This window comes from Pseudolysinimonas yzui (genome assembly GCF_014653215.1).
GTDB classification, from domain to species: domain Bacteria; phylum Actinomycetota; class Actinomycetes; order Actinomycetales; family Microbacteriaceae; genus Pseudolysinimonas_A; species Pseudolysinimonas_A yzui.
Map to the genome: position 1 here is coordinate 1 of NZ_BNAI01000007.1, position 55,721 is coordinate 55,721.

Below are 55,721 nucleotides of genomic sequence, written 5' to 3' on the forward strand. Positions count from 1 at the left end.
CCACAGCCGAAGCATTGCGCTGCCTCAAACGACGCCTCGCCCGCATCGTCTACAACCACCTGACCACCGACCAAGCCTCCGCGACCGCCCCCCTCGCGGCCGCAGCTTGACATAGGAGAAACGCATGGCCATCACGCTTCCGTCACCGCTCGTCTCCGCACAGTGGCTCGCCGACCACCTCGGTGCCGACGACCTCGTCGTCGTCGACGCCTCGGTCGTCTCGTTCACGCAGCCGAACGGCAAGCCGGGTTCGCTCAGTGGCCACGAGCAGTACATCGCCGAAGGTCACATCCCCGGTGCGGTCTTCGCCGACCTGATCGAGGAGTTCTCCGACCAGGACGGCCGCTATCCGTTCACGCGGCCGACCGCCGAGCGTTTCGCCGCCGCCGCCGGCGCGCTCGGAATCGGCGCACACACGACCGTGGTCGTCTACGACACCGTGCTCGGCCAGTGGGCGGCTCGGTTCTGGTGGCTGCTGCGTGCCTTCGGGCACGATGCCGCCGCCGTGCTCGACGGCGGGCTGACCGCCTGGCGAGCCGACGACCGCCCGGTCGAGCGTGGACACGTCTCGCCCACGCCGCGGCCGTTCGTGGGCGTCGAACGCCCCGACGTGTGGGTGGACAAGGCCTATGTCGAACGTGTCGTCCGGGGCGAGGAGGAGGCCGCGCTGGTCTGCTCGATCCCGCCGAAGGAGTTCACCGGCGAGGTGGCCTCCCGGGCGCGCCCCGGTGTCATCCCCGGATCCCGCTCGCTCCCCGCGGTGCGACTCGTCGACCGGGAGTCGCGCACCGCACTCCCCGACGCCGAACTGCACGGCCTGTTCGCGCCGATCCTCGAGGCCCCGCGCATCATCACCTACTGCAACGGCGGCATCGCGGCTGCCGCCGCCGCGCTGCAGCTGGTGCGGCTCGGCGAGACCCACGTCGCGATCTACGACGGATCGCTCAACGAGTGGGCAGCCGATCCCGACGCGCCACTGGTGACCGCCGCGAGCGGCGCCCTCGTCTAGCTGATCTCGTTGAGAAGGCCGTTGTCGACGACGGGCGCTTCGATGCCTTCGCCGGTGCTGACGACGTTCTCGTTGCCGTTGACGACGACGGTGCCGATCGTGGTGTCGACGACGACGGTGTTCTGCTCACCGCGGATCGACAGGTCGTCGATGCTGATCGCCGAGATGTCGGCGCGCTGACCCTCGAGTTCGACACTGCCGAGCGTCTCGCCGACGATGTCGGCGCCGTCACCGCGGATGATGAGCATCTCGATCGACGTGAACGAGAGGTCGATGCCGCCGCCCTCGAGGGTGACGGTGCCGCACACGCCGACGACGTAGTTGCCGGGGCGGTCGATGAGCACGTCGTCGCAGTCGAACTCCTCGGCGGGCTCGGGCGGCGCCGCGGATTTGGTCGGCTCGGGGGTGGCGTCGGTCGCGGTCGGCGAAGGCGCCGCGGTTCCTCCGTCGACGAGGAAGGCGCTCGTGCATCCCGCGAGCAGCACGGCGGAGAGCGCGAGGCCGAGCAATGCGATCGGGGCGGGAAGCGAGCGCGTCATACCCCGAGCCTATCCGCGAGGGCGGCCGCGTCGGTGAGCGGAAGGTCGCAGACGAAGTGCTCGCAGAGGTACGCGGTGTCGCGACCCTCCCGACTCACGCGGGCCGCGAACAGCTCGAAGCCGTCCGCGGCGAAGGCGGCGGCCTGTTCGTCGGTGACGAGGGCGAGGATGCGATCCGGCCCGCCCCAGCCCCGGGCGAGCGCCGCGAGGGGCGAGTCCCCCGGCCCGACGACGACCAGTTGAGCGACGGCGCGACCCAGACGCACGGCCACCCCGAGGGCGCCGCCGAACGACAGCGGCTGCCCGGATGCGTGCGTCAGCGCGGGCGCGATCGCCCGTTCCGCGATGCGCCGGTGGCGGTCGTCGCCGCCGAGCGCCGCGAGCAGCAGCGCCGCATCGGCGAGCAGGGCGCGACCCGACGGCGTCGCCCCGTCGGCGATCTCGGGAGGCAGACTGAGCCCGCGCGCCGCCAGCACCGGATCGGGGCCCGAGGGCGCGGCGACGTCATCGCCCTGGTCGCACGCCTCGACGAGGTCGCGGGCGATCACGGCGTAGCGCGGCTCACCGGTGGCGAGGGCCAGCCGCGCCAACCCCCCGGCGAGCCCGCCGTAGTCCTCGAGAGTCGCCACGGCATCCGATGGCCGCCCGTCGAGCGACGCCCGGCGCAACGGCGCGGCGGATCCGTGCACGGCGAGCACCGCATCCGCCGCCTCACGTGCCGCGGCGATCCAGTCGTCGCGCGCGAAGCGCACCCCGGCGTCGGCGAGCGCGCCGATGGCGAGGCCGTTGAGCCCGGTCAGCACCTTGCCGTCGAGCGGAGGCGGCGGCTGGGTCGCCCGAGCCGCGGCGTCGAGCGCGTAGTAGCCGCCTTCGTTGCGCACCCCGTCGAGCTCGCTCTCGCTGTCCTGCCCGGACGCGAAGCCGCCCGACACCCGCAACCGGTCGAGCAGGAAGCCGGCGATTCCGCTCGCCGTCGCCGCGTCGCCGATCGCCGCGTAGCAGGCGAGCAACTGGGCGTTGTCGGTCAGCATCCGCTCGTAGTGCGGCTCCGACCAGTCGCGCTGCACGGCGTAGCGGAAGAACCCGCCTTCGACCGCATCTCGCAGCGGGGAGGCCGCCATGCGCGACAGGGTGCGCTCGGCGAGCGCGCGGGCCGGTTCCCCGCCCTGCTCGAGCAGGAAGGCGAGCACCGGTGTCGTCGGGAACTTCGGGGCGGTGCCGAATCCGCCGAACTCCCGGTCTTCGGCCGCTGCAAGATCGGCGACGGCCGCCTCGAGTGCCTCGGCCGACAACCCCGACTTCTCGGCGACGGGACGATCCGCCGTCAGCGCGGCGACGAGCGTCGACGCGGTCTGTTCGACGTCGTCGCGACGCTGCGTCCAGGCGTCGGTGATCGCGTCGAGCACCTCCCGGAAGGCCGGCACCCCCGGCACGGGACGCGGCGGAAAGTAGGTGCCCGCGTAGAACGCCGCGCCGGCGGGAGTGGTGAACACCGTGAGCGGCCAGCCGAGCGACGGGGTGAACGCACTCGCCGCGGCGAGGTAGGCGGCGTCGACATCCGGATGCTCCTCCCGGTCGACCTTGATGGCCACGAACCCGGCGGCGAGCTGGGCGGCGACCTCGGGGTCGCTGAAACTCTCGCGCGCCATCACGTGGCACCAGTGGCAGGTGGCGTAGCCGATCGAGATGAGCACCGGCACGTCGCGTCGCGCCGCCTCGGCGAACGCCTGCTCACTCCACGGCCACCAGTCGACGGGGTTGCCGGCGTGCGAGCGCAGGTAGGGGCTCGTCGAGTCAGCGAGCCGGCTCCCCGTCATAGGCTCACCCTATGCCGGGCTCTTCCGCATCTCCCGTGACGGTCACCTACGTCGGCGGGCCGACCGTGCTGCTCGAGTACGCGGGACTGACCATCCTCACCGACCCCACGTTCGACGCCCCTCAGGAGTACGAGCGACCCGGGTCGACGACGCTCGTGAAGACACACGGTCCCGCGCTCGACGTGGCCGCACTCCCGCCGGTGCATCTCATCCTGCTCAGCCACCACGACCACCGCGACAACCTCGATGAGGCCGGCCTCGCGCTCGTGCGCTCCGGCATCCCGACCCTGACGACGCCGCTCGCCGCGACCGAGCTCGGCCTTCCGCACGTGCGCGGGCTGGAGCCGTGGGAGGCGACCGCTCGACGCGGCTTCTCGGTGACAGCAGTGCCGGCCTCGCACGGCCCCGGCGACGCGGCGGGCCCCGTGACCGGGTTCGTGCTCGAGGCCCCGGGTGCCCCCACCGTCTATGTGAGCGGCGACAACTCGGAACTGGACGTCGTCGACGAGATCGCCGCCCGCTTCGCGCCGATCGACGTCGCCGTGCTGTTCGCCGGTGCCGCCCGGGTGCCGCGGATCGACGCCGCCCTGACGCTCACCTCGGTCGACGCCGTCGCGGCGACGCGGATGCTCGGCGCCCGCGCCGTCGTCGGCGTGCACACCGAAGACTGGCGTCACTTCAGCGAGAGCCGCGCCGACCTCGAGGCCGCGTTCGCCGCCGCCGGGATCGCCGACCTCCTGGTCGCCACCCCCCGCGGCGTCCGCGCCTCGGTGGCCGAGGAGCCGCGCAGCGACGTGTCGGGACTCTAGAAGGTCGCCATCTCGGGATCCGCCCCCACGCGGTTGCCCGCATCGAGGGCGTCGATCGCGGCCATCTCGGCGGCGGTGAGCTCGAACCCGAAGACGTCGAAGTTCTGCCGGATGCGCTCCGCCGAGTTCGACTTCGGGAAGACGATGATGCCGCTCTGCAGGTGCCAGCGGATGACCACCTGCGCGGGGGTGACCCCGTGCGCGGCCGCGATCTGCTGAAGCGCCGGCATGCCGAGCAGGTCGTACTTGCCCTGACCGAGCGGACCCCAGGCTTCGATCGCCATGCCGTGCTCGGCACCCCAGGCCCGCAGCTCGCGCTGCTGGAAGGTCGGGTGCAACTCGATCTGGTCGACCGCCGGCACCGTCGACGACCCGGCGAGGATCTTCTCGAGGTGCGGCACGTGGAAGTTCGAGACGCCGATGCTCGTCGCCTTGCCGGCATCGCGGATCTGCTCCATCGCGAGCCAGGTCTCGAGGTACTTGTCGAGGTCGGGGCGGGGCCAGTGGATGAGGTAGAGGTTGACGCTGTCGAGCTGCAGCTTCTCGAGGCTCAGGTCGATCGCGTCGAAAGCCGACTGGGTGCCCTGGTCGGAGTTCCACAGCTTGGTGGTGATGAACAGCTCGTCGCGCGGGATGCCCGACTTCTGAATCGCCCGACCGACCCCGATCTCGTTGCCGTAGACCGCGGCGGTGTCGATGTGCCGGTACCCGGCTTCGAGGGCATCCGAGACGATCCGCTCGGTCTCGTCGGGGTCGACCTTGAACACTCCGAACCCGAGCTGAGGGATGGTGTGGCCGTCGTTGAGCGTGAGTGTGGGAACCGTCATCGTTCCAGCCTAAGACGCTTGACCTGAACGCGATGGACCGCTAACGTACAACCAAATGGTTGTAGATACTGAGCTCAGTGACCTCGAGGTCGACCGCATCTTCCACGCCCTCGCCGACGCGACGCGGCGTGACATCCTGCGACGCACCCTCACCGGCGACGCTTCGGTGAGCGAACTCGCGGCGGCGTACACGATGTCGTTCGCCGCCGTGCAGAAGCACGTCGCCGTACTTGAGGGAGCAGCACTCGTGACCAAGGAGGCCCGCGGCCGAGCGCGCATCGTGCGTGCCGACCCTGAACGCATCGCGAAGGCGCGCGAGCTGCTCGACGCCTACGCCCACCTGTGGCGCGGACGCATCGACCGTCTCGATGCACTCCTCGCCGCCGACGACTGACCGAACCGAAGAGAAGGAGAGCACCATGCCCGTGACATCCGTCACCACCGACCCCGAAGCGCTCACGATGACCCTCGTCGCCGACTTCCCGGTGCCTGTCGAGCGCCTCTGGAACGCCTTCGCCGACCCGCGCAAGCTGGAACGCTTCTGGGGCCCTCCCGGATACCCCGCGACGTTCGGCACCTACGAGCTGCGCCCCGGCGGTATCGCGCACTACTGGATGACCAGCCCCGAGGGTGAGAGCTTCTACGGCCGCTGGGACTTCGCCGAGGTCGAGGAGCCGCACCGCATCGTCGCGCTCGACTCGTTCGCCGATGCGCAGGGCGAGGTCGACACCTCGATGCCGACGGGGCGGATGACGCTGAACTTCGAGAGCACACCCGGCGGGTCACGATTCACCGCGGTGTCGGCGTCGCCGACCGCAGAGGCGCTCGAGCAGGTTCTCGCCATGGGACAGGTCGAGGGGATGACGCAGGCCATCGGGCAGCTCGACGCCGTCATCGCCGACCTGCGCGACTACGCCCTCGGCAAGGGGACCCAGGTCGAGGTGCTCGACGACCAGCACGTGCGCATCACGCGGGCATTCGACGCGCCGCGCCACCTCATCTGGCGCGCGCACACCGAGCCCGAGCTGATGAAGCGCTGGCTGCTCGGCCCCGACGGCTGGCGGATGTCGGTCTGCGAGGTCGACCCCACGCCGGGTGGCGCCTACCGCTACGCCTGGGAGCCTGTCGACGGCACCCCGGACCAGGGGTTCGGCTTCGACGGCGAGACTCTGGTGTTCGAGCCGGAGCGCCGCATCGTCACCACCGAGCGCATGACCGGTGCCGACTTCCCGGCGACGACGAACGACCTGTCGTTCGCCGAAGACGACGGCGTCACGCTGCTCACCCTGCTCATCACCTATGCCGACGCGGCGCAACGCGACGCCATCCTCGCCACCGGCATGACCGACGGCATGGAGACCAGCTACGCCCGGCTCGAGCGGGAGTTGCTTCCCGTCGTGTGACCCCGTCGGCGGGAGCCATAAGCTGGACAGCTCATGTCTCCCGCCGACCTCGCGATCACCTACCCGCCGGAGCTGCCCGTCAGCCAGGTGCGGGATGAGATCGCCCGTGTCATCGCGGCGAATCAGGTCGTCATCATCGCGGGTGAGACGGGCTCGGGCAAGACCACGCAGCTGCCGAAGATCTGCCTCGACCTCGGCCGCGAGCGGATCGGGCACACTCAGCCGCGGCGCATCGCGGCCCGGTCGGTCGCCGAGCGGATCGCGTCGGAACTCGGCGTCGAACTCGGCGGCGTCGTCGGCTACCAGGTGCGGTTCGACGACCGGTCGGCCCGCGACACCCGGGTGAAGCTGATGACCGACGGCGTGCTGCTGGCCGAACTGCAGCGCGACCGCGAGCTCAGGCGCTACGACACGATCATCATCGACGAGGCGCACGAGCGGTCGCTCACGATCGACTTCCTGCTCGGCTACCTCGCGCAGCTGCTGCCCCGACGTCCCGACCTCAAGGTCATCGTCACCTCGGCGACGATCGACCCGGAGTCGTTCGCCCGACACTTCGCCTCACCCGACGGCACCCCCGCCCCGATCGTCGAGGTGAGCGGTCGCACCTACCCCGTCGACATCCGCTACCGCCCGTTGGTCTCGGAACGCATGGACGACGAAGAGGGCGAACCGGTCGAAGATCTCGACTACCTGCAGGGCATCGCCGCCGCACTCGACGAACTCGCCCGCGAACCCGACGGCGACGTGCTGGTGTTCCTCTCGGGCGAGGCCGAGATCCGCGACGCCCAGGACGCGCTCGGCGGCCGGGCGCACACCGAGATCGTGCCGCTCTACGGGCGGCTGTCGTCGGCCGAGCAGCACCGGGTGTTCGACACGAAGCGTCCGCCCGGAATCCGCCGCCGGGTGGTGCTCGCCACCAACGTCGCCGAGACGAGCCTCACGGTGCCCGGCATCAAATACGTGGTGGATGCCGGTACCGCTCGCATCTCGCGGTACAGCCCGCGCGCCAAGGTGCAGCGGCTGCCGATCGAGGCGATCTCGCAGGCATCCGCCAACCAGCGCTCCGGACGCGCGGGCCGCACGAGCGACGGGATCGCGATCCGGCTCTACGCCGAAGACGACTTCGCGAAGCGGCCCGCGTTCACCGACCCCGAGATCCTGCGCACCGACCTCGCCGCGGTCATCCTGCAGATGATGACCCTCGGGCTCGGCGACATCGCCGCGTTCCCGTTCCTGCAGCCCCCGGATTCGCGGGGCGTGCGCGACGGCCTCGACCTGCTGGCGGAACTCGGCGCCGTCGCCGACGGCCGCCTCACGAACACCGGGCGGATGCTCGCGCAGCTTCCGGTGGACGTGCGGTTCGCGCGGATGCTCATCGAGGCGAAGCGACACGGGGTGGTGCGGGAGGTGGCGGCGATCGTTGCGGGGCTGAGCATCCAGGACCCCCGCGAACGGCCGCTCGAGAAGCGTGCGCAGGCCGACCAGCAGCACGCCCGCTTCGTCGACCCGACGAGCGACTTCGTCACGCTGCTCAACCTCTGGAACCATCTCGAGAAGGAGCAGCGCGAGCGCTCGAGCAGCGCGTTCCGGCGCATGTGCAAGGCCGAGTACCTCAACTATCTGCGGGTGCGCGAATGGCATGACCTCTATCGCCAAGTGGTGCGGGCTGCGAAGCCGCTGGGGCTGGTGCCGGGTTCACCGTCGACCGATGCCGACGGCATCCATCGCTCGCTGCTCGCCGGGTTGCTCAGCCGGCTCGGGATGCGCGACCGCGAGAAGAGGGACTTCCTGGGCGCGCGCGGGCAGCGGTTCCAGGTGTTCCCGGGCTCGGCGCTCGCGAAGAAGACCCCGGAGTTCGTGATGGCCGCCGAACTGGTGGAGACCAGCCGGCTGTTCGCCCGCACCGTCGCCGCGATCGACCCCGCGTGGGCCGAGAAGCTCGCGGGCGACCTGGCCAAGCGGTCGTACTCCGAGCCGCACTGGGCGAAGAAGCAGGGCTCGGCGGTCGCCTTCGAACGGGTCACGTTGTTCGGGTTGCCGATCGTCGCGCGGCGCACCGTGCAACTGGGGCGCATCGATCCGGTCGAGGCGCGCGAGCTGTTCCTGCGGCACGCGCTCATCGAGGGCGACTGGCCGTTCGTCATCCGCGGCAACGCCCTCTACGACTTCGATCACGCCAACCGCGCGCTGCGCGCCGAGCTAGCCGAGGTGGAGGAGCGCACCCGGCGTCGCGACATCCTGGCCGACGACGAAGCCGTCATCGAGTTCTACGACGCCCGCATCCCCCGCGAGATCACCGACGTGCGCGCCTTCGAACGCTGGTGGAAGGATGCCCGCGCCACCACCCCCGAGCTGCTGACGATGACCCGCGCCGACCTTCTCGACGAAGACGACGATGCGCTGGACGCCGACGCCTTCCCCGACCGCATCGGCGACTACGCGTTGCGCTACCGCTTCGAGCCCGGCGCCCCCGACGACGGCGTCACCGTCGAGATCCCCGTGGAGCGGCTCGCCACCGTCGACGGCGCCGCCTTCGAGTGGCTCGTGCCCGGTCTTCGGGAAGAGCTGATCACGGCGCTGCTGAAGGCGCTGCCGAAGGCGATCCGCAAGAACGTGGTTCCTGCCGCCGACTGGGCGCGGCGGTTGCTCCCCACCCTGAATCTCGACGAGCCGCTGCTGCCCGCGCTCGCGGCCGCGATCCGCGCCGCGACGCACACGGTTGTCGATCCGGCGGCGTTCGAGCTCGACCGGGTGCCGGCGAATCTGCGCATGACCTACGCCGCGGTCGATCGCGGGGGCAAGCGCCTCGGCGCCTCGAAGTCGCTGCCCGAACTGCGGGAGCGGTTCGCCGAGAAGACCCGCGCCACGGTGGCGAAGGTCACCGCACGCGCCACCCCGGGTCGCGACCTGGAACGCACGGGGATCACCACCTGGGATCTCGACCCCCTCCCGGCGATGGTCGAAGCCGGCGGAGTGCGCGGCTACCCGGCGCTCGTCGACGCCGGCGCGGCGGTCGCGGTGCGGGTGTTCGCGACCGAGGAGGAGGCGCTCACCGCCCACCCGCGCGGGGTGCTGCGGCTGCTCGCGTTGACGGTGCCGAACCCGGTGGGCTACGTGCGCGATCACCTCACCGGGCCGGAGAAGCTCGCCCTCGCCGCGAGCCCGTACCCGTCGACCGCGGCGCTCTGGGATGACGCGCTGCTCGCGACCCTCGCCGCGACGGCCGGTGACCGCGCCCCGCGCGACCGGGCCGCCTTCGAGGCACTCCGCCTCGAGGTCTCCGCCGGACTGGTCGACGCCCTCTTCGACACGGTCGCCCTCATCGCGAAGGTGCTCACCGCGGCGCGCGAGGTCGACCGGGCGATCGCCGCGGCATCCTCTCTCGCCTTCATGGGGCCGCTCACCGATGCCCGCGGGCAGCTGCAGGCGCTCGTGCATCCCGGGTTCGCGGGAATCGCCGGGTTGCCGCGGCTGCGCCGGATGCCGGTGTACCTCGCCGGCATCCTGCACCGGGTGGCCCGCCTCTCCGACAACCCGGGGCGCGACCGGGCGTGGCAGACCGAGGTGGAGCAGGCCGAGACCCTCTACCTCGACGCCGGGGGCACCCTTCCGCTGGCCGCCACCACGCCCGCGCGCCTCGCCGACGTGCGCTGGATGCTCGAAGAACTGCGGCTCTCGCTCTTCGCCCAGCACCTCGGTGCCGCCGGGCCGGTGTCGGTGCAGCGCATCCGCAAGGCGCTCAGCTAGGCCGGCTCGACGCGCCCTGCCTGCGGTACCAGGCGATCTTCTCGCGAAGCCGATGCTGCTGCGCGAGCAGCGCGTCGACGGAGGCTTGCACCTCGCGGGCGTGGTCCTCGAGCAGCGCGAGCCGCTCATCCATCGTCGACGCGTCGACCGCGAGTTCGCTGTAGCGCTTGAGCTGCGCGATCGGCATGCCGGTGTCACGAAGGCAGCGCACCAGCCCGAGCCAGTCGAGATCGCCCTCGGTGTAGGCCCGATGACCGCCGGCGGTGCGGCTGACCGGCGCCAGAATGCCCTCCCGCTCGTAGTACCGCAGGGTGTCGAGGCTGAATCCCGAGCGATCGGCGGCTTCGGCAGGCGAGTACGTGGTCGTCATGGATCCGATCCTGCCCTTGACCTGGAGCGAACTCCAGCTTGCAGGCTGGTCTCATGACCGCTTCACGACTGGTACTCGGGGCCATGATGTTCGGCACCACGATCGACGAGACCACCTCCTTCGCCCTCCTCGACCGATTCGTCGACGCCGGCGGCGAATGGATCGACACCGCCGACTGCTACTCCTTCTGGGCGAGCGAATCGGGCTACGGGGGCGACAGCGAAGAACTCATCGGACGCTGGCTCGCCGCCCGGCCCGGCATGCGCGACCGGGTCAAGATCTCCACCAAGTTCGGAGCCGAGCCGCGCGTCGCCGGCGAGTGGCCCGCGTCCCGCACCGGGCTCTCGCGCCCCGCCATCCGGTCGCAGTTCGAGGGCAGCCTGCGCCGGCTCGGCACCGACCATGTCGAGTTGGTGTGGGCGCACATGGAAGACCGCGCGACCCCGATCGAGGAGACAGCGGATGCCATGGCCGAGCTGGTCGCCGACGGCCGCGCCGGGCGCATCGGCACCTCCAACCATCCCGCCTGGCTCGTCGAACGCGCGCGGACCCACGCCCGCTCCCGCGGCGTCGAGCCGATCACCGCGCTACAGCACAGCCGCACCTTCCTGCAGACGCGCCCTGGCATCCGCCCCGACGGGCAGAACCACCGTTTCGGGGTCGTCGACGACGAGTTGCTCGACCTCGCCACCCCCGAAGGGCTGGAACTCTGGGCGTACACGCCCCTCCTGAGCGGCGCCTACGACAACCCGGCCAAGCCGATTCCCGAACCGTACGACCACCCCGGCACGACCCGGCGTCTCGCCGTTCTCGACGAGGTGGCGGCCGAGACCGGGCTCACGCGGGGGCAGGTCGTGCTCAGCTGGCTCGCCGGCGGCACCCCGGCGACGCGTCCCATTCTCGGCGGCAGCAAGCTCGCGCAACTCGATGCCGCGCTCGAGGCGACGGCGTTCGAACTGCCCGCGCAGCTGCGAGAGCGGCTCGACGCCGTCGAGCGGCAGTAGGTACAGATCGGCCGCCGCCCCGGTAGCGTGCTGCCATGCTGTCCGATCTCGCCATCTCGCGCGCGGCGGTGCGCCGACCGCTGCACGAGGTCGCCGCCGACATGGGCATCGCACCCCACCTGCTGGAACCCTACGGAACCGCGGCGGCGAAGATCTCGCTCGCCGCGATCGACGAGCTCAAGAGCCGGCCGCGCGCCAAGTACGTCGTTGTCACCGCCATCACCCCGACGCCGCTGGGGTCGGGCAAGACCACCACCACCGTCGGACTCGGGCAGGGCTTCGGCCAGATCGGCAAACTCGGCATCGTCGCCATCCGGCAGCCGTCGATGGGGCCGACGTTCGGCATCAAGGGCGGAGCGGCCGGGGGCGGCTACTCCCAGGTGGTGCCGATGGAGGCCCTCAACCTGCACCTGACCGGTGACATGCACGCCGTCACCGCGGCCCACAACCTGCTGTCGGCGATGATCGGCAACCACCTGCACAAGGGCAACCGGCTCGGGCTCGACCCGCACGAGATCACCTGGCGCCGCGTGCTCGACGTCAACGACCGCGAGCTGCGCAACATCGTCACCGGGCTCGGCGGGGCCGACGACGGCACCCCCCGCCAGACCGGATTCGACATCTCCGCCGCGAGCGAGGTGATGGCGCTGCTGTCGCTGTGCACGTCGCTGCGGGATCTGCGCGAGCGGATGGGCCGCATCGTCGTCGGCTCGACTCGCGACGGCGAACCGGTGACCGCCGAGATGCTCAAGGTCGCCGGGGCGATGACGGCGATGCTCACCGACGCCATCAAGCCCAACCTGATGCAGACCGTCGAGCAGACCCCGGTACTGGTGCACTGCGGCCCGTTCGGCAACATCGCCACCGGCAACTCCTCGGTCGTCGCCGACCTGATCGGCATCCACGCCGGCGACTACCTCGTCACCGAGGCGGGGTTCGGCGCCGACATCGGTGCCGAGAAGTTCTTCAACATCAAGTGCCGGGCGTCCGGGCTGACTCCGGATGCGGCCGTGCTCGTCGCGACGGTGCGTGACCTGAAGACGCATTCGGGCAAGTACCGGGTCGTCGCCGGTCGGCCGCTGCCGCCCGAGATGCTCGCCGAGAATCCGGATGACGTGCTCGCCGGGGCGGCGAACCTGCGTCGGCAGATCGCCAACGTGCGCCGCCACGGCGTGACGCCCGTCATCGCGGTGAACGCCTTCCCCACCGACCACCCCAGCGAGCACCGGGCGATCCTCGATGTCGCGGCCGAAGAGGGGGTGCGCGCCACCATCAGTCACCACTTCACCGACGGCGGCAAGGGCGCGGCCGAACTCGCCGAGGCGGTCGCGGAGGCCTGCGCCGAGCCGTCGGACTACCACCGGCTCTACCCCGACGACCTTCCGCTGGTCGACAAGATCAAGGTGATCGCTCGCGAGATGTACGGTGCCGACGGCCTCGACGTCTCACCGCTGGCGGCTCGGCAACTCGAGAAGTACGAACGGGCGGGCTACGGCTCCCTGCCGGTCTGCATCGCCAAGACGCACCTGTCGCTGTCGGCCGACCCGAGCATCAAGGGGGCGCCCACCGGGTGGCGTCTGCCGGTGCGCGAGGTGCGGGCATCGGTCGGTGCCGGGTTCATCTACCCGATCTGCGGTGACATGCGCACGATGCCGGGGCTCTCCTCCGCGCCGGCGGCGGAGATCATCGATATCGACGACGACGGACAGATCGTCGGCCTGAGCTGACCTGTGCGGCGCTAGTCCTTCTTCTTCCCCGAGGCAGAGGCGTTCGACTCGTACGAGGTGTTCGTCGACTCGAAGAAGTTCACCAACTGCAGAGTGTCGTTCGCGGCCGCCATCCACTTCGCCGGGTTGGTGACGTTGTACTCGGTGTCGAACCCGAGCTCCTCGAGGCGCCGGTCGGCCAGGTACTTCACGTACTGGTTGATGTAGTTGGCGTTGAGCCCGAGGATGCCGTGCGGCAGCAGGTCGCGGTTGTACTGCTCCTCCATCTCGACGGCGTCGAGGATCATCTGGCGGATCTCGCCGGCGAACTCCGGGGTCTGCAGGTCGGGGTTCTCGTCGAGCACCGTGAGGATGAGGTTGATGCCGAACTTCAGGTGCAGGCTCTCGTCGCGCACGATCCAGTCCATGAGCGAGCCGAAGTTGCGCAGCAGGTTCCGCTGCCGGAACGACAGCGCCACCATGAAGCCCGAGTAGAACCAGATGCCCTCGAGGATGATGTTGTAGGCGACGAGGTTGCGGATGAAGTCCTGCTTGCCGGCCGTCGTCGTGATGTCGAGGGTCTCCTCGGTCATCCGCTTGATGAACGAGACCTCGAACTCCTCCTTGCGGGCCATCGACGGCACGTCGACGTGGGAGTTGTAGGCCTCGTTGCGGTCGATCGGGAAGGTCTCGAGCACGTACTCGAACGACATGCAGTGGTTGGCCTCCTCCCACATCTGCTTCGCGAGGTAGAGGTGCGCCTCGGGAGCGTTGATGTAGGGGTAGACCCCGAACGCGAGCGCCTTGTTGACGAGCAGTTCGTTCGGGTTGAAATACGACATGAGGAACGTGATCGCGTGACGCTCTTCATCCGTCATCTTCTTGAAGTCGGCGATGTCTTCGCCCAGCTGGATCTCGTTCGGGAACCACGTGTTCGCCACAGCCTGGTCGTACAGATCCATCGCCCACTGGTAGGTCACGGGCTTCAACAGAAGCCCTTCCTTGATCCCGGTGCCCAGAATGCCCATGCGTGCGGTCCTTAGTCGTCGATCCGTCGCAATTGTGACGGATTAGGGGGTGAGTACCCCGAGGATTGGCGGATTAGTTGGTGTGACCCGAGGTCACTGGCAGCTCTCGCACTGCAGGTCGTCCATCGGGTCGACCGGTACCGAGTATTCGCCCACGCTGACGGCGGCGTAAGAGTCGAAGGGCCCGCTCACTTGAGGCCCCCGAACCCGCGACGCGCCGGAGCCGAGGTCGCCGTTGCCGCGACACCATCAACAGGGGTTTCGGACTTCTGCGTGATGTCTTCGCTCTTGTTGACCTTCACCGTCGACTGCTCGGCGGTGTGGCGCGGCTTCATGTGCAGGTAGTAGGTCGTCTTCACGCCCCGCTCCCACGCCGCGTAGTAGATGTCCATCATGTCGCCGAGGTCGCGCGTCTCGAGATACATGTTGCGGCTGATCGACTGGTCGATCCACTTCTGCGCCCGCGCCGCCACCTCGAGGAACGAGTACGGCGACAGCTGGAACGACGTCTTGTAGACCGCCTTCAGGTCATCCGGGATCGCGTCGATGCCCTGGATGTCACCCTGCGACCGCAGGATCTGCTCACGAACCGACTCCCACAGCCCGCGCTCCTGTAGCGCCTCGACGAGGTTGCGGTTCACCTCGAGGAACTTGCCGTTGCTCGTCGCGCGGCTGAAGATCTGCGAGAACTGCGGGTCGAGCCCGGGTGTGGTGCCGGCGACGAGACCGATGGATGCCGTGGGCGCGATCGCCATGAGGGTGGCGTTGCGCATGCCGCCCTTGACCTTCTCGCGCAGCGCGTCCCAGTCGAGCCGCGTGGTGCGGTTGACCTTGATCTCGACGCCGCGGTCCTTCTCGGTGAGCGCGATCGAGTCGAACGGCACGAGGCCCTGCGACCACCGCGATCCTTCGAAGTTGTTGTAGCTGCCGCGCTCGCGGGCGAGGTCGGCCGATTCGTCGATGGCCGCGTAGGAGACGTGCTCCATGATCTCGTCCATCAGGTCGTAGGCCGCCTCGGACTCGTACGAGATGCCGAGCTTCTCGACGACATCCGTGAAGCCCATGACGCCCAGGCCGATCGCGCGGTTCTGCTGGTTGGCGTGGTCGGCCTCGTTGACACTCGACTCGGTGATGTCGATGAGGTTGTCGAGCTGGCGCACGGCGCTGCGGGCGCTCGCGTCGACGAGATCCCAGTCGAAGCCCAAGCCGCCGTTCGTGTCGACCTTGAGGTGCGTCGACAGGTTGATCGAGGCCAGGTTGCAGACCGAGATGTTCTCCTCGTCCTGCGGGAGGCAGATCTCGGTGCACAGGTTCGACAGGTGGATCGTGCCCGTGTTGTTGTTGAGGGCACGGTTGTTGATCGTGTCCTTCCAGGTCAGCCACGGGTGGCTGGTGGTCTGCAGCGAGATGAGGATCGACTTGAACTGCTCGCGCGCTCCGATCTTCTTGAACATCCCGAGCTCGCCGGCCTCGGCCATCGCGATGTACTCGGCGTAGCGCTTCGAGAACGCGGCGCCGTACAGCTCGTTGAGGTCGGCGACCTCGAGCGGGTCGAACAGGTACCAGTCGTCGTCGTTCTGCACGCGCTTCATGAACTCGTCGCTGATCCAGACCGCGGTGTTGGCGGTGCGGGTGCGACGGTACGGGTCACCGGAGTTCTGCCGCAGGTCGAGGAACTCGGGGAAGTCGAGGTGCCAGTTCTCCATGTAGAAGCACAGCGCCCCGAACTTCTTGCCGCCGCGGCTGACCGCGCGCAGCACCGAGTCGATCGTGTGCATGAACGGGATGGGGCCGGTGGAGGTCGTGTTGTTCGAGCGGATCGGCGAGCCCTGCGCCCGGAGCTTGGTGACCGAGAGGCCGATGCCGCCGGTGCCCTTGGTGAGCCACATCACGTCGCGCACGCCCTTGGCGATGCTCTCGATGTCGTCCTGGATCTCCATGACGAAGCAGTTGGAGAGCTGCGGGAACGCGGTGCCGGCGTTGACGAGCGTCGAGCCGGCGGCGATGTATTCGAGCTTCGACATCTTGTCGTAGAAGCCGATCGCGACCGTGGTGGGGTCGACCTCGTTGAGCGAGAGGCCCATCGCGATGCGCATCCAGAAGAACTGGGGAACCTCGAGCGGCTCGCCGTTGCGGGCCTTGATGCCGTAGCGGTTGTTGAGGGTGACGACGCCGATGTACTTGAGCAGCTCGTCGCGGCTCGGCTCGAGGGCGGCCGCGAGACGGTCGAGGTCGAAGAGGTCGGGGAAGCGCGGGTCGAGCAGCTTCTCCTCGACGCCGCGGATGACGCTCGAGCGGAAGTACTGGGCGTGCAGCGACTTCAGCTCTGCAGCGGTCTGGTAGTCGCCGAGCACGCTCTTGTAGATCGTCTTGAGCAGGAGCCGGGCGGCGACGGTGTCGAACTGGGGGTCGTCTTTGACGTTCTGCAGGGCGACCTGGATGACCGCCTCGTCGAGCTGCTGGGTCGTGATGCCGTCGAACAGGGTGAGCTCGAGCTCCGACGCGATCTGCGTCACCCAGGTGATGTTCTCGTCAAGGCCCTGACTCGCGTGTTCGATCGCGAGGTTGATCTTGTTCGCGTCGTAGGGCTCACGCTCTCCGCTGCGCTTGACGACCGTGATGCTCACTTGTACTCCCCTAACTGGCGACCTCGTGGGTCGCGAAAAACCTTCGGATTCGACTGCGTTCCGGCCATGTGACCCCTCCCCCTGGCCGGGAGGTTTGATCACTATATATCCGGGTGCCGACAGGCGCACCACCACTACATCTAGTGGGCGTGTCGTCCACAGATTGTGGATAACTCCGCGGACTTCTCCACAGTTTCCACAGCGCGCTGGAGCATAGAGTGAAGGCCATTTCTGGCCTTCACCGCGACGCCAGCGCCGACGGCCGTCTCGGCCGTCGGGTCGCCACGCGCCAAAGAGTAATGTGGGCAGGCTGTGAAGACGTACGCCGAGCTGTTGCGCCACCCGGGGGTCGCCCGGCTCTTGTTCGCGCAACTCGTCGCGCGTTTCCCCGGGGGGATGCTCTCGCTCGGGCTGCTCATCCACGTCGAGGGGATCTTCCACTCGTACGGGATCGCCGGCCTCGTTCTCGCCAGCCTGAGCGTCGGCCAAGCCGTCTCCGGCCCGCTCACCAGCCGCTGGATGGGGGCGTGGGCGATGCGGCCCGTGCTCATCCTCACCGGCGCCGTCTGCGCGGCCGCTCTCGCGGTCCTGGCGTTCGCGCCGCTGTCGGTCCCGGGGTTCATGGCGGTGGCCCTGGTCTGCGGCCTGAGCTACCCGCCCATCCAGCCCGCCGTGCGCACGGTCTACCCGAAAGTCGTCAACAGTCGGCAGCTGACCCCGCTGTTCTCGCTCGACGCGAGCGCGCAGGAGATCATCTGGGTCGCCGGCCCCGTGCTCGTGACCTTCGTCGCGACGCAGGTCTCGAGCACCGCGGGCATCCTCCTGTCACTGCTGTTCCTGGTCGGTGGGGGCATCTGGTTCGTCAGCAGCCCCGAACTCGGACGCGTACGCATCCCGCAGTCGAAGCGCCGGTTCGGCGTCGTGCTCGCCCGACCGTCGGTGCTGCTCATCACGATCGTCGGCATCCTGCTGGTCGGCTCGTTCGCCGCGATCGAGGCCGGTGTCGTGTCGATGTTCGGCGACGGCAGCCCCGAGTCGGGCTTCGTGCTGGCGATCTTCGCCCTCGCCTCGCTCGCCGGCGGGCTCGCCTTCGGCCACCTGCCGGTCGGACCGTGGGCGCTCGCCCGGCGGATGAGCGTCATCCTCGTCGGTTCGGTGCTCGCGGTGTTCGCGTTCGAGTTCTGGACGATCTCGGGCGCCCTTCTGATTGCCGGCCTCTGCGTCGCGCCTGCGCTCGCGGTCATGTTCGCGGCGGTGTCGGCGACGGTGCGCTTCAGCGATACCGCGGAGGCCTACGGCTGGGTGGGTACGGGTCAACTGCTCGGCGCCGCCCTCGGCTCGGCCGTTGCGGGCTTCCTGATCGACGCCGCCGGATCGACCGGCGGGTTCGTCACGGCGGCCATCTTGGCGGCAGTCGCGGTGCTCATCGCGACCGTGTTCCGCCGCGCGATTCCCGACCTTCGCGGGCGCGACGCGGGACCGATCCCCGACACCGAACCGGTGCCGGTCCAGCCGAGCTGACGACCTGCGCGCGCGCCCCTGATTTCTCGAATGTGATGGCGTTGTGACATCACATTCGTCCGATCTCCGGCAGCGCTCGCGAGAGCTTCCCTGGAAATCCGGGCTTTCTGCCACGCTCCGTTATCGAACTGTTACCCGTTTGCTCTTGCCGCGGATGGAATTGTGAAGGCTAACATTCAGTCGACGGACTTCCCCATGTCCGTCGACTGTCACCAAGATCCGGCACTGCTGCCGGCCAAGACGAGGAGGTTTTGGCAATGAAGAAGAAACTGATCGGCGGTATCGCCGCAGCGGCGGCGCTCGCGCTGGCCATGACGGGTTGCGCGGGAGGCGGTGGCGGAGGCGATGACGAACTCATCACCGTCGGCTTCGCACAGACCGGTTCGGAGAGCGGCTGGCGTTCGGCGAACACCGAGTCGATGAAGGCCGCGTTCTCGGAAGAGAACGGCTTCGAGCTCGTGTTCAACGCAGCCGACAACAAGATCGAGGCGCAGATCGCCGCGGTGCGCAGCTTCATCAACCAGGGCGTCGACGCGATCGTCATCGCGCCGATCGTCGAAGACGGCTGGGATGACGTGCTCACCGAAGCGAAGGAGGCCGGCATCCCGGTCATCCTCGAAGACCGCACCGTGACGGCGTCGGATGACCTGTACGCCGCGTGGGTCGGCCTCGACTTCCGCAACGAAGGCGTCATGGCCGGCCAGTGGGCGGCCGAGACGTTCGGTGACACCCCGACCAACCTCGTCGTTCTCGAGGGCACGACCGGTTCGGCTCCGGCCAACGACCGTGCCGAGGGCTTCGCCGAGGCCATCGAGGGCACCGCGATCACCACGCTCGACTCGCAGACGGGCAACTTCACCCGTGCCGACGGCAAGACCGTGATGGAAGGGTTCCTGCAGAAGTACGGCGACACGATCGACCTGGTGTACGCACACAACGACGACATGGCTCTCGGCGCGATCGACGCGATCGAGGCTGCCGGACTCGTTCCCGGTACGGACATCCAGATCGTCTCGATCGACGCGGTCAAGGACGGCATGCTCGCCCTGATCGACGGCAAGATCAACTTCATCGTGGAGTGCAACCCGCTCCTCGGCGACCTGGCCGCGGGCCTCGTCAAGGACGTCCTTGCGGGTAAGGACGTCGAGAAGAAGATCTACGTCGAGGACCAGTCGTTCACTCCGGAGCAGGCCGCCGAAGTCATCGACGAGCGTCTGTACTGATCCACCAGTCCGGGGCGGGCGACACCTGGCCGCCCGCCCCGGACTTTCAGCCCGTCGAGAGAGAACCACCCCCATGACTGAGGACACCGCCGTCCGCCCGATCGTCGCGATGACGGGGATCACGATCCGCTTCCCCGGAGTGCTCGCCCTCGATGGCGTCGACTTCTCCCTTCGCCCCGGCGAGGTGCACGCCCTGATGGGCGAGAACGGCGCCGGCAAGTCGACGCTCATCAAGGCCCTCACCGGCGTCTACTCCATCGACGGAGGCTCGATCGAGGTCGACGGGGAACCGCGGTCGTTCTCGACCACCGCCGACGCCCAGGCCGCCGGCATCTCGACCGTCTACCAGGAGGTCAACCTCCTCCCCAATCTCTCCGTCGGCGAGAATGTGATGCTCGGCCACGAGCCGCGTCGCGCCGGCCGCATCGACTGGCGTGGTGTCCACGCCGAAGCCGCGGAGCACCTCAGCAACCTCGGGGTCACGATCGACACCCGGTCGCTGCTCTCGAGCCACTCGATCGCCCTGCAGCAACTCGTCGCGATCAGCCGCGCGATGGTCACCGACTCGAAGGTGCTCGTGCTCGACGAACCCACCTCCAGCCTCGACCGCAGCGAGGTCGAACAGCTCTTCGGCGTCGTACGCGACCTGCGTGACCGCGGCGTCGCCATCATCTTCGTCTCGCACTTCCTCGACCAGGTCTACGAGATCTCCGACCGCATCACGGTGTTGCGCAACGGCAAGCTCGTCGGAACCTCCGCCGCGGCCGACCTGCCCCGCGGCGAGCTGGTCTCCCAGATGCTCGGGCGCGTCGTGGACGAGTTCGAGAACATCTCGCGCGCCGCCGACCGCCAGGTCGACCGCACCGGAACCCCCGTCGTGTCGGCGACCGGTCTGGGGCGACGCGGCGTGTTGGAGCCGGCGGATCTGGATGTCTTCGACGGCGAGGTCGTCGGAATCGCGGGGCTGCTCGGCTCGGGCCGCACCGAACTCGTGCGGCTGCTGTACGGCGCCGATCATGCCGACAGCGGCCGCGTCGCGGTGCGCGGGTCGACCGTTCGGGTGGCGACCCCTCGCCACGCGATCGAGCACCGCATCGCGTTCTCGTCGGAAGACCGGCGAGCCGAGGGCATCATCGGCGACCTCACCGTCGCCGAGAACATCGTGCTCGGCATTCAGGCCCGCCGCGGCTGGCTGCGCAAGGTGGGCGGTTCCGAGAAGGAGACGATCGTCTCCGAGTACATGGCCGCTCTCGGGGTACGACCGGCCGACCCCTCGATGCTGGTGAAGAACCTCTCCGGCGGCAACCAGCAGAAGGTGCTGCTCGCCCGCTGGCTCGCCACCGCTCCGCAGCTGATCATCCTCGACGAGCCGACCCGCGGCATCGACGTCGGCGCGAAAGCCGACATCCAGCGCAAGGTCACCGAGCTCGCCGCCGACGGGCTCGCCGTGGTCTTCATCTCGTCGGAACTCGAAGAAGTCGTCCGTCTCGCCCAGCGCATCGTCGTGATGCGCGACCGACGCAAGATCGGCGAGCTGGACGCGCACGACTCGAGCGTGGACGATGTGGTCGCGGCCATCGCCGCCGAAGCACGAGAGGCCGTCGCATGACGAAGATCTTCAAACATCGGCTCGTGTTGCCGATCGCCGCCCTCGTGGCGCTGATCCTGGTCAACACGATCTCCCGGCCCTCGTTCGTGTCGATCACGGTGCGCGACGGGCAGCTCTACGGCTCGGTCATCGACATCCTGCGCAACAGCGCCCCGCTCATGCTCGTCGCGCTCGGCATGACGATCGTGATCGCCACCCGCGGGATCGACCTCTCGGTGGGTGCGCTCATGGCCGTCTCGGGCGCTGTCGCGCTGACGATCATCGACGGCTCGGGATCGCCCGACAGCCCGGCGACCCTCGGCATCGCGATCGCCGCGGGCGTCACGGTCACCCTCATCTTCGGGGCCTGGAACGGCTTCCTGGTCTCGGTTCTCGGCATCCAACCGATCATCGCGACCCTCGTGCTCATGCTCGCCGGTCGCGGCATCGCCCTGCTCATCACCGGCGGCTTCATCACGACGGTGACCAGCACGCCCTACAAGTTCATGTCGCAGGGCTACCTGCTCGGGCTGCCGTTCGCGTTCTACGTGTCGGTCGTCGCGATCGTGCTCGTCGCGCTCATCCAGCGGCGCACGGCGCTCGGCGTGCTCACCGAGTCGGTCGGCATCAACCCCGAGGCCAGTCGCCTCGCCGGGGTGCGGTCCCGCGGAATCGTCTGGGGCGCCTATGCGGTGAGCGGTCTGCTCGCCGGGTTCGCCGGCATCCTCTACAGCTCCAACATCATGGCCGCCGACGCGAACGCCGCCGGCCAGTACATCGAACTCGACGCGATCCTCGCCGTCGTGCTCGGCGGCACGTCGCTCATGGGCGGCAAGTTCAGCATCGCCGGCACCGTGATCGGCGTCTTCACGATCCAGACGCTCAAGTCGACGATCACCTTCCTCGGGGTCCCTCCGGCGGTCAGCCCGCTGTTCATGGCGATGGTGGTGGTGATCGTCGTGCTCGTGCAATCGCAACGGGTGCGCAACGGGGCGAGCAAGCTCTGGGCGACGGTGTCGTCGCGCAAGGAAGCGGAGGTGGCCCGATGAGCGCTGCGACGTCGACGCGGATTCCCGAAGGGATCGGCACCCGGGTGCGCCGGTTCACGAGCCGCCGCGCGTCCTGGATCCCCGTGTTCGCCGCCCTCGGCATCCTGCTCGCGCTGCTGCTGGCCGGCCAGGCGTACTTCGGCAACTTCCTCACCCCGCGGGTGCTGTCGTCGCTGCTGCTCGACAACGCCTACCTGCTGATCCTCGCGGTCGGCATGACCTTCGTGATCCTCACCGCGGGCATCGACCTCTCGGTCGGCGCGGTGCTCGCGTTCACGGCGATCATGGGGGCGCGGATGCTCTCCGAGGGTGTGCCGGTCGTCGTCGTCATCCCGGTCATGCTGATCGGCGGCGCCCTCATCGGCTTGCTGATCGGCGTGCTGATCCAGTTCTTCGACGTGCAACCGTTCATCGCCTCACTCGCGGGCATGTTCGCGGCGCGCGGCCTCGCCTTCCTGGTGAGCCTGTCGTCGATCAAGGTCGAAGACCCCGCCATCCTGTGGCTGCAGACCAAGCTGTTCAACATCGACGGCTGGTACCTCTCGCCGACCGGCGTCATCGCACTGCTCGTCGTCGCGGCCGGTGCTCTCGTGCTGCAGTTCACCCGGTTCGGGCGCACGATCTACGCGATCGGCGGCAACGAGCAGTCCGCGCGGCTCATGGGCCTTCCCGTGGTGCGCACGAAGCTGCTGGCGTACATCATCTGCGGAACCTGCGCCGGACTCGCCGGCGTCGTCTTCACCGCCTACCAGGGGGCGGGCTATCCGCTCAACGGCATCGGCACCGAGCTCGACACCATCGCCGCCGTCGTGATCGGCGGCACCCTGCTCACGGGAGGCTCGGGCTTCGTGCTCGGCTCGATGATCGGCGTCTTCGTCTACGGCACGATCAAGACCGCGATCTCGTTCCTCGGCGCCGAGCAGTCGTGGACCCGCATCACCATCGGCGCCCTGTTGCTGGTCTTCGTCGTCGTGCAGAGGGTGATCGTGTCGCGATCGAGTCGCAGATGATCCGCCGACGAGTCGTGTCGTCCAGCAGAATGTGACGATGGGCGACCCGACGACGACGCCGGCACTCGACGTGCCCGTGCTTCAGGTGTCGGGCGCCACCGTGCGGTTCGGTCGCGAGACCGCGCTCGACTCGGTCGACTTCCGGATGTTCGCGGGCGAAGTGCACTCGCTCATGGGCGAGAACGGCGCCGGCAAATCGACGCTGATCAAGGCGCTCACCGGCGCCCTGCCCCTGGATGCCGGCGAGATCCGGCTCGACGGCCAGCCGGTCAGAATCCCCTCGCCGCTCGAGGCACAGCGCCACGGCATCCGCACCGTGTACCAGGAGATCGATCTGCTGCCGAACCTGTCGGTGGCCGAGAACATCGCGCTCGGGCGCGAGCCACGCCGCTACGGCGGCATCGACTGGCCCGCGATGCGGCGTCTCGCCTCCGAGGTGCTCGCCGAGCTCGGGCTGACGATCGATCCGGCCTCGCAACTGGGCACCCACTCGCTGGCGGTGCAACAACTGGTCGCGATCGCCCGGGCGATCTCGACCGACGTGCGGGTGCTCGTGCTGGACGAACCCACGTCGAGCCTCGACGCCGACGAGGTGGCCGAGCTGTTCCGGGTCATCCGCGAACTCAAGGACCGCGGGGTGGCCGTGCTGTTCATCTCGCACTTCCTCGACCAGGTCTACGAGATCTGCGACCGCATCACCGTGTTGCGCGGCGGGGTGCTCGTCGGCGAGTACCGCACCACCGAGCTGCTGCGCATCGACCTCGTGCAGAAGATGCTCGGTCGCGAGATCACCGAGCAACGCGTCCGACGCCCGAGCGACCCCGAGCCGGGCACCCGAGTCGTGCTCGGTGCGCGGCAGTTGCGCCGGTGGCCGCGCGTGCACGACGCCGACATCGAGGTGCGCGAAGCCGAGGTGGTGGGGCTCGCCGGGTTGCTCGGTTCGGGCCGCACCGAACTCGCCCGCACCCTCGCCGGCGTCGACCAGCCCGACGGCGGCGTCATCGTTCTCGACGGCACCCCGACCACGATCGCCGGACCCCGCCGCGGCATCGGGCTCGGGGTCGTCTACTCGTCGGAGAACCGCCGCACCGAGGGCATCATCGCCGAGCTCACGGTGCGCGAGAACATCGTGCTCGCCCTCCAGGCCCAGCGCGGCATCCTGCGGTTGATGCCCCGCGCGCGCCAGACCGAGCTGGCGGCGAGCTGGATCGAGGCCCTCGGCATCCGGCCCGAGTCGCCGGAGACGATCGCCGGCACGCTCTCCGGGGGGAACCAGCAGAAGGTGCTGCTCGCCCGGCTGCTGGCGCTCGCCCCCCGCGCTCTGCTGCTCGACGAACCGACCCGCGGCATCGACGTCGGCGCTAAGGTCGAAGTCCAGAATCTCGTCGGGGAGCTGGCGGCGAACGGCATGTCCGTCGTGTTCATCTCGGCCGAGCTCGAGGAGGTTCTGAGGGTGTCGACCCGCATCGTCGTGCTTCGCGACGGACTCGTGGTCGCGACGCTCCCCGCCGACGAGTTGTCGAGTGGTTCGCTTCTGGCGATGGTGACGCAGCCCGATGACGGAGACTGACCCGAAGCGCCGCGGGGCTGACGAGCCGGGCCCGCGCGCCGCCAACATCTTCGACGTCGCCCGTCTGGCCGGGGTGTCGCACCAGACGGTGTCGCGCGTGCTCAATGATCTGCCGAACGTGCGCCCGACGACCCGGGCCCGGGTGGAGAGCGCGATCGCCCAGTTGCGGTACAGCCCCTCGCCCGCGGCCCGCGCCCTCGTCACCCGTCGCAGCCGCACCATCGGGCTGATCGCCCCCGGGACTGCGGATCTCGGCCCCGCGTCGATCGCGATGCACTTCAACCTGGCCGCCCGCGAAGCCCGCTACGGCGTCGAGACCGTGTCGCTGCTCGACATCGAGCCGCCCGGGGTGCGCGCGATCGTCGAGACCCTCCTGCGGCAGCGCGTCGACGCGATCGTGCTCATCGTCGACGACATCTCGGTGCTCGAGGTCGTGCGCGGTCTCGATCTCGGCATCCCGTTCGTCGCCGTCGCGGCGTCGGCCCGCCGCGGTCCGACGATCGTGTCGATCGACCAGTACCGCGGCGCCCGGGCGGCGGTGCGGCACCTCATCGAACTCGGCCACACCCGCGTGCTGCACGTCGCCGGGCCTGCCCGCTCCCCGGATGCGATCGAGCGGGAGCGCGGCTGGCGCGACGAACTCGCCGCGCATCGACTGCAGGTCATCGAGCCGGCGCGCGGCGACTGGACGCCGGCCAGCGGCTACGACCTGGGGCGCACGCTCGAGGTCGCGGGCCCGACGGCGGTGTTCGTCGCCAACGATCACATGTCGATCGGGGTGCTGTCGGCGCTGCGCGAGCGCGACCTCAGTGTGCCCGACGATGTCAGCGTCGTCGGCTTCGACGATCTGCCCGAAGCCGGATACCTGTTCCCGCCGCTGACGACGGTGCGGCAAGACTTCGCCGGGCTCGGGGCGCTCATCATGCAGAAGGTGCTACTCGCGATCGAGGAACCCGAGACGGCCACCGAGTCGACCCCGCTGCCGACGACCCTCATCGTGCGCGAATCCGCCCGCGCCCCGCGGTAGCAACGGCTATTTGCCCGACTTCGTGGCTATTCGACGCCGCATAACAACAAAGTCGGGCAAATAGCCGTCACTCCCGCACAGTGGGGTCGGTCGGGCCGGCATCCGACGGGGGTGCGGTGGGTGGGTCCCCGTTGTCGACATCCTCGGGATTCGGCAGCCGCGAGAGGAAGCGGAAGAACACGATGCCGGCCACGGTCGCCGCTCCCCCGCCGACGATGAACGGCAGGGCGAGGTCGATGCGGCCGATGAGCCCGCCGATGACGGCACCGAGCGGCATCGACCCCCACAGCACGGTGCGCCAGCTGCCGTGCACCCGGCCGAGCAACCGGCCCGGGATGATGCTCTGCCGCAGCGACATCACGTGCACGTTCCAGACCAGCACCCCGATGCTCGTCACGAAGAACACGGCGCCGGTGACCCACAGCGACGGGAACAGCCCCGCGAACATCAGCGGAACGATCGACACGAGGTTCGCGACCGCCATCGTGCGACCCGATCCCCAGCGACGGGCGATCGGCGCCGCGATGAACGACCCGAGCAGCGCCCCGAACGCCCCGGTCAGCAGGAAGGCGCCGAACCACGCTTCCGGCAGTCCGAGCCGCTCAACGAGGAAGAGCACGAACGACGCCGTCGCGGCCGAGAAGCACAGGCCCACGAACGTGCTGAGGAACAGCAGCGTCACCAGCATCCGGCTGCCGAAGATGAACCGGAACCCTTCGGCGAGCGCCCGGTACCACGGCTCCCGGTCGGCGTGCTCGCCGGGCTTCGCGGGCCTGGCGACGGCGAACTGCCGACCGGATGCGACGGCCGGCAGCGCGAAGGCGAGCACCGCCGCGAGGGCGTAGGCCGCCGCGTTCGCCCCGAGCGGGATGAGCACGGTGACGGCGAACAGCACCGAGGTGAGCGGCCCGGCGAGGAAGTTCTGCACGATCGTCTCGGCGCCTTCGATGCGCCCGTTCGCCCGGGGCAGCAGGGCCTTCGGCACGATGCTGGGCACGACGGCCCGGATGGCGCCGTCGTAGACGGTCTCGCCGATCCCGAACAGGAAGATCACCAGATAGAGCCACCAGATGGTGAGCGTTCCGGTGGCCGCGAGCACGAGCAGCCCGACCGCGAGCAGGGCGCGCAGGGTGTTGGCCAGCGCGAGGGCGTGGCGACGGTCGACGGCGTCGATGATGAGGCCGGCCGGGATGGCGAACAGCAGCCACGGCACCATCTGCAGCGCCGCGACCCCGGCGACCAGCAGGGGATCGCTGGTCAGCTGCACCGCGAGCAGCGGGGCGGCGGTGCGGGCGATCCCATCGCCGAGACTCGAGCCGAGGTTGGCGGTGAACAGGTTGCGGAAGTCCGTGCCGAGGCGCGGGGTGCCCTTGTCGGTCATCGCCCGCCTCAGCCGATCGCCGTCGCCACGACGCGCGCCATGCGCGGCCGGATGACGTGGTCGACTCCCTGCACCTTGTGCGCGGTGACCCCGCGCAGGTTCTCGACGATGCGCAGCCCCGCGGGATGCAGCAGCGGGTCGAGCGCGCCGTAGACGAGATGGATGGGGGCGGTCACCTGCACGAGGTCGCTCACCGTGGTCTGCGACTCGATCGACTTCTCCAGCGACAGCACGAACGCGTTCCAGGTCTTCTCACTGACATCGAGCAGGTTCTTGATCGGCGACAAGCGCGCCAACCCGGCCGCGGCCCGGATGGTGAACTCCTTGTTGGAGCGCAGGAACTCGTAGAGCCGCAGGTAGCCGTCCATCGCGGCCCGGTCGAGCGGGGCGGCGATCTCGGCGGGGGTCACGTAGACCGGCGGGCTGACGATGACCAGCCGGCTGACGTCACGCCGGTAGACGGCGGCGTAGCGGGCCGAGATGAGCGCCCCCAGCGAATGGCCGACGAGCACGAAGTGCCGCAGCCCCAGAGTGCGCAAGGTGCGCCGCAGGGCCGCGACGTGTTCTTCGATCGTGTACGCGGCATCCGCGGGTGCAGGTGACCCGCCGAACCCGAGCAGGTCGATCGAGATCGCACGGTGACGATCGGTGATCAGCGGAACCAGGTACTCGAAGGTGACCGACGACGAGGCGATGCCGTGCACCAGCACCACGGGCGGGCCGGCGCCGGCATCCCCCGCGACATGCAGAAGGGGCGGCCTTCGCAGCAGTCTGCGTAGCCACCCCATTCCGCCATGCTACGGCGACCTTCCCTCAGTTCGGGTCAGTCTTCGCGCATGTTCTCCTTGTGCTCGTTCTTGGCGTGCACGGCGTCGCGTTCGGCTTCGGCCTTCTTCACGGCGGCGTCGGCCTGCAGCTCGTCGACCTTGTCGGAGACGCGCTCCTTCGTGTCGTCGACCATCTCGCCGATCTTCTTGCCGGTGGCGTCAGCGGCGTCAGCGGCGGTATCCATGAGACCCATGATTCGTCCTCCTTGTGGGATGCCCTTTCGGGGTTTCGACGCTAGGTCGCGAAGCCGCGGATTCGAACGGGGTTGACACCTCTCGCCGGCGCGCCTAGGCCGTGACGGAATCGTGATCGCCTGACGACCGAATCGTGACGAACGTTGTGTGGCGCTGGGGCGCCCGAAACTTTAGCGTTGCCCCCATGAGACGAATCACGCGCACGACGACTCTCGGCGCGGCTCTTCTGGCCGCGACCCTCCTGCTCGCGGGCTGCAGCGCCGGCGGCGGCTCGGTGAGCGACGAGTCGGGCGGTGCCCCGGTGGCCCCGGAGGTGAACGGCGGCGACGCGGTCACCGACGGCGACAGCGGTGACTTCTCGTCCGACGAGACGGCTCGGGATGTCATCGTCACCGGCTCGATGACCGTCACCGCCGACGATCCCATCGCCGCATCGCGCGACGCGGTCGACCTCGTCGAGGCGGCGGGCGGCCGCGTCGACGGACGCACCGAGTACGCCCCGTCGAACGGCGATGCCGGCAGTGCGACCCTCGTCCTGCGCATCCCCGCCGAGCGTCTGCAAGAGGTCATCGACGACCTCGCGGAACTCGGTCGCGCCGACGAGATCTCGACCAGCACGAACGACGTCACCCAGTACGTCACCGACCTGGAGTCGCGCATCGCGACCCAGCGCAACATCATCGACCGGCTCAACGCGATGTTCGCGCAGGCGACCACGATCGCCGACCTCATCACGCTCGAGACCACGATCGCCGAACATCAGGCGACCCTCGAAGACCTGCAGACGCAGCAGCGCTCCCTCGACGACCAGATCGCACTCTCGACGATCTCGCTCTACCTGCGGTCGGAGGCGGAAGCCCCGGCGCAAGAGCCGATGGACTTCCTGAGCGGACTCGCGGCCGGCTGGGGCGCGTTCGTCGCCTTCTTCTCCGGGCTGCTGGTCGCCCTGGGCGTGCTGCTCCCCTGGCTCATCGCGGCGGCCCTGATCTCCGGCGCGATCGTGCTGCTGGTGCGCTGGAACCGGCGCCGCCGGGCAGGTCAGCCGACGTCCTGAGCCTCACCAGGATCGGACTCCTCGGGTAGACCCGCGACGGTTCGCCGAGCCTGCTCGGCCCACGCGATGTGGGTGCGTTCGAGGGCAAGGCCCAGCTCGAGGGTCAGCCGCTGCAGGCTGTACTCCCGACTCCCGGCGAGGTCGGCCAGTTCCGGGAGCGGGATGGCTTCGTAGCGACTCAGCAGTTCGCGATGGAACTCGATCTGCTGGGCCAGCAACGCGTCGATCTGGGCCCCTGAGAGCGGCGCGGCGAAGAACAGCTGCACGAGGAACGGATCGCGCCGAGCGGGGAGGGCGAGGTCGGTCACCAGCCACCGCGCGAGCTCGGCGCGGCCCGCATCCGTGATCCGGTACTCCTTGCGATTCGGACGACTCTCCTGCGCCTCGATCGCGCTCGCCACCCAGCCGTCGTCGGCCATCCGGTCGAGGGTGCGGTAGATCTGCGCCTGATCGGCGGGCCAGAAGTGGGCGACGGATGTGTCGAAGCATCGGGTCTTGAGGTCGTAGCCGGTCATCGGCCCCGACCGCAGGGTGCCCAGGATGGCGTGTGCGAGCGACATCGAACCCCTTTGCGGATCGGTTGTCGGGAGGCTATCATCCTGATCATATATTCGACTTGTCTCATATATGATTGATCGGAGCACTCGCATGACGAACCTGCCGACCGGGCGATTCACCGCACACACCGACGAACCCTTCGTCGTCTTCCTCATCGGCATGCGGGTCAACCGATTCCGGGCGCTGCGCACGTGGTCGACGGTCGCCAAGGCCATGCCGCCCATGATGGAGTCGCTGATGACGCATCCCGAGAGCGGGCTGCTCGGCGCCGAGACGTTCTTCCGGCTCTGGCCGCTGACGACGATCACCGTGTCGTATTGGCGCTCGTTCGAGCACCTCGAGCGCTTCGCACGCGCCACCGACGAGCCCCACCTCGAAGCGTGGCGGAACTTCAACCGCCTCGTCGGCTCCGACGGAACGGTCGGCGTGTGGCACGAGACCTACCCCGTTCCGGCCGGTGGATTCGAGACGATCTATGCCAACATGCCGGCTTTCGGCCTGGGAAAGGCGACCAGCCGCGTGCCCGCCGTCGGGCGCCGCGAGACCGCGCGACAGCGACTCGACGGGTGACGTCGACGCTCGTCTGCTAGCGTTGCGGGTACTGAGTCACTTTCAGTGATCTCTGCGTCGTAGAACGCTTCCTCTCCCTCCGGTTTCATTCGGCGGTCGATGAGTCTCTTACGGCGAACGGATGTGGGCACCCCCACCTTCGCCAACCCGAACAAATCGGTCGTGCGCGTCTGCGCCGCGGCCGTCAGGAAATCACCACCATGACCACCACCACCTTCAGCACGCTCGGCGTGCCGTTCCCACTCGCCGAAGTCCTCGCCCGCGAGGGCATGGCCGAGCCCTTCCCGATTCAGGCGGCGACGCTGCCCGACACCCTCGCCGGGCGCGACGTACTCGGCCGCGGCCGTACCGGCTCCGGCAAGACGCTCGCCTTCGGCATCCCGCTCGTCGCCCGCCTCGGCACCCGCCTCTCCGGCGGACCGCGCCGCGCCGGACGGCCGCTCGGCCTGATCCTCGCCCCGACGCGCGAACTCGCGACCCAGATCGAGGTCGCGATCGCTCCGCTCGCCAAGGCCTACGGCCTCACCTCGACGACCATCTTCGGCGGCGTCTCGCAGCAGCGGCAGGTCGCCGCCCTGCGCGCCGGCGTCGACATCGTCGTGGCCTGCCCGGGTCGCCTCGAAGACCTCATGAAGCAGGGCCACATCAAGCTCGACGCGATCGAGATCACCGTGCTCGACGAGGCCGACCACATGGCCGACCTGGGCTTCCTGCCCGGCGTCACCCGCATCCTCACCGCCACCCCGGCGGACGGCCAGCGGATGCTGTTCAGCGCCACGCTGGACAACGGCGTCGACAAGCTCGCCAACCGGTTCCTCTCACGGCCGGTGAGCCACGGCGTCGACGCCCCCGGCATCCCGCAGGGCGCGATGGAGCACCACGTGCTCGCCGCCTCCGACGCCGCCGCGAAGAAGGAGCTCGTGATCGCGCTCGCGTCCGGCACGGGCCGCCGCATCATGTTCACCCGCACCAAGCACGTCGCCAAGCGCTGGGCCCGCGACCTCACGGCCGCCGGCATCCCCGCCGCCGACCTGCACGGCAACCTCAGCCAGGGTCAGCGCGACCGCAACCTCGCCGAGTTCTCCGAGGGCACCACCCGCGTGCTCGTCGCGACCGACATCGCCGCTCGCGGCGTGCACGTCGACGACGTCGAGCTGGTCGTGCACATCGACCCGCCGGCCGAGCACAAGGCGTACCTGCACCGCTCCGGACGCACCGCCCGTGCGGGCAAGGAGGGTGTCGTCGTGACGCTCGTGCTGCCCGAACAGCGCAAGGACCTCGAGGTGCTCATGCGCAAGGCGGGCATCCAGGCCGCCGTTCAGTCGGTGACGGCGACATCACCGGCCGTCGTCGAACTCGTCGGCGAGGTCGCCCCGCACGTGAAGCCCGCGCCCCGGCAGCCGACCCAGCCCCAACGCTCCGGAACCCCGAAGCCCCGGCAGTCGTCGGGGGGCCGCACCGGGCAGCAGAACTCCGGCGGGCAGCGTCAGCGCTCCCAGCGCGGGGGCGTGGCCTGGTCGTCCGAGGGCGGCGGGTCGACGCAGCAGCCCCGCTCCGCCGGTCAGCAGCCCCGTTCCGGTGGTCAAGCCGGCGGTGGTGGCGGTCGCCGTCGTCGCCCGACCGGCGGACGCCCTGCAGCTGCCGAGGGCGGTCGCGGCCGTTAGAAGCGGCAGCGGTGGGACCATCGGCCCTGGGTCGCTGCGCCCGTCGCGACGAGACTCGCTTCCGTCCTGATCGGAAGGAGCGAACGATGAGAGCGTTCGTCGTCTACGAGTCCATGTACGGCAACACCCAGTAGATCGCCGAGGCGATCGGAACGGCCCTCTCCGCGGCGGGCGCCGTCACGGTCGTTGACGTCGCCTCGGCCCCGCGAAGCCTGCCGACGGGCGTCGACCTGCTCGTCGTCGGCGGCCCCACCCAACGCCTTCTCCATGTCGCGGGCGTCGACCAGGCGTCAGGCCGCGATGTCCGGCGCTCGCACGACCGACGTCGAGTTCGGGATCCGGGAATGGCTGGGCGAGCTGACCGTGGGATCGCCGGCCCCGGCGGTCGCCACCTTCGACACCCGCGTGAAGACGCCCCGGCTGCCCGGGTCCGCCGCGAAGGCGGCCGCCCGGCTCGCCCGTCGGCTTCGGCTCGACGTTCGGGACCGCGAGAGCTTCTTCGTCGGCGATCAGGACGGTCCTCTCCTCGACGGCGAACTCGATCGGGCCGCGGACTGGGCCCGGGGCCTCGTACATGACCTCGACGACTGACTGGGGGCCCCGGCTCACGATGAGGCGGCGGGAGCGGGGACACGCTCAGCCGACGGGAGTCGCGCCCTCGAGCACGACGACGGGCGTGAGCGTCGACCGCAAGGCCGAGTAGTCGTCGAGACTCGCCCCGGGTTCGTACGCGCTGAAGCCGTCCCAGAGACGCTGCCGCTCCTCGCCCTGCGCCTCGCGGGCGATGACGTTCCGGGGCCCGTCGACGAGGTCGACGACAGCCTGCGGATTCGCCCGGAGGTTGTAGAGCCAGCCCGGGTGGGCTTCGGCCCAGCCGTTCATCGCGATCGTGACGATCGCGTCGCCGTCGAGGTAGTAGCCCAGGATCACGGCGCGCTCGACGCCGCTGCGCCGGCCGACGGTGCGCAGCCGCAGCATCCCGTAGTGGCCGGGCCGAGGGCGGGTGAGGCCACGCCGGCCGCCGGTGACCCGGTAGATCGCGCGGTGGATGACCCACGCCGCCCGCACCACCCAACGCGGGGGGATGCGGGCGGCGGGGTTGGTCGGAGAGGTGGGCATGACCCGAGTGTCAATGATGTTAGACAATGTGTCAAGCTTTCTTTACATCCTGACCATCGACGACCCGAGCAGATTCCTCGCCCGGCGGCACATCCCGGAGGTGGCGGACCCCGTCGCGACGACCCCCCTCCCGTCGGCCCGCCCGTAGGCTCTTCAGCCATGGGGCATGACAACACTCCGCCGAGCGGAGCCTGGCGCGACAGTCTGCCGTTCGCCGTGTGGCGCACCGAGAAGGCCGTCTCGCGCGTCGTCGACCAGAACTTGTCGGGCCTCCCGGTCTCGACCACCCAGCTCGGCTGCTGCGTCACGATCGCCGAGAACGGGCCGACCTCGGCCGCCGAGATCGCCCGCCACTTCCGGGTCTCGCCGCAGAGCATCGTGGCCGCGTTCGCCAAGTTGGAGGAGGGCGGTTGGGTTCGGCGGCTGCCGCACCCCTCGCACCGGCGCATCGTGCTGTTCGACCTGACCGCTTCGGGGATCGAGCTGGTCGCCGAGGGACGCCGAGGGATGGGGGCGGCGAGCGTTCAGGTCGCTTCCGGTCTCGATCCCGACGAGCAGGTCATGCTCGCGACGCTGTTGCAGAAGGTCGTCGTCGCCTCGGGCGGTGCCGACCTTCCGGGAAGCGCGTGGCCGGTCGACGCACCTCACGGCGATAGTTGACATCTGGTTGCGAATGTAACAACTAGTTGCGATCACGTGCCAGGATGACCCCGGCGGCGCGGAACCTCGTCGCCAGACACTGGCGTCGACGATGATCCGGTGTCTCACGACGACACAGGAGGGCCGCGATGAACGGCTTCATCTCGCTGCAAGACCGTCTCGACCAGGTCGGCGGTAACGCCGCAACCCTGCTCCGCACCAACCCCTACCAGAGCTATCCCTTCCCCTACCCGCCCGACTGGGCGACCTGGCATGCGGAGCAATGGGGGTGGGCGAACACCTGCACCCTCTTCGACCAGTCGCATCACATGAGCGACATCTACTTCACCGGCCCCGACGCGCTGCGCCTGTTCAGCGCCACCGGAGTCAACGGCTTCACCGGCTTCCGGGAGGGTCGCGCGAAGCAGTTCGTGGGCGTCAACGGTGCGGGGCAGTTCATCGGTGACGCCATCCTCTTCGGTCTCGAGAAGGAGCGCTACAGCCTGGTCGGCGCCCCGATCATCGCGAACTGGGTCGAATGGCACGCGAAGGCCGGGGGGTACGACGTCGAGGTCGAACACGACGACGCCAGCGAGTTCAACCGCACGGGCGGCCGGAAGCTCTGGCGATTCCAGCTCAACGGCCCCCTGACTCAGGATGTCGTCGAGAAGGCGGCGGGTGCGCCGCTCGGCGATGTGCCGTTCTTCGGCATGACCGACTTCGAGATCGCCGGCACCCCGGTTCGGGCCCTGAACCACACGATGGCGGGCGTGCCGGGGCTGCGCCACACCGGTCTGGAACTCTTCGGCCCCGTCGAACACTCGAGGCGCGTGCTCGACGCCCTGGTCGCGGCCGGCGAGGAGTTCGGTCTCGTTCGGGGTGGCTCGATGGCGTACACGTCGGCCGAGCACGAGAGCGGGTGGATCGCGGCGCCGATTCCCGCGATCTACGACCGGCCGGAGGAGCGTGCCTACCGTGAGTCGCTGTTCGGGTTCGCCGCCGAAGGGACGTTGCCCCTGACGGGCAGTTTCGACAGCGACGACATCACCGACTACTACACCTACCCCGAAGAGATCGGATACGGCCACCTGGTGAAGTTCGACCACGACTTCATCGGCCGCGAGGCACTCGAGGCCCGGGTCGGAACCCCGAGCCGCCGCAAGGTCTGGCTGGAGTGGAACGCGGACGACTTCATGCGGGTGATGCGCGACGCACTGTTCGGCGAGGGCGACCGCCCTCGGATCGTCTCGATTCCGAACCTCTTCCACATCTCGCAGCACTACGACGCCGTGCGCGCGGGCGACGAGGTCGTCGGCTTCTCGGGTTACGGCGGCTACACCGTGAACCTCGGCCGCGTGGTCAGCCACGGCGTGATCGCCGAGGCGCACGCGGTCGACGGACACGAGCTCGTGCTCGAGTGGGGTGAACCCCACGGGGGCAAGGAGCGCCGGTTCATGGAGCCGCACCACGTCTCGACGACCGTGCGGGTCACCGTCCACACGACATCGCCGGCCTTGAAGCGCTAGCTGGTCGGCGGCTTGGCGGCCGCGCGCGGCTTCCGCGGGGGCTGGTTGAGGGCATCCCCCGCGGCTTCGCCGGTCGCCCGGGCGTTGATGACCTCGGCGATGTCGATGCCGGTGATGTCTTTCACGATCTGCGTCGACGTCGCGAGCTGACTCGCGACGCCCTGCCCAACGGCCGCGGCTCCGCTGCCGTCCGAGGAGATGACCGTCATGTTGGTAATCGCCGAGAGCGGTTCGGATGCCGCCCGCACGATGTCGGGGAGCTGCGCGATGATCTGCTGCTTGAGCAGCTCGCCACTGCGCTCGGCGAGCGCTTCGGCCTGGAGGCGCTGAGACTCCGCCTCGGCGGAACCCTTCACGCGGATCGCCTCGGCCTCGGCCTCACCCTCGGCCTTGAGGGCTTCGGCGGCGGCGATGCGGCGGTTGCGCTCGGCGAGACCCTCGGCCTCGGTCGCCTCGGCGGCCGACTTGCGGGAGTCGCGGTCGGCGTTCGCCTCGGCGACCGCGGCGGCGGCCGCGGCTTGCGCCCGCTTCTCCAGCGCGTACGCCTCGGCATCCGCCTGCGCCCGGATCTCGGCATCCAGCTCTTGCTTGCGCAGCCCGACGCGCTTGCCGGCGGTGACCTCCTGCTGCGCGACGACCTCCTGCTGCGCGATCGCCTCGGCGAGCGGGGCGGATGCGGCCGCCTCGGCGCGCGCCTTGTCGGTCTCCTTCTGGATGTCGGCGGTGCGCAGGTCGAGTTCGCGCTGAGCTTCCGCGACCGCCTGGTCGGCGGCGATGCGGGCCTGCTCGGAGTTGCGGCGGGCCTCGGCCTCGGCGATCTCGGCCACCTGCTTGACCCGGGCGGCCTCGGCGCGACCGAGGTCTTTGATGTAGCCGTTGTCGTCGTCGATCTCTTTGATCTGCAGGGTGTCGATCGTGAGGCCCTGAACGTCGAGCGAGTCGCCGACCGCTTCGAGCACCTGGCCCTGCAGGGCCTGCCGGTTGGTGATGATCTCGGTGACCGTGAGCTGGCCGACGATCGAGCGGATCGACCCCGACAGCACCTCTTCGGTGGAGGACTCGATCTGGTCCTGCTGGTTGAGGAAGCGCTGCGCGGCGGCCCGTACGAGCGGCTCGGAGCCGCCCACCTTCACGACCGCGACGGCGTTGACGCGGATCGTGATGGCATCCTTCGTCTGCGCGGTCGCCTGCACGTTGAGCTGCCGGCTGCGCAGGCTCAGCTTGTAGTGGGCCTCGACGATCGGCTTCACGAACACCCGCGAGCCGAACACGACCCGCTGCCCCGCGTTGGAGTCGGTCGGGTCGGCGCCGCGCTTCTGCCGCGATGTCACGATGATCGCCTCGTCGGGCTTGGCGATCTTGATGCCCCGCAGGACGACGATGAGCAGGATCAGCAGGATCAGCGCGGCGACGCCGATGAGGATGATGAGGGTCGGGTCAGGCAGGAACGGCAGCATGCCGACCAGTATGTCGGCAAACCGGGAGAAGCTCAGCTCCCGCTCTGCGCCACGCTTCGGCGGACTACGCTCTCCCCCAGGAGGTTCACATGGCAGGCAACATCCTCGGACGACTGGGCGGCGGTCCGCTCGACGGCCAGATCATCCCGCTGCAGGTCGACGACCTCGCACACGTCGACGAAGAACTCGTACTGCCGTGGGACACCGGCCACCTCGTCTACCGCCGGGCCGGCGCACCCGAGAACACCGGCGAGCACGACGGCCCGACGACGGTGCCGTACCAGTTCGACACCCAGATGTGACCGTGCCGACCGCCGAACAGGCGGTCAGGACCTGACGGCAGCGAGTTCCGCGCGAACGATGTCGGCACCCGCCTTCAGTGCGCTCAGCTTCTCGAGTGCCACGCCCCTGGGCAGGGGCGCCATGCCGCAGTTCGTGCTCGGCAGGAGCTTGTCGGCGTCGACGAACTCGAGCGCCGCGCGGAGGGTGTCGGCGACCTCCTCCGGCGTCTCAACCGCGTGACTCGCCACGTCGATGGCCCCGAGCATGACCTTCTTGCCCCGGATGAGCTCGATGAGGTCCATCGGCACCCGGGAGTGGTGACATTCCAGCGAGACGATGTCGAGAGTGGAGCGCTGCAGGAGCGGGAATGACGCCTCGTACTGCCGCCATTCCGACCCCAAAGTCGCCTTCCACGCGGTGTTCGCGGTGATCCCGTAGCCGTAGCAGATGTGCACGGCCGTCTCCGCGCGCAGCCCTTCGGCCGCTCGCTCCAGCGTCGCGACGCCCCAGTCCTGCACGTCGTCGAAGAAGACGTTGAACGCGGGCTCGTCGAACTGGATGATGTCGACCCCGGCCGCCTCGAGCTCCCTCGCCTCCTCGTTGAGGATCGTCGCGAATTCCCACGCCAGCTTCTCGCGACTGCGGTAGTGGCGGTCGGAGAGTGTGTCGATCATCGTCATCGGGCCCGGCAACGCCCACTTGATGGGCTGATCGGTCTGCGCGCGGAGGAACTTCGCATCCTCGACGAACACGGGCTTCTCGCGGCTCACGGCACCGACGACGGTCGGCACGCTCGCGTCGTACCGATCGCGGATCCGCACCGTCTCGCGCCGCTCGAAGTCGACGCCGGTGAGGCGCTCGATGAACGTCGTGACGAAGTGCTGGCGGGTCTGCTCCCCGTCGCTGACGACGTCGATGCCGCGCCGGTGCTGCTCGTGCACGGCGCTCCGCAGCGCATCCTGCTTGCCCTCCGCCAGCTCCTCGCCCTCCAGCTTCCAGGGCGACCACAGCGTCTCCGGCTCGGCGAGCCACGACGGCTTCGGCAAGCTGCCGACGGGCGCAGTGGGAAGGAACGCGTCCGTCATGCGACGGGAGCCAGGGAGTCGGCGACCCAACGATCCAGCACGTCCTGGTGCGGCTTGATGAAGTGCTCCTCCGTGAAGGTCCCCTGCGTGACCGCGAGCCGGCTGCGCTCGTCGCGGTCGTAGCCGATCTGGGTGCGCGAGAAGTCCTGCTGCTCCAGCGTGGGGCGGTAGACGCTGGGGGCGGCCGAGTTCGCGTTGTAGAGCTCCGGCCGATAGATCTTCTGGAACGACTCCATCGTGCTGACCGTGGCGAGGAGCTGCAGGCCGGAGTAGTCGGCGAGCAGGTCGCCGCGGAAGTAGAACGCGAGCGGCGCCACGCTCCCGCGCGGCATGAAGTACCGCACCTGCAATCCCATCTTCCCGAAGTACTCGTCGGTCAGCGAGAACGCGTCCTGCTCATACTCGATCCCGAGCACCGGGTGGTGATTGCCGGTGCGCCGATACGTCCTGCTGGTCGAGACGCTGATGCAGATCACGGGCGGCAGTTCGAAGCGCTCCCGGTAGGCGTCGGAGTCGAGGAAGTGCTGGAACAGCCGGCCGTGCAGGTCGCCGAAGTCGTCGGGGACGGTGAACCCGGACGTGGTCGCGTTGAGCGCCGGCAGCCGCACGCTGAAGTCGTAGTCGCGCACGTAGGACGAGAAGTTGTTCCCCACGATCCCGCGGTGCCGCTCGCCGGTCCGCCGGTCGAGGATCTGGAGGTCGAGCATCTCGAGCAGCGGGAACTCCAGGCCGTCGCCGTCCGCGGCGAACCGCAGGTCGACGGACACGATCTCGATCTCGAGGGTGTAGCGGTCCCCCTCGGGGTTGTCCCCGTCCGCCAGGTCGTTGAATCGGCGATCGATCATCGTCAGGGCGTTGCGGAGGTTCTGCTGCCGGTCCTCGCCGCGGGCGAGATTGGCGAAGTTCGTGGTGGCCCGCGAGCTGTCTGACGGCGTGTAGTCCTCGTCGAAGCGGGTGGTGGTGATGCTGAAGGTGAAGTCGTTCGCCATGAGCCCATCGTCCCGGCGTCCGCGGATATCGGGTAATTCGCCTAGGGTATAGGTGGCTATAGTCTTTCCCTATGGCCCGGCGGTCGAGCGGCATCACGCTGCAGCAGCTCCAGTACTTCATCGAGGTCGCCGCGGAGGGGTCGATCACCGCGGCCGCCGACCTGCTCTACGTCGCCCAGCCGACCATGTCCGCGGCGATGAAAGACCTCGAGAGCCGGGCCGGGCGCGCGCTCCTCGTTCGCTCCGCCCGCGGGGTCACCCTCACCACCGACGGCGCCGAGTTCCTCGGCTACGCCCGGCAGGTCGTCGAGCAGGTCGCCCTGCTCGAGCAGCGCTACCTCGGTCGGCCGCCGTCGCGACGCCTGCTCGGGGTGTCAGCGCAGCACTACTCGTTCGCGGTCGACGCGTTCGTCCGGATGGTGAAGAGCACCGAGGCAGCCGAGTACGAGTTCTCGCTGCGTGAGACGCGCACCTGGGACATCATCGAGGATGTCCGGACGCTCCGCAGCGAACTCGGCATCCTCTACCGCAACGACTTCAACCGCAACGTCATCGACAAACTGCTCAGGGACTCCGGGCTCGCCTTCCACCCGCTCTTCCTCGCCTCGCCGCACATCTTCGTCTCCCGCACGAACCCGCTCGCCTCGCGAGATCGCGCGACCCTCGCCGATCTCGCCGACCTGCCGCGGCTCACCTTCGACCAGGGCGCGAACAACTCGTTCTACTTCGCCGAGGAGATCCTCTCCACCCTGTCGAGCAAGCAGGAGATCCGGGTCTCCGACCGGGCCACGATCTTCAACCTCATGATCGGACTCGACGGCTACACGATCTCGACCGGCATCATCAGCGGCGACCTCGACCCGCAGATCGTCGCCGTGCCGCTCGACGTCGACGAACGCATCGAGATCGGCTGGATCGGCCATTCCGCGATCCCCCTCACCGAGCAGGCACAGCGGTACCTCGCTGAAGTGCGGGCTGTCGTCGCCGACTTCGGCGTGGCGCTGCTCGGCTAGGCGACAACGGTCAAGTGGTGGACCCTAGGGGATTTGAACCCCTGACCTCCTCGATGCGAACGAGGCGCGCTACCAACTGCGCCAAGGGCCCGTAGACAAGCAACGACTCTACCAGCCCGACGAGGCCGGTTCAGCCCGCCGACCTCCGCCGGCGCAGCACCTCGTCGAGGTCGGTCTGCTGCACCGCGTCGGGTCCGAGCACGCCCATCCCGGCGTACTTCGACGGGCGCGACGAGCGCAGCCGCGCGACCTCCGGGGACGTCTGAGCCGCACGCAGCGTCGCCTCGGCATCGGCGGCGGCCGCCCGCAGCGCCTCCTGCAGGTCCGGCCGCGGCGCGAGCGGCTCGGGCGCCGGCCGGGACAAGTACATCGGGCGCGGGATCTCAGTCGGGGTCCAGGATGCCACCCGCGCCTCCTGGGCGAGGTCACGCAGCTGCACCGCCGTGCGTTCGCGCGCCGCCGACGTCACCCGCGGCATCGCGCGCGCGTCGAGGCGGCGCTGCACCGCGATCGCGACGGCGCCGGCCGCGCCGGCCAGAACCAGCACCCCGACGGCACCGGGTGTCATGCCGGTCGTCGCGATGAGCCACACCTGCACGAGCGCGATCACCGTCGCCGTGGCCATCAGCAGCGAGGCTCCGAGCCGGGTGCGGCGCATCCGGCGCCGACGCAGCACGTCGGGGTCGAGAGCCGGGCGGGGCGCGGACGCCGGGGTCTCGCGACGCACCGCGGCCACCTGACGGGCGGCCATCGCATCCGCTCGACGCTGCTCGGCGCGCAACAGCCGCTCCTGCCGAGCCGCCTCCCGTGCGGTCGCCGCCAGGCGCACGGCGTCGGGCACCTCGGCGGTCTCGGCGAGCACCCGGATGGTCTGCTGCAGCCGGGTCGCGGTGCGCTCCGTCGCCAGGTATTCGCGGCGGCGCAGCCACGTCGGCACGAGGTAGAGGAACCAGAGCAAGGCCGCGACGGCGAGCATGATCGCCGTACCCGCACCCGTGCCGTCCATGACCGTCAGAGTACGTTTCGCGCACCCCAGGACTGGGGTGCCGCGCCGCGCGCCCAGGATGCGCGGAGGGCATCCGGTGAACGCTAGGGTTCCCGCATGCCCGAAACCCCCAGCACCCCCGACCCGACCGCCCCCTGGTGGAAACGCCACGTCGAACTGATCACCGTCATCATGCTCGGCGTCGTCGCGACCGCGACCGCGTACACCTCGTTCCAGTCGGGCATCTACGGCGGGCACAGCGACGACAAGATCTCGCAGAGCGAGACGGCCGCCACCCTCGCCGAGTCGCTCTACCTCGAAGGCAACCAGCAGTACGTGCTCGACTCCCAGACGATCCAGCAGCTCTCCGCCTACGCGATCGCCGCGGATGCCGGCGACGCCACCGCGGCGGCGCAGTACGACGACCTGTACTTCATCGGCGTCTCCGAAGAGCTGGATGCCGCCATCCAGAACGCCGCCGCCCTCGACGAGTCCGACCCCGAGTTCTGGCACGACCCGCAGGCCGACGAGGACTACCAGACCGCCCTGTTCGGCGGCTACGCCGAGGAGAACGACAACGCGGTCGCGCTGCGCGCCGAAGGCGACGAACTCGGCTACCGCGGCGACCTGCTCAGCCTCTACACGACGCTCATGGCCGTGACGCTGTTCCTTCTCGGTATCGCCGCCGTGGTGAAACGGCCGGTGCTGCAATGGGTGCTCATCGCGACCGGGGGGTCGATCTTCCTGGTTACCTCGGTGCTCACCGCTCTCGTTCCGTTTACCTGGTTGTAGGGTCGGGCACCCGGTAGGGCGCGCGAGTCAAGAGCGGGGACCCCTACCCCGATTGACTCGCGCGCCCTACCGGGCACCCTCTCGACTGCGACAACGCTGTCAGCCCACCTGTGGGGATCGCCCCCGGGGCTCTTCGTTAGCGGAGGCGGAGGGGCTTCTCTGCCTCGGCTTTGTCCGCGGCTGGGACCGAACCGACTCCCGCGGGGACGCGGCCGTCTTTCCAGCGGCGGAGGACGCCTTCGGGGATCTCCTCGACGGTGAGGGCGAAGCAGAAGTGGTCGCGCCAGTCTCCGTTGATGTGGATGAAGCGGCGGCGCAGGCCCTCGTAGCGGAAGCCGAGCTTCTCGACGACCCGCAGCGACGCGGCGTTCTCGGGGCGGATGCAGATCTCCATGCGGTGCAGCCCGAGGCCGAAGAACACGTGGTCGGTGGCGAGCGCGACGGCGGTCGGCGTGACGTTCTTGCCGGCGAACCGCTCGGCGACCCAGTAGCCGATGGATGCCGACGACAGCGAGCCGTACGACATCCCCGACACGTTCAGCTGGCCGGCGAACTCGCCGTCGGACTCGATGACGAACGGCACCCCGTTGCCGGTGCGCTCATGCGCGAGCAACGAGCGGATGCTGGCCTTCGCGTCGAAGCCGATCGGCCCCCCGGGGTTGGTGGCCTCCCATTGACGCAACCAGGAGCGGTTGTCGAGCAACTCGCGTTCGAGCCTGCGGGCGTCGCGGACGCGGATCGGCCGGATCGCGATCGACCCGTCACGCAGCGTCGGAACGCTCACGACTCCGCCGGAGCGTCACCCGGCAGACCCGCGGCGAACGGCTTCAGCCAGGCGCGGAAATCGGGTCCGAGGTCGTCGCGGTCGCTCGCGAGCTGCACGATCGCCTTGAGGTAGTCGAGCCGGTCACCGGTGTCGTAGCGGCGACCGCGGAACACCACACCGTGCACGCCCCCCGCCCAGTCGGGCCCGGTGGCGAGCGCCTGCAGCGCGTCGGTGAGCTGGATCTCCCCGCCCTTGCCCGGCGCGGTGGTCTCGAGGATGTCGAAGATCTCGGGGCGCAGCACGTAACGACCGATGACCGCGAGATTCGACGGCGCGGTGCCCGGTTCGGGCTTCTCGACCAGCCCGGTGATGCGCACGACATCGTCGTGGTCGGTCTGCTCGACGGTCGCGATGCCGTAGAGGTGCGTCTGCGACGGGTCGACCTCGAGCAGGGCGACCACCGTCGTGTTGCGGGCGACCTGCACCTCGAGCATCCGGCTGAGCAGCACGTCGCGCGCATCGATGATGTCGTCACCGAGCAGAACGGCGAACGGCTCGTCGCCGACGTGCATCTTCGCGCGCAGCACCGCATGACCGAGGCCGAGCGCATCCCCCTGGCGCACGTAGTGCACGTCGGCGAGGTCGGTGGAGTGCCGCACCTTTTCGAGCTTCTCGAGGTCGCCCTTGCGGGTGAGGATCTGCTCCAGCTCGCCGACCTTGTCGAAGTGGTTCTCGAGCGCGCTCTTGTTGCGGCCCGTGATCATCAGCACATCGTGCAAGCCGGCGGCGACCGCCTCCTCGACGACGTACTGGATGGCCGGCATGTCGACCACCGGCAGCATCTCTTTCGGCATGGCTTTAGTGGCTGGGAGGAATCGCGTCCCCAGGCCGGCAGCGGGGATGACGGCTTTCGTGATGGGAGCAGGCATGCGACCCAGCGTAACCGGCCCCGTAAGCTCGAAGATGTGCAGGATGTGGAGAGCGAGAAGCGCGCGCTGCGGGCCGAACTGCGCGAGCGTCGCCGCATCCGCACCTCCACCCAGGAGGACCACGACTCCGCGAGCCTCACCGCCAACCTGCGCCGGCTGACGACCGATGTCGGCGCGCGCTCCCTCGCGGCGTACCTCTCACTGCCCGAGGAGCCCGACACCCGCCCCTTTCTGCGCTGGACCGCCGAGCAGGGGCTGCGGGTGTTGCTGCCGATCTCCCGCGACGACGGCCTGCTCGATTGGGCGCCGTATGACGGCAAAGAAGAGGATGCCGACATCCTCGGCATGCCGACGCCCACCTCCGAACTGCTCGGGCCGATCGCGATCAACGACGTCGACCTCATCCTGGTTCCGGCGGCCGCCGTCGACCGCACCGGGATGCGGATGGGGTGGGGGCGCGGCTACTTCGACAAGACCCTCGGATCGATGGAGGGCTGCCCACCGGTCTATGCTGTGATCTTCGACGACGAGCTCGTCGACGCGGTGCCGCGGGAGCGCCACGACATGCCGGTGAACGGCGTCGTGACTCCGAGTGGCATTGTCACCTTCTGACTGACGCGCGTTCTGACCCTGGGGACCCTCTTGCCCACCTACTCCTACCGGTGCACCGAGTGTGCGACCGCATTCGACATCCACCAGTCGTTCACCGACGACTCGCTCACCGAGTGCCCGTCCTGCGGCGGTCGGCTGCGCAAACTGTTCTCCGCCGTCGGGGTGACCTTCAGCGGTTCCGGCTTCTACCGCAACGACAGCCGTCCGGCGCCGAAGGAGGGCGGTTCGTCGTCTGCGTCGTCTGACTCGTCGTCGTCGTCGGCGCCGCCCGCGTCGCCGGCCCCGGCGCCCGCCGCAACCCCCGCCGGCTGAGCCGACCGATCGTGTTCAAGGGCTTCAAGGAGTTCATCCTCCGCGGCAACGTCATCGACCTCGCCGTCGCCGTCGTCATCGGTGCCGCGTTCACCGGCATCGTCACCGGACTCGTCGAGGGCATCCTCAACCCGGCGATCGCCCTGCTGTTCAACTCCGACGACCTGAGCACGGCGGGCATCGTGCTGCGGCCCGAGTCATCCGACGGGGCGGGCGACGCGATCGTGCTCGCCTGGGGCCGCGTCATCTCGGCGCTCATCCAGTTCCTGCTGATCGCCACGGTCGTCTACTTCGCACTGATCGTGCCGATGAACTACTTCCGCAAGCACCCGTTCGGGCGCAAGAAGAAGAACGAGCCCGAGCCGCCACCGGTGCCCACCGAGCAGGAGCTGCTCACCGAGATCCGCGACCTCTTGAAAGCCCAGCAGCTGCCGTAATCGGTGGTCGAGTAGCGCCGAAGGCGCGTGTCGAGACCGCGCGCCAGGTCTCGACACGCCCGCTTCGCGGGCTACTCGACCACCGAAGTCGCCTCAGTAGTGCGGGGGTTTGTCGTCGCGCAGGCGGGCGTCGTTCTCACCCTCGGGATGCTGGTCGGGCTCTTCGACGGGCGTCGGGTCACTGCCGGGGGGCGGAGGCGTCGTCACTCGACGTCGACGCCGCCGAGGCGGCGGGGATGCCGGCTCAGTGTCCGGCAATGACGGGAATCTCCTGGGTGACCGTCGCGACCTGAACCCCGGCCGTGCGGGCGATGCGGTCGGCGACGGCGTCGGGATCGCTGAACAGCTCGAACGCGTGCACCCGGGCGTAGTGCCAGCCCAGCCGGCGCAGCACCTCGGGTCGCAGCCGCAGGGATTCCCGCAGCGACCGCCCGAGCAGCACGGTGTCGGTCTCGACGACGACGCAGGTGCCTCCGTTGGCCGCGACGAGACCCAGCTTTCCGCGGTGGCCGAGCGCGACCCGCAGGCCGCGCGCGGCGAGCCGCCGGGAGAGGTCGACGAGCATCGGGTCGGAATCGTCGGGCAGCGGCGGTTCGGCGCGACGGGCGGCGACCTCGTCGAGGATCTCGGCGAGCGCGACCGCGCCGTGGCCGAGGCGTCCCTCTTCGATGTCCGCCGGGCGGAAGCAGGTGACGATGACGAGCGAACGGCGGGCCCGGGTCATGGCGATGGCGAGCAGCCGTTCGCCCCCGGGCTTGCCGAGCGGCCCGAAGTCGCTGAGCACGCGCCCGTGCGGGGTGCGGCCGTAGCCGACCGAGAAGACGACGCGGTCGCGGCTCTGCGCCGACGCGCGGCCGATCGGCAGCACGTCGAACGGTTCGGCGCGGTCGCTCAGCACGAACTCGGTGAGGGCGGCATTGCCGGGCATCGCCTCGGCGACGGCCTTCCAGACGCGGGCGGCGTGCTTCTCGCTCGCGGTGACGACCATGAGCGATTCCTGCGGGCGCTGTTCGACGTGCTGCAACACCAGCTCGACGGCGCGATTGACTTCGGCATCCACGCTCTCGACCGACCCGGTGACGGGGTCGGGCATGCCGGTGCCGTCTTCGACGTACTCCAGCACGAGACTGCCGTGCCCGAGGAACGAGCCCGCCCACGGCAGGGCGTCGATGGCTCCGCCGTAGAAGCGGCGGTTGACGAGCTGGGCGAGGTCTTCCCCACCCGCGCGGTACGACCGGGTCAGCGCGAGCGCGGGCAGCACCGCGCCGAGCCGGGCGAGCACCGAGCGGGCGTGCAGCTCGTCGAGGATGCGGGCGTCGGTCGGCGCCTCTTCGGCGTCGAGGTCGCGCAGGCCGATCGAGAACGGCGCGGGGGTTTCGGTGACGGCGTCGCCGAACACGACGACCTGCTTGGCGCGGCGGATCGCGCCGACGCTTTCGGCGACGGTGAGAGCGCCGGCATCCACGATCACCACCGTGTCGAAACTCATCTCGGGCGCGACCCGGTCGATCTCGTACGGCGAGGCGAGCCAGACCGGCGCGAGCGCGCGGGACAGGTGCGGGGCGGCGGTGTGCAGGGTGACGGCGTCGACATCGTCGGCACGCAGAATGCTCTTGAGCGCCGCGGCCTCTTCGGGCCAGTCGAGCAGCCCGATCTTCCAGCCCTCCGCGAGGCGGTGGGCGAGCGCCTGCGCGCTGCCGGCGACGTGCGCTTCGTCGACGAGCCGGAAGTCGGCTTCGAGGCGTTCGAGCACGTCGGTCTTCGCCCCGAGCAGCGCGCGGTCGTTCTGCAGCAGCGAGTCGAGGGCGCTGCGCCACCAGGCGAGTTCCAGTTCGGCGGCGACGCCCTCTTCGGGCACGTGCCGGTTGGCGAGGTCGGTGATGAGCGCGTCGAGGTCGAGGGCGCGCAGCACGCCGACGAGCTCGGCGCGCTCCTGGAGGTTGGCGAGGGCGTCGGAGTCTGCCGCGAGCCGGCCGAGCGTCTCGCCGAGGGCATGCAGCGGCAGGCCGAGCAGCGACGTCTCCCGCGTCGTGCGACCGAGCGGCTCGTCGAGCTGCTCGAGGTCGGCGGCGACCTGAGCCCAGGCGGCCTGCACCTCGGCGATCCCGGTCGGCACTTCGGGCGTGACCCCGGTGGCGACGAAGCGCTGCCAGAGGATGCGCTGCCGCTGGATCGCGTCGAGCGCCGCGTGCAGGTCGCGCACGTGCATCCCGGGGCGCACGTACTCCTTCGCGAGGTGGGTGAGCCGCCGACGATCGCCGGCGCTCATCTCGGGGGCTTCGCGGCGCGGAGCGGTCGCGGCGACGAGTTCGGCGAGCGAGCGGTCGAAGACGGCGGGCACGAAGCGGTCGAGGGTGTCGCGGATGTCGGCGAGCAACCGCAGGTAGACACCGAGTTCGGCGATCGACTCGAACGGCCGCATGCGGGTCGCGCTGATCAGCTCTTGCGCGCGCACCAGCAGCCAGGGCACCGACTCCCCGTGCAGGCGCTTCGCGAGACGGTGCGCCGCCGCGGCCTGGTCGCCGTTGACGAACACCGCGCCGTACCAGGGGGAATCCGCAGGGCCGTAGCGGAACTCGCCGAGCTTCGCGGCCTCCACCATCGTCTCGGCGGCGGGCGCGCGGTTGGCGGCGAGCCGCTCGACGGCGGCGCGGTCGAGTCGCGCGGTGGTGGCGGGAGGATGCGGCAGCAGCGCGAGGCGGGACAGTTCGGTCACGCAGTCGAGCACCGAGACGCCGAGGATCGGGTCGGGGCGGGTGAGGGCTTCGCGGTAGTCGAGCAGCACCCCGCGCAACCGCACCAGGGCCTCGTCGACTTCGGTCATGTCGGGAGCGGTCGCCCGCTCGTTGCGGGTGATGCCGCGCAGCAGGTCGCGGCGCAGGCTCCGCGGCGACACGGCAACCCCGGGAAGCCCGATGTCGGCGAGCCGGCGTGAGATCCCGGAGAGCGAACCCCGGCGCGGGCTGACGACGAGCACGCGCTTGCCCTGCCCGATGAGCGCGCCGAGGGCGTTGACGACGGTCTGGGTTCCGCCGGTGCCGGGCATCGTGGTGACGACGACCGAGTTGCCCGACGCGATCTGGGCGACGACGTTCTCCTGCTCGGCGTCGGCATCCAGCAGCAGCGAGTCGGTCGACGGGTCGCGCAGGTCGGCGTCGATGACTTCGACCGGGTGCTGCCCCTCGTCGAGCGCCCACTTCGCGGTCGGGTTGCCGGCGAGGGCGTCGAGCACCGGATGCTCGAGTCCGGTCGCGTCGGCGACGAGCGCGTCGGCGACCTCGGCGAACGCCGACACGATCAGCCGCGGCTGCACGCCGAATCCGCTGAGGTGGCCGGTCAGCGCCCGCAACTGGTCGATGACGGCGTTCGGCTTGAAGGTGCCGTCGCTGTCACTGAGTGCGACGAACGCCTGATCGTCGAGGGTGATCCCGAACTGGGCGTCGAGGGCGCGGGCGAGGGCCGGGTTGAGCACCGGCTCACCGCGCAGCTTCAGCTCGACATCCCGCCCGTAGCGGCGGATCGCGAGCGGCCGCAGCAGGATGGGCGCGCAGTAGTCGCCGTCGGGTCCCGACCAGGTGGCGACGCCGATGCCGAGGCGGATCGCGTCGATGCCGCGGGTGCTCGACAGTTCCAGGCCCTTCGCGGCGATGCGATCGGCGGCGAGGCGAGCGGCCCGCAGGGCCATGTCGTCGCGGATGAGCTGCGAGAGCAGAGTGCTGGCGCCGGTGATGAACCGGGCGAGCCCGCCGGGGTGGGTCGTCGACAGTTCGATGCGGGTCGTCGGGTCGTCGACGAAGTGCAGCAGCGGCGAGGGGCCGCCGACCTGGGCGAGCTCGGCGCGCCAGTGTTCCCGCACCGGGGCGGCCGGGTCTCCGCGCCGCCAGTCGCCCGCACCGTCGACGGAGCTCAGCTCGGGACGCGGTGGTTCTGCGCGCCCCGGGGCAGCGTCGAACTGGTCCTCGTCCATTCCGAGGTCGTCCTCCCGCCGATCGGCATGCCGCACATCGCCACGATAAGACGCGATCCTCGGGTTTCCAGGGAGGTGGTCCGGGGTTTCGATACACCGCGCCTCCCGGCGCGGCACTCAACCCGCGGTGCCTGACCACGGTTTCGATATCCGCATCCACCTAGAATCAGTGCCTGTGACGCCCGACATCGTGACGGCCTTCGGCACGGCCGGCGGAACCGTCGCGGTCGCCTTCGCCGCGCTGACGGTCGTGGGGGTCGTGCTTCTCTCCCGCCGGGCCCGCCGCACCGCGAAGGCCCCGCTGCCGGGACGCACGGATGCCGGCGTCGCCCTGGTGCGCGCCGACGATGCCGTACGGGCGGCGGCCGACGATCTCGCCTTCGCCCTCGCCCAGTTCGGCGAGGACCGCACCCGTGACTTCGCCCGGGCCCTCGAGAGCGCGCGCGCCGACCTCGACCAGGCGTTCGCGCTGCAGAACCGTCTCGACGACGCCGAGCCCGAGGGCGAGAACCGTCGCAAGGGCTGGGCGAAGAGCATCCGCGCTCTCGCCGACCGCGCCCGCGAAACCGTGCAGGCCGAAGCCGCCCGCTTCGCCGACCTGCGCCGCAGCGAGGCGAGCGCACCCGAGACGCTCAAGCTGATCCGTTCGCAGCTCGAGGCGGTGGAGGCGCGCACCCCGGCCGCCGCGAAGGTGCTCGCGGAGCTGCGCTCGACCTACGTCGAGACCGCGGTGGCGCCGGTCGCCGACAACCTCGACGCCGCCGAGAAGGCCGTCGCCGCGGCGCGGGCCGCGGCCGACGAGGCCGACGCGGCGATCGCCGCGAGCCGGGTGACCGCGGTCACCGATGCGCTCGAGACCGCGCAACGGCGTGGCCGGGAGGCGGCGACTCTGCTCGACGCGATCGAGCACCGTCGCGACGAACTCGCCGCCGCGGTCGCCGAGATCGGCACCCTCGCCGCCGAGCAGCAGCAGGCCCTCGAGCAGGCCCGGGCGCTGCGCGACGCACCCCCCGACCCCGACTCGTCGGCGGCTGTCAACTCCGCGATCGCCGCCCTCGAGGGCGAACTCGCCGCGATCGGCGGCTCGGGCAGACGCGACCCGGTCGCCGAACTCGACCGGCTGGTGGACGCCGACGACGCCCTCGACGTCGCCGTCTCGGCCGCGCGCAATCAGCAGCGCCGGCTCGACGGAGCCCGCGGCGCCCTCGCCGGGGCTCTCGTCTCGGCGCGCGCCCAGATCGGCTCGGTCGAGGACTACATCGCCTCCCGCGGTGGCGGCGCGAGTTCCCGCAGCAAACTCGCCGAAGCCAAGCGCGAACTCGTCGTGGCCGAGAACGAGTCCGACCCGGTCGCCGCCCTCGACGCGGCCCGTCGCGCGCAGAACCGCGCCCGCGACGCCGACGACCTCGCCCGCTACGCCGGCTCCTGACCGTCGGTACGCCGGCGCCGGGTAATCCGTCGCAAATGTGACGGATTACCCGGTCAGAGCACCCCGAATTGACGGATTAGTCGGTCACCGGATGAGGTTCACCGGGTCGGCGCCCGCGGCGAGCGCGGCGATCTGCCGGCGCACGAGGGCTTCAACGGCATCCGGCATCGTCGTCACCTGACCGCCGACGTGCGGCGAGATGAGGATGCCGGGCGCGCTCCACAGCGGATGCCTCGCCGGCAGCGGCTCGGCATCGGTGACGTCGAGCGCCGCCCGCAGCCGACCGGCGACGAGTTCCGCGACCAGGGCGTCGGTGTCGACGATCGCTCCGCGGCCGATGTTGACGAGAATCGCGCCGTCGGGCATCGCGGCGAGGAAGCCGGCGTCGACGAGGCCGCGCGTCGCGTCGTCGAGCGGCAGGCAGATGACGACGGCTTCGGCGGTCGACAGCAGCCCGGGTAGCTCCGACAAGGCCGCGACCGCACCGCGTTCGTCCACCCGTCGTGACCGCGCCACCCGCACCGGTCGCGCCCCGAACGGCAGCAGCCGGTCGAACATCGCACCGCCGAGCCCGCCCGCTCCCAGGATGACGACCCGCAGCCCGAACAGGCCGCGGGTGAATCCGCCGCGCCAGATCTCGGCATCCTGCTGCCGCACGAACCGCGGCAGGTCGCGCTGGGCGGCGAGCAGCAGCGCCATCCCGATCTCGGCCGCCGGACCCTCGTGCACGCTGGCGCCATTGGCGAACGCGACCCCGGGCGGCAGGCGCTCGAGTACCCCGTCGTAGCCGATGCTCTGGCTCTGCACGAGGCGCACGTCGACTCCGGCCAACGCCCCGAGCAGACTCACCGACCCCATGTACGGCGGCACCACGATGTCGATCGCCGGCCACGGTGCGGGCGAAGCGAGATCCCAGATCGCGACCTCGACCGCACCCGCGAGTCGGCTTCGCAGCTCTTCGGTGGGAACGGTGACGCGCACCCCTCGACCGTAGCCGGGTCAGCCCATCGCCTTCTTCATCTGGTCGGCGATGATGCCGGTCGCCCGCTGCGGCATGAGGCGGGCCATGCGGTCGAGCAGTTTCGCGTCGCTGCCGATCCGCACCTTGTAGCTGCCCTTCTCGATGGCTTCGACGATCTGCGCGCCGGCGCTGACGGCGGTGGTCATCTTCATGTTCTGTGCGGCCCCTGCGCTGCCGGGCATCTGCACGCCGGAGTTGGCGGTGATGTTGGTTCCGACGGCTCCCGGGAAGACGAGCGTGACCGCGACGCTGGTGCCCCGCAGTTCGGCGTAGAGCCCTTCGGTGAACAGCTTCACCGCGGCTTTCGAGGCGCCGTAGGCGCTCTGCCCGGGGAAGGGCACGAATGCGCCCATGCTCGAGACGTTGACGACGCTTGCCGCCGGGCGTTCCCGCAGCACGGGCAGGAAGGTCTTGACGGTGTTGACGGTGCCCCAGAAGTTGACGTTCATCACCCGTTCGATCTCGTCGAAGGTGAGCTCGCTGATCGGCTTGAACTGGTGGATGATGCCGGCCACGTTGACGAGGCCGTCGACCGCGCCGTGGGCCTTCTGCACCGCGGCCGGGAGTTTCTCGACGGCGCTGCGGTCGCTGATGTCGACGGCGTGGGTCGACAGCCGGTCGCCGGCCGCAGCGAGTGCAGCGGTCTCGGCGAGTCCCTCCTCCCGGAGGTCGACCGCGGCGACCCGGCCACCGCCGTTGAGCAGCGCGAGCACCACCTCGCGTCCGATGCCGTTGCCGCCGCCCGTGACGACGAAGGTCTTGCCCGAGATCTCCACGATCCGCTCCTCTCCGCCCTCGCGGGCGGCCATCGACTTCTCTCGACAGCCAACCTAGGGTCGCGGATGCGCGGGGTGCCGGGACCAACGTCCCACGCGACTCAGAGGATCGCGGCGGCGGAGGGTGCTGTGCGGCCGGCGAGGTAACCCGCGAGGTGCTCGGCGAGCTCCTCGGAGTCCTGCGCCGCTCCCCCGATGTAGGTGGAGCGGCGGCGGCGCAACAGCGACGTGCCCATCACATAGAGTCCCGGCGACTTCGGGATGACGCCGCCCTCGTGCGAGAGCCGCCCCTTGTAGTCGAGCACCGGCACGTCGAGCCACGAGTAGTCGGGCTTGTAGCCGGTCGCCCAGACGATGGTGCCGACCTTCTCCCGGGCCAGATCGAGTTCCAGCAGCGGCGCGTCGTCCACGACCGTCGGCTCCGCGCGGACCGGTTCGGTGAGACCATCGACGCCGGTTTCAGCCCAGGCGTCAAAACGGTCCAGCAGCCGGTCGAGTTTCAGATCGGCTAGACGCACCGTGTTGGCCAGCCCGCCCGAGAACTGGGCGACGCCGTCGTGGATGCGCCCCACCCGGCCGACCACGCGCACCCCGTTCGCTCGCAGCGACGCGATGTCGACGGTGCGACGGTCGTCGCTGCCGACCAGCTGCGGCGACGGCACGTGGCGGGCGCGGATGATGTCGTCGATCTCATCGAAACGTTCGTCGAGAACGCCCACGGCATCCATCCACCAGAAGATGTCGCGGCCGCGGTAGGTGCGCGGCATCCGCACGTGCTCCCCCGCGGCGAGGGTGACGTCGCGGCCGGCGCGGGCGATCTCGTCCGCCAGTTGCGCACCCGACGCCGACGCGCCGACGACCAGCACTCCCCCGTCGGCGAGCGACTCCGGCGACCGGTACGTCTTCGCGGTGAGCGAGAGGATGCCGCTGGGCACCCCGTCGGCGACCGGCGGCAGGTTCGCGATGCCGCTGCCGCCGTTCGCGAGCACAACGGCATCCGCGTCGTATGCGCCGTCGTCGGTGACCACCCGGTAGCCCGCGCTCGCCTCGGCGGGCGCGACCGACGTGACCGTCACCCCGGAGCGCACGGGCGCGTCGATGGCGCGCGCATACGCCCCGAGGTGGTCGGCGACCTCGGGGGAGGTCATGAAACCGTCGGGGTCGGCGCCGGCGTAGTCGAACCCGGGAAGCCCGCTCTGCCAGTTGGGGGTCAACAGGCGCAGCGAATCCCAGCGGTCGCGCCGCCACGAGTTCGCCACCTCACCGCGTTCGAGCACGACGTGGTCGATGCTCCGCTCGGTGAGGCGGCGACTCATGGCGAGACCGGAATGCCCGGCCCCGACGATCACGACAGTGGTACGCACCACGCGATCGTAGCGAGGACTAGGAGACGCTGACCGTGACGTTCGTCGGGTTCGTGAGCGCGTCGAAGACGGCGGAGCGCTTCTGCGACTGGGCGACGAGCGCCGCGATGTCTTCCTTCGACCCATCGGCGTCGATCTCGAAGTTCACGCGGATGTCGTTGAAGCCGTTGCGCACCTCGGGGTCTCCGCCGAGGATGCCGAGGATGTCGTGGTCGCCTTCGACCGTCGCCTTGACGCTCTTCAGCTGGATGCCGCGGTTCTGCGCGACGGCCGCGACACCGGCGGTGAGACACCCGGCGAGCGCCGCGAGCACGGTCTCGACCGGGGTCGGCGCGTTGTCTTCGGAGGCGAAGACCTCGGGGTGGTCGCCCTCGAGCACGAACGCCTTGACGTGCTTCTGGCCGGCGCCGAGGCCGGTGAAGTGCTCGATGGTCTGACGCGAGTGGGTGCCGCGGATCCACTCCGAGGTGGCCTTCCAGGTGAACTGGGCGGCCTCGGGGGCTTCGCGCAGGGCGTCGCGCGCCCCGAGGAGGGCCTCGGTGTTGACTCCGTTGTCGGCGGTGGCGGTGGTGCTCATGTGGTGTCTTCCTTCCTGATACCGCGCGGGGGTGTCCGCGCGAAGACACCTCGGACGCTAGTGCGCGATCCTCGGGGAATCGAGGGTTGTTACGCCGCGTTGCGACGCGTTTCCGGCCTAGTAGCTCGCCGTCGCGTCGGTGGTGCGGTCGGTGACGATGGCGACGCCCGCGCTGGTGCCCAGGAGTGCGGCGCCGGCGGCGAGCAGATCGCGGGCCTGCGCGAAGCTCTTGATCGAGCCGGAGGCCTTCACCTTGACCCCCGCGGGGGCCCGGTCGACCAGGTAGCGGATGCTCTCCACGTTCGCGGTCTCGATCTGCCCGCTGCTGGCGTTCTTCAGGTACGCGACGCCCGCCTCGACGGAGAGCTGGACGGCGGCCTCCTTCTCCGCGTCCGTGAGCAGCGGCAGCTCGAGCATCACCTTGATCGGAACCCCCGCTGCCCGCACCACTCCGGCGATGTCCTCGCGGAACGCGTCAAGCATCCCGCTCTTCAGCCAGCCGATCTGCACGCCGATGTCGATCTGCGACGCGCCGAGACGCACCAGCTCCGCGGCCTCCGCGGCCTTACCCGCGCTGGTCATCACGCCGACGATCGGGAAGTCGAGAGCGGAGGCCACCTTCACGCCGGTGCCGGCCAGGACCTCCACGGCGAGCGGCACCCACGACCCGGGCACCATCGCGGCGTCGAAGGAGTACCTGGCGGCCTCCTCGACGTGGGCGATCATGCGGTCCCGGGTGATGCCCACCTCGATGAGCGTGTGCTGGATGTAGGGGGCCAGTTCGGACGGCTGAAGGTTGGCTGCGACCGCGGTCATGGTTCCATTCGATTCTCAGGGGGTGGGGCCGGCGTGCGGGAGCTCGCCGAGGTCGGCTCGCCGCGGCAAGCCGGGCAGCGCGCCGGCGTGAGCGACGGAGTAGCTGCCCGCCTGCGCCGCCCACCGTGCCGCCGCGACCGGCTCGACGCCGGCGGCGAGGGCGACCGCGAGTGCCGCGTTGAACGCGTCTCCGGCCCCCGTCGTGTCGACGACCGCGGCGGCCGGCACCGGGTCGATCGCGACCTGATCCGCCGCGGACGCGACGATCGCCCCCTCGTCGCCCAAGGTCAGGATCACGATGCCGCCGGTCAGGCGCGCGAGGTCGGCGGCCAGCTCGGGCGTCGACCGAGGCGGCCCGCCGAGCAGGGCGAGGGCCTCGGAGCGATTCGGGGTCAGATACGTGACGTGGCGCCAGACGGATGCCGGCAGCGCTCCGGGGGCGGGGGCCGGATTCAGGATCGTCGGAACCCCCTCCTCGGCCGCGATCTCCAGCACCCGCACCGCCACCGCGAGGGGGATCTCGAGCGAGACGAGCACGATGTCGGCCCCCGCGATCCGGCTGCGAAACGCCTCGGCGTGCGCGTTCTGCAGGGATCCGAGAGCGCCCGGCGCGATCGCGATGCAGTTCTCCCCCGCCGCATCGACCAGGATGAAGCCCGTCATCGTCGCCTCCGCCGCGCGAAGCACCGCTCCGGCATCGAC

General features: G+C 69.8%; 52 protein-coding genes and 1 tRNA gene (1 of these 53 running past the window's edge). 27 read left to right on the forward strand and 26 right to left on the reverse strand.

Translation table 11 applies throughout. The features are described 5' to 3' along the window. Positions 1-124: 124 nt before the first annotated feature. The gene (locus IE173_RS12835; RefSeq protein WP_191283920.1) at positions 125-1,009 is read left to right on the forward strand and encodes a sulfurtransferase; all 885 of its coding nucleotides are present in this window, start codon (positions 125-127) and stop codon (positions 1,007-1,009) included. On the opposite strand, the gene IE173_RS12840 is transcribed toward IE173_RS12835, so the two are convergent. Together IE173_RS12840 and IE173_RS12845 are read right to left on the reverse strand one after the other, a co-directional pair. Further along, a complete protein-coding gene (locus IE173_RS12840) occupies positions 1,006-1,548 on the reverse strand; it encodes a hypothetical protein (RefSeq protein ID WP_191283921.1) in 543 nt (180 codons plus the stop codon). The genes IE173_RS12835 and IE173_RS12840 overlap by 4 nt on opposite strands. Further along, a complete protein-coding gene (locus IE173_RS12845) occupies positions 1,545-3,365 on the reverse strand; it encodes a thioredoxin domain-containing protein (protein ID WP_191283922.1) in 1,821 nt (606 codons plus the stop codon). The genes IE173_RS12840 and IE173_RS12845 overlap by 4 nt, the downstream gene beginning before the upstream one ends. Before the next feature lie 11 nt (positions 3,366-3,376). Here IE173_RS12845 and IE173_RS12850 point away from each other — a divergent pair, with 11 nt between their 5' ends. Then, positions 3,377-4,174 (forward strand): MBL fold metallo-hydrolase, encoded by a 798-nt coding sequence (locus IE173_RS12850; protein ID WP_191283923.1) that lies wholly within the window; start codon positions 3,377-3,379, stop codon positions 4,172-4,174. Here IE173_RS12850 and IE173_RS12855 read toward each other — a convergent pair. After that, positions 4,171-5,001, reverse strand: a complete 831-nt coding sequence (locus tag IE173_RS12855; RefSeq protein WP_191283924.1) for an aldo/keto reductase — start codon at positions 4,999-5,001, stop codon at positions 4,171-4,173. The two genes, IE173_RS12850 and IE173_RS12855, sit on opposite strands and share 4 nt — an antisense overlap. A 55-nt stretch (positions 5,002-5,056) precedes the next feature. Between IE173_RS12855 and IE173_RS12860 the strand changes: the two genes are divergently transcribed. From IE173_RS12860 to hrpA, 3 genes are read left to right on the forward strand one after another with little or no spacing between them, the layout of a single operon-like run. After that, on the forward strand, positions 5,057-5,395 hold the full coding sequence (locus IE173_RS12860; RefSeq protein ID WP_191283925.1) for an ArsR/SmtB family transcription factor: 339 nt from the start codon (positions 5,057-5,059) through the stop codon (positions 5,393-5,395). Between the two features lie 25 nt (positions 5,396-5,420). Beyond that, positions 5,421-6,404: an SRPBCC family protein gene (locus tag IE173_RS12865; protein ID WP_191283926.1), complete on the forward strand. Its 984-nt coding sequence runs from the start codon at positions 5,421-5,423 to the stop codon at positions 6,402-6,404. 33 nt (positions 6,405-6,437) lie between these two features. Then, positions 6,438-10,154 (forward strand): ATP-dependent RNA helicase HrpA, encoded by a 3,717-nt coding sequence (gene hrpA, locus IE173_RS12870; protein ID WP_191283927.1) that lies wholly within the window; start codon positions 6,438-6,440, stop codon positions 10,152-10,154. Here the strand turns inward: hrpA and IE173_RS12875 are convergent. Next, positions 10,147-10,524, reverse strand: coding sequence for a MerR family transcriptional regulator (locus IE173_RS12875; protein WP_191283928.1), 378 nt, complete (start codon positions 10,522-10,524; stop codon positions 10,147-10,149). The genes hrpA and IE173_RS12875 overlap by 8 nt on opposite strands. Positions 10,525-10,577: 53 nt before the next feature. Between IE173_RS12875 and IE173_RS12880 the strand changes: the two genes are divergently transcribed. After that, entirely contained in the window at positions 10,578-11,528 is a 951-nt protein-coding gene (locus IE173_RS12880; protein WP_191283929.1) for an aldo/keto reductase, read from the forward strand. A gap of 35 nt (positions 11,529-11,563) precedes the next feature. After that, the gene (locus IE173_RS12885) at positions 11,564-13,255 is read left to right on the forward strand and encodes a formate--tetrahydrofolate ligase (RefSeq protein WP_191283930.1); all 1,692 of its coding nucleotides are present in this window, start codon (positions 11,564-11,566) and stop codon (positions 13,253-13,255) included. 11 nt (positions 13,256-13,266) lie between these two features. Here IE173_RS12885 and IE173_RS12890 read toward each other — a convergent pair whose 3' ends face one another. Both IE173_RS12890 and IE173_RS12895 read right to left on the reverse strand, forming a co-directional pair. Continuing rightward, entirely contained in the window at positions 13,267-14,262 is a 996-nt protein-coding gene (locus tag IE173_RS12890; RefSeq protein ID WP_191283931.1) for a ribonucleotide-diphosphate reductase subunit beta, read from the reverse strand. A gap of 188 nt (positions 14,263-14,450) precedes the next feature. Continuing rightward, positions 14,451-16,889, reverse strand: a complete 2,439-nt coding sequence (locus IE173_RS12895) for a ribonucleoside-diphosphate reductase subunit alpha (RefSeq protein ID WP_191283932.1) — start codon at positions 16,887-16,889, stop codon at positions 14,451-14,453. Between the two features lie 312 nt (positions 16,890-17,201). On the opposite strand from IE173_RS12895, the gene IE173_RS12900 reads away from it, so the two are divergent. From IE173_RS12900 to IE173_RS12930, 7 genes are all read left to right on the forward strand, one after another. Next, positions 17,202-18,410, forward strand: coding sequence for an MFS transporter (locus IE173_RS12900; RefSeq protein WP_191283933.1), 1,209 nt, complete (start codon positions 17,202-17,204; stop codon positions 18,408-18,410). A gap of 257 nt (positions 18,411-18,667) precedes the next feature. Then, positions 18,668-19,633, forward strand: coding sequence for an ABC transporter substrate-binding protein (locus IE173_RS12905; RefSeq protein ID WP_191283934.1), 966 nt, complete (start codon positions 18,668-18,670; stop codon positions 19,631-19,633). Positions 19,634-19,706: 73 nt separating this feature from the next. After that, positions 19,707-21,242, forward strand: coding sequence for a sugar ABC transporter ATP-binding protein (locus IE173_RS12910; protein WP_191283935.1), 1,536 nt, complete (start codon positions 19,707-19,709; stop codon positions 21,240-21,242). Further along, a complete protein-coding gene (locus IE173_RS12915; protein ID WP_191283936.1) occupies positions 21,239-22,270 on the forward strand; it encodes an ABC transporter permease in 1,032 nt (343 codons plus the stop codon). The genes IE173_RS12910 and IE173_RS12915 overlap by 4 nt, the downstream gene beginning before the upstream one ends. Beyond that, the gene (locus IE173_RS12920) at positions 22,267-23,280 is read left to right on the forward strand and encodes an ABC transporter permease subunit (RefSeq protein ID WP_191283937.1); all 1,014 of its coding nucleotides are present in this window, start codon (positions 22,267-22,269) and stop codon (positions 23,278-23,280) included. Before IE173_RS12915 ends, IE173_RS12920 begins: the two co-directional genes overlap by 4 nt. Positions 23,281-23,317: 37 nt before the next feature. After that, positions 23,318-24,850, forward strand: coding sequence for a sugar ABC transporter ATP-binding protein (locus IE173_RS12925; protein WP_191283938.1), 1,533 nt, complete (start codon positions 23,318-23,320; stop codon positions 24,848-24,850). Next, a complete protein-coding gene (locus IE173_RS12930; RefSeq protein WP_191283939.1) occupies positions 24,837-25,877 on the forward strand; it encodes a LacI family DNA-binding transcriptional regulator in 1,041 nt (346 codons plus the stop codon). Before IE173_RS12925 ends, IE173_RS12930 begins: the two co-directional genes overlap by 14 nt. A 67-nt stretch (positions 25,878-25,944) precedes the next feature. Here IE173_RS12930 and IE173_RS12935 read toward each other — a convergent pair whose 3' ends face one another. From IE173_RS12935 to IE173_RS12945, 3 genes are read right to left on the reverse strand one after another with little or no spacing between them, the layout of a single operon-like run. Then, positions 25,945-27,258, reverse strand: coding sequence for an MFS transporter (locus IE173_RS12935; RefSeq protein WP_191283940.1), 1,314 nt, complete (start codon positions 27,256-27,258; stop codon positions 25,945-25,947). Positions 27,259-27,266: 8 nt separating this feature from the next. After that, positions 27,267-28,046 carry an alpha/beta fold hydrolase gene (locus IE173_RS12940; protein ID WP_191283941.1) on the reverse strand — a complete coding sequence of 260 codons (780 nt, stop codon included), beginning with the start codon at positions 28,044-28,046 and terminating at the stop codon, positions 27,267-27,269. A 35-nt stretch (positions 28,047-28,081) separates the two neighbouring features. Then, on the reverse strand, positions 28,082-28,270 hold the full coding sequence (locus IE173_RS12945) for a hypothetical protein (RefSeq protein WP_229842098.1): 189 nt from the start codon (positions 28,268-28,270) through the stop codon (positions 28,082-28,084). Between the two features lie 194 nt (positions 28,271-28,464). Between IE173_RS12945 and IE173_RS12950 the strand changes: the two genes are divergently transcribed. Further along, positions 28,465-29,334, forward strand: a complete 870-nt coding sequence (locus IE173_RS12950) for a DUF4349 domain-containing protein (protein WP_191283943.1) — start codon at positions 28,465-28,467, stop codon at positions 29,332-29,334. Here the strand turns inward: IE173_RS12950 and IE173_RS12955 are convergent. After that, positions 29,319-29,894, reverse strand: a complete 576-nt coding sequence (locus IE173_RS12955; RefSeq protein WP_191283944.1) for a PadR family transcriptional regulator — start codon at positions 29,892-29,894, stop codon at positions 29,319-29,321. The genes IE173_RS12950 and IE173_RS12955 overlap by 16 nt on opposite strands. Before the next feature lie 88 nt (positions 29,895-29,982). On the opposite strand from IE173_RS12955, the gene IE173_RS12960 reads away from it, so the two are divergent. The 3 genes from IE173_RS12960 to IE173_RS15530 all read left to right on the forward strand — a co-directional run bounded on the left by IE173_RS12960 (position 29,983) and on the right by IE173_RS15530 (position 32,717). Then, positions 29,983-30,462 carry a DUF4188 domain-containing protein gene (locus IE173_RS12960; protein ID WP_191283945.1) on the forward strand — a complete coding sequence of 160 codons (480 nt, stop codon included), beginning with the start codon at positions 29,983-29,985 and terminating at the stop codon, positions 30,460-30,462. Positions 30,463-30,662: 200 nt separating this feature from the next. Then, on the forward strand, positions 30,663-32,126 hold the full coding sequence (locus tag IE173_RS12965) for a DEAD/DEAH box helicase (protein ID WP_191283946.1): 1,464 nt from the start codon (positions 30,663-30,665) through the stop codon (positions 32,124-32,126). Between the two features lie 300 nt (positions 32,127-32,426). Continuing rightward, positions 32,427-32,717: a hypothetical protein gene (locus tag IE173_RS15530; protein ID WP_229842099.1), complete on the forward strand. Its 291-nt coding sequence runs from the start codon at positions 32,427-32,429 to the stop codon at positions 32,715-32,717. Between the two features lie 45 nt (positions 32,718-32,762). Here IE173_RS15530 and IE173_RS12975 read toward each other — a convergent pair whose 3' ends face one another. Then, entirely contained in the window at positions 32,763-33,245 is a 483-nt protein-coding gene (locus IE173_RS12975; RefSeq protein ID WP_191283947.1) for a nitroreductase/quinone reductase family protein, read from the reverse strand. Positions 33,246-33,404: 159 nt separating this feature from the next. Here IE173_RS12975 and IE173_RS12980 point away from each other — a divergent pair, with 159 nt between their 5' ends. Both IE173_RS12980 and IE173_RS12985 read left to right on the forward strand, forming a co-directional pair. Further along, positions 33,405-33,905, forward strand: a complete 501-nt coding sequence (locus IE173_RS12980; protein WP_191283948.1) for a MarR family winged helix-turn-helix transcriptional regulator — start codon at positions 33,405-33,407, stop codon at positions 33,903-33,905. A 128-nt stretch (positions 33,906-34,033) separates the two neighbouring features. Then, positions 34,034-35,410 carry an aminomethyl transferase family protein gene (locus IE173_RS12985; RefSeq protein WP_191283949.1) on the forward strand — a complete coding sequence of 459 codons (1,377 nt, stop codon included), beginning with the start codon at positions 34,034-34,036 and terminating at the stop codon, positions 35,408-35,410. On the opposite strand, the gene IE173_RS12990 is transcribed toward IE173_RS12985, so the two are convergent. Continuing rightward, on the reverse strand, positions 35,407-36,867 hold the full coding sequence (locus IE173_RS12990; RefSeq protein WP_191283950.1) for a flotillin family protein: 1,461 nt from the start codon (positions 36,865-36,867) through the stop codon (positions 35,407-35,409). The two genes, IE173_RS12985 and IE173_RS12990, sit on opposite strands and share 4 nt — an antisense overlap. An 89-nt stretch (positions 36,868-36,956) precedes the next feature. Between IE173_RS12990 and IE173_RS12995 the strand changes: the two genes are divergently transcribed. Next, positions 36,957-37,169 (forward strand): response regulator, encoded by a 213-nt coding sequence (locus IE173_RS12995; RefSeq protein ID WP_191283951.1) that lies wholly within the window; start codon positions 36,957-36,959, stop codon positions 37,167-37,169. A 24-nt stretch (positions 37,170-37,193) separates the two neighbouring features. Here the strand turns inward: IE173_RS12995 and IE173_RS13000 are convergent, their stop codons facing one another. Beyond that, the gene (locus tag IE173_RS13000) at positions 37,194-38,234 is read right to left on the reverse strand and encodes a methionine synthase (RefSeq protein ID WP_191283952.1); all 1,041 of its coding nucleotides are present in this window, start codon (positions 38,232-38,234) and stop codon (positions 37,194-37,196) included. After that, entirely contained in the window at positions 38,231-39,223 is a 993-nt protein-coding gene (locus tag IE173_RS13005) for a DUF1852 domain-containing protein (protein WP_191283953.1), read from the reverse strand. Before IE173_RS13005 ends, IE173_RS13000 begins: the two co-directional genes overlap by 4 nt. Before the next feature lie 71 nt (positions 39,224-39,294). Between IE173_RS13005 and IE173_RS13010 the strand changes: the two genes are divergently transcribed. Further along, complete coding sequence (locus IE173_RS13010) at positions 39,295-40,236, forward strand: LysR family transcriptional regulator (RefSeq protein WP_191283954.1); 942 nt, start codon at positions 39,295-39,297, stop codon at positions 40,234-40,236. A gap of 15 nt (positions 40,237-40,251) precedes the next feature. Here the strand turns inward: IE173_RS13010 and IE173_RS13015 are convergent. Next, positions 40,252-40,327 (reverse strand) — tRNA-Ala (locus IE173_RS13015). A 39-nt stretch (positions 40,328-40,366) separates the two neighbouring features. Continuing rightward, positions 40,367-41,242: a hypothetical protein gene (locus IE173_RS13020; protein WP_191283955.1), complete on the reverse strand. Its 876-nt coding sequence runs from the start codon at positions 41,240-41,242 to the stop codon at positions 40,367-40,369. Positions 41,243-41,338: 96 nt separating this feature from the next. On the opposite strand from IE173_RS13020, the gene IE173_RS13025 reads away from it, so the two are divergent. Further along, the gene (locus IE173_RS13025) at positions 41,339-42,013 is read left to right on the forward strand and encodes a hypothetical protein (RefSeq protein WP_191283956.1); all 675 of its coding nucleotides are present in this window, start codon (positions 41,339-41,341) and stop codon (positions 42,011-42,013) included. Between the two features lie 136 nt (positions 42,014-42,149). On the opposite strand, the gene IE173_RS13030 is transcribed toward IE173_RS13025, so the two are convergent. Beyond that, a complete protein-coding gene (locus IE173_RS13030) occupies positions 42,150-42,797 on the reverse strand; it encodes a GNAT family N-acetyltransferase (protein WP_229842100.1) in 648 nt (215 codons plus the stop codon). Next, positions 42,794-43,708, reverse strand: coding sequence for a UTP--glucose-1-phosphate uridylyltransferase GalU (galU, locus tag IE173_RS13035; protein ID WP_191283957.1), 915 nt, complete (start codon positions 43,706-43,708; stop codon positions 42,794-42,796). Before galU ends, IE173_RS13030 begins: the two co-directional genes overlap by 4 nt. Positions 43,709-43,744: 36 nt before the next feature. Here galU and IE173_RS13040 point away from each other — a divergent pair, with 36 nt between their 5' ends. From IE173_RS13040 to mscL, 3 genes are read left to right on the forward strand one after another with little or no spacing between them, the layout of a single operon-like run. Further along, on the forward strand, positions 43,745-44,320 hold the full coding sequence (locus tag IE173_RS13040) for a 5-formyltetrahydrofolate cyclo-ligase (RefSeq protein WP_191283958.1): 576 nt from the start codon (positions 43,745-43,747) through the stop codon (positions 44,318-44,320). 30 nt (positions 44,321-44,350) lie between these two features. Then, positions 44,351-44,632, forward strand: a complete 282-nt coding sequence (locus IE173_RS15630; protein ID WP_191283959.1) for an FmdB family zinc ribbon protein — start codon at positions 44,351-44,353, stop codon at positions 44,630-44,632. A gap of 11 nt (positions 44,633-44,643) precedes the next feature. After that, positions 44,644-45,069 carry a large conductance mechanosensitive channel protein MscL gene (gene mscL, locus IE173_RS13050; protein WP_191283960.1) on the forward strand — a complete coding sequence of 142 codons (426 nt, stop codon included), beginning with the start codon at positions 44,644-44,646 and terminating at the stop codon, positions 45,067-45,069. Between the two features lie 93 nt (positions 45,070-45,162). Here the strand turns inward: mscL and IE173_RS13055 are convergent, their stop codons facing one another. Next, complete coding sequence (locus tag IE173_RS13055) at positions 45,163-45,327, reverse strand: hypothetical protein (RefSeq protein WP_191283961.1); 165 nt, start codon at positions 45,325-45,327, stop codon at positions 45,163-45,165. Beyond that, entirely contained in the window at positions 45,314-49,072 is a 3,759-nt protein-coding gene (locus IE173_RS13060) for an AAA family ATPase (RefSeq protein WP_191283962.1), read from the reverse strand. The genes IE173_RS13055 and IE173_RS13060 overlap by 14 nt, the downstream gene beginning before the upstream one ends. Before the next feature lie 139 nt (positions 49,073-49,211). Here IE173_RS13060 and IE173_RS13065 point away from each other — a divergent pair, with 139 nt between their 5' ends. Continuing rightward, positions 49,212-50,465 (forward strand): hypothetical protein, encoded by a 1,254-nt coding sequence (locus IE173_RS13065; RefSeq protein WP_191283963.1) that lies wholly within the window; start codon positions 49,212-49,214, stop codon positions 50,463-50,465. Between the two features lie 84 nt (positions 50,466-50,549). On the opposite strand, the gene IE173_RS13070 is transcribed toward IE173_RS13065, so the two are convergent. From IE173_RS13070 to IE173_RS13095, 6 genes are all read right to left on the reverse strand, one after another. Beyond that, positions 50,550-51,446 (reverse strand): NAD(P)-dependent oxidoreductase, encoded by an 897-nt coding sequence (locus IE173_RS13070; RefSeq protein ID WP_191283964.1) that lies wholly within the window; start codon positions 51,444-51,446, stop codon positions 50,550-50,552. An 18-nt stretch (positions 51,447-51,464) separates the two neighbouring features. After that, a complete protein-coding gene (locus tag IE173_RS13075; protein ID WP_229842101.1) occupies positions 51,465-52,295 on the reverse strand; it encodes an SDR family NAD(P)-dependent oxidoreductase in 831 nt (276 codons plus the stop codon). 68 nt (positions 52,296-52,363) lie between these two features. Continuing rightward, positions 52,364-53,626: an NAD(P)-binding domain-containing protein gene (locus tag IE173_RS13080; RefSeq protein ID WP_229842102.1), complete on the reverse strand. Its 1,263-nt coding sequence runs from the start codon at positions 53,624-53,626 to the stop codon at positions 52,364-52,366. A 19-nt stretch (positions 53,627-53,645) separates the two neighbouring features. Next, positions 53,646-54,203, reverse strand: a complete 558-nt coding sequence (locus IE173_RS13085; RefSeq protein ID WP_191283966.1) for an OsmC family protein — start codon at positions 54,201-54,203, stop codon at positions 53,646-53,648. 117 nt (positions 54,204-54,320) lie between these two features. Then, complete coding sequence (gene deoC / locus IE173_RS13090) at positions 54,321-55,019, reverse strand: deoxyribose-phosphate aldolase (protein ID WP_191283967.1); 699 nt, start codon at positions 55,017-55,019, stop codon at positions 54,321-54,323. A gap of 15 nt (positions 55,020-55,034) precedes the next feature. Further along, positions 55,035-55,721 carry the 3' portion of a ribokinase gene (locus IE173_RS13095; protein ID WP_229842103.1) on the reverse strand. It continues 249 nt past the right edge of the window, so the window shows 687 of its 936 coding nt (coding positions 250-936); the start codon falls outside the window, past its right edge — the gene reads right to left on this strand; the stop codon is at positions 55,035-55,037.

Excerpts from the sequence above, each read along its gene's own strand:
- galU (WP_191283957.1), bottom strand. The coding sequence starts at position 43,708 with ATGCCTGCTCCCATCACGAAAGCCGTCATCCCCGCTGCCGGCCTGGGG.
- IE173_RS12920 (WP_191283937.1), top strand. The coding sequence starts at position 22,267 with ATGAGCGCTGCGACGTCGACGCGGATTCCCGAAGGGATCGGCACCCGG.
- hrpA (WP_191283927.1), top strand. The coding sequence starts at position 6,438 with ATGTCTCCCGCCGACCTCGCGATCACCTACCCGCCGGAGCTGCCCGTC.
- IE173_RS12980 (WP_191283948.1), top strand. The coding sequence starts at position 33,405 with ATGGGGCATGACAACACTCCGCCGAGCGGAGCCTGGCGCGACAGTCTG.
- IE173_RS12860 (WP_191283925.1), top strand. The coding sequence starts at position 5,057 with ATGGTTGTAGATACTGAGCTCAGTGACCTCGAGGTCGACCGCATCTTC.
- IE173_RS12985 (WP_191283949.1), top strand. The coding sequence starts at position 34,034 with ATGAACGGCTTCATCTCGCTGCAAGACCGTCTCGACCAGGTCGGCGGT.
- IE173_RS12995 (WP_191283951.1), top strand. The coding sequence starts at position 36,957 with ATGGCAGGCAACATCCTCGGACGACTGGGCGGCGGTCCGCTCGACGGC.
- deoC (WP_191283967.1), bottom strand. The coding sequence starts at position 55,019 with ATGACCGCGGTCGCAGCCAACCTTCAGCCGTCCGAACTGGCCCCCTAC.
- IE173_RS12915 (WP_191283936.1), top strand. The coding sequence starts at position 21,239 with ATGACGAAGATCTTCAAACATCGGCTCGTGTTGCCGATCGCCGCCCTC.
- IE173_RS12855 (WP_191283924.1), bottom strand. The coding sequence starts at position 5,001 with ATGACGGTTCCCACACTCACGCTCAACGACGGCCACACCATCCCTCAG.
- IE173_RS12910 (WP_191283935.1), top strand. The coding sequence starts at position 19,707 with ATGACTGAGGACACCGCCGTCCGCCCGATCGTCGCGATGACGGGGATC.
- IE173_RS12840 (WP_191283921.1), bottom strand. The coding sequence starts at position 1,548 with ATGACGCGCTCGCTTCCCGCCCCGATCGCATTGCTCGGCCTCGCGCTC.
- IE173_RS15530 (WP_229842099.1), top strand. The coding sequence starts at position 32,427 with ATGTCCGGCGCTCGCACGACCGACGTCGAGTTCGGGATCCGGGAATGG.
- IE173_RS12955 (WP_191283944.1), bottom strand. The coding sequence starts at position 29,894 with ATGTCGCTCGCACACGCCATCCTGGGCACCCTGCGGTCGGGGCCGATG.
- IE173_RS13085 (WP_191283966.1), bottom strand. The coding sequence starts at position 54,203 with ATGAGCACCACCGCCACCGCCGACAACGGAGTCAACACCGAGGCCCTC.
- IE173_RS13005 (WP_191283953.1), bottom strand. The coding sequence starts at position 39,223 with ATGGCGAACGACTTCACCTTCAGCATCACCACCACCCGCTTCGACGAG.
- IE173_RS12845 (WP_191283922.1), bottom strand. The coding sequence starts at position 3,365 with ATGACGGGGAGCCGGCTCGCTGACTCGACGAGCCCCTACCTGCGCTCG.
- IE173_RS12835 (WP_191283920.1), top strand. The coding sequence starts at position 125 with ATGGCCATCACGCTTCCGTCACCGCTCGTCTCCGCACAGTGGCTCGCC.
- IE173_RS12850 (WP_191283923.1), top strand. The coding sequence starts at position 3,377 with ATGCCGGGCTCTTCCGCATCTCCCGTGACGGTCACCTACGTCGGCGGG.
- IE173_RS12960 (WP_191283945.1), top strand. The coding sequence starts at position 29,983 with ATGACGAACCTGCCGACCGGGCGATTCACCGCACACACCGACGAACCC.
- IE173_RS12890 (WP_191283931.1), bottom strand. The coding sequence starts at position 14,262 with ATGGGCATTCTGGGCACCGGGATCAAGGAAGGGCTTCTGTTGAAGCCC.
- IE173_RS12935 (WP_191283940.1), bottom strand. The coding sequence starts at position 27,258 with ATGACCGACAAGGGCACCCCGCGCCTCGGCACGGACTTCCGCAACCTG.
- IE173_RS12880 (WP_191283929.1), top strand. The coding sequence starts at position 10,578 with ATGACCGCTTCACGACTGGTACTCGGGGCCATGATGTTCGGCACCACG.
- IE173_RS13075 (WP_229842101.1), bottom strand. The coding sequence starts at position 52,295 with ATGGCCGCCCGCGAGGGCGGAGAGGAGCGGATCGTGGAGATCTCGGGC.
- IE173_RS12965 (WP_191283946.1), top strand. The coding sequence starts at position 30,663 with ATGACCACCACCACCTTCAGCACGCTCGGCGTGCCGTTCCCACTCGCC.
- IE173_RS13020 (WP_191283955.1), bottom strand. The coding sequence starts at position 41,242 with ATGGACGGCACGGGTGCGGGTACGGCGATCATGCTCGCCGTCGCGGCC.
- IE173_RS12925 (WP_191283938.1), top strand. The coding sequence starts at position 23,318 with ATGGGCGACCCGACGACGACGCCGGCACTCGACGTGCCCGTGCTTCAG.
- IE173_RS12940 (WP_191283941.1), bottom strand. The coding sequence starts at position 28,046 with ATGGGGTGGCTACGCAGACTGCTGCGAAGGCCGCCCCTTCTGCATGTC.
- IE173_RS12945 (WP_229842098.1), bottom strand. The coding sequence starts at position 28,270 with ATGGATACCGCCGCTGACGCCGCTGACGCCACCGGCAAGAAGATCGGC.
- IE173_RS12865 (WP_191283926.1), top strand. The coding sequence starts at position 5,421 with ATGCCCGTGACATCCGTCACCACCGACCCCGAAGCGCTCACGATGACC.
- IE173_RS13010 (WP_191283954.1), top strand. The coding sequence starts at position 39,295 with ATGGCCCGGCGGTCGAGCGGCATCACGCTGCAGCAGCTCCAGTACTTC.
- IE173_RS13000 (WP_191283952.1), bottom strand. The coding sequence starts at position 38,234 with ATGACGGACGCGTTCCTTCCCACTGCGCCCGTCGGCAGCTTGCCGAAG.
- IE173_RS12975 (WP_191283947.1), bottom strand. The coding sequence starts at position 33,245 with ATGCCCACCTCTCCGACCAACCCCGCCGCCCGCATCCCCCCGCGTTGG.
- IE173_RS12950 (WP_191283943.1), top strand. The coding sequence starts at position 28,465 with ATGAGACGAATCACGCGCACGACGACTCTCGGCGCGGCTCTTCTGGCC.
- IE173_RS12905 (WP_191283934.1), top strand. The coding sequence starts at position 18,668 with ATGAAGAAGAAACTGATCGGCGGTATCGCCGCAGCGGCGGCGCTCGCG.
- IE173_RS12930 (WP_191283939.1), top strand. The coding sequence starts at position 24,837 with ATGACGGAGACTGACCCGAAGCGCCGCGGGGCTGACGAGCCGGGCCCG.
- IE173_RS12875 (WP_191283928.1), bottom strand. The coding sequence starts at position 10,524 with ATGACGACCACGTACTCGCCTGCCGAAGCCGCCGATCGCTCGGGATTC.
- IE173_RS12885 (WP_191283930.1), top strand. The coding sequence starts at position 11,564 with ATGCTGTCCGATCTCGCCATCTCGCGCGCGGCGGTGCGCCGACCGCTG.
- IE173_RS13025 (WP_191283956.1), top strand. The coding sequence starts at position 41,339 with ATGCCCGAAACCCCCAGCACCCCCGACCCGACCGCCCCCTGGTGGAAA.
- IE173_RS12990 (WP_191283950.1), bottom strand. The coding sequence starts at position 36,867 with ATGCTGCCGTTCCTGCCTGACCCGACCCTCATCATCCTCATCGGCGTC.